Source organism: Mesorhizobium sp. B2-4-6 (assembly GCF_006442775.1).
In the GTDB taxonomy this organism is placed as follows: Bacteria; Pseudomonadota; Alphaproteobacteria; order Rhizobiales; family Rhizobiaceae; genus Mesorhizobium.
Genome location: NZ_VFVI01000003.1, coordinates 113,424 through 168,214, shown reverse-complemented (window position 1 = coordinate 168,214; position 54,791 = coordinate 113,424). Strand labels below are relative to the sequence as shown.

The following is a 54,791-nucleotide window of genomic DNA, read 5'->3' as shown; positions in this document are numbered from 1 at the left end:
ACGCGCGCGGGCGCCGTCGCAAGGGCTCTACGCCTATCCCGGCGGCAAGGTCGAGCCGGGCGAAACGCTGGCGCAAGCCGCGGCGCGCGAGTTGCAGGAAGAGACCGGGCTCGAGGCGGCAGGCTACCGGCCGTTGCGCGACATCCATATCGACGGTCGTGCTGAAAACCACGCGGTCGACTATCTGCTGAGCGTGTTCGGCGCCGCCTATGCCGGCGGCGAGCCCGTGGCCAGCGACGATGCCGAGACGGCGGCGTTCTACACGCTGGCGGAAATGGCGCAGATGCCGCTTGCGGGCGACGTGTTCTCGGTCGCCGAGGAATTGCTCGGGCCCGCCGCGGGCGCGTAGACGCCGAAAAAATCGCCTTGCGGGCGACAAAATGTTTCGTCACAAAGCTTTAGCCCCCTCACGCCAAGGCTTTGATGACCCGCGCTACTGCTCTTCTCGCCGCGTGCCTCGCCGTCAGCATGGCCGTTGCCGCGCGGCCGGCGATTGCCGCCGAGGCGCCGTTCGAGCCCGGCCTGATGCGGCTGGCGGAAGTGCTCGGATCGCTGCACTTCCTGCGCAACCTGTGCGGCGAGAAGGGCGACCAGTGGCGGGCCGAGATGGAAAAGCTGCTCGAGTCGGAAAATCCCGATCCCGACCGGCGCGCCCGCTTCATCGCATCGTTCAACCGCGGCTACCGCTCCTTCAGCGGCACCTACACCCAATGCACGCCGTCGGCGACCGAGGCCATCGCCCGCTACATGAAGGAAGGCGAGACGTTGTCGCGCGACATCGCTTCCCGCTACGGGAATTGAGCCGGCTCGGCCGCTGCTCATTTCGCACAGATTTTTTGCGGGCAATCGGCGCCAATGTGACGCGCCTTATTGTGTCCTGTCCCGCTCTGGTGCAATCATGTGTTGCACTTGCGCAACAGCGTTAATGAAACGTTAGCGCGCGGTTGTGGAATTAACTCAAACTGAAGGTTTCGATGCCCCAAGCCGGTCTAATCGGCTAAGCTCGGCATCGATTGAGCGCAGTCTCGATCGGAATGTAGATTCCGACCGTAAAAATGTCGTATTTACAAAGACTTAATTGAGACTGCGGACGAGCTGACAGACCAAGCGGGATCTCTCGTCGGATCGATGCTTGCAGAAGGTGGACATCGCAATGGAACATGGCGTCAGCGACATCGACGCGTTGGTCAGGGAAGAAAAGCGGCTGACCGCCGTGGAGAGTCACAGCGAAGCGTGGGCCGAAGGCCTGTCGGCCGGCATCGAGCCGGAAATCATCGCCGAGGCAGCGCTGGAGACCGCTTTCGGCGAGATGTTGCGCGCCAATGGCGAGACCTCTGCGCTCGCGCTCCTCGACCGCATGCGGGAAAAGGTGATCGCCGGCGCCTTCGAGCCGGAACGGCCGAAGCACTAGCCACCTGTTTTTTTGACCACGAGTTTTTGACGGCGACACGCCATTTGGGCATCATGCCCACGTGTCTGGACGCTCAGAGCGCCGGCCGGGGCCGAATCCCGGAACCATGGAGAGGCAAGCGGTGAGATTTTCGATGTCAGGCCGGCCGCGCGGGCTGGCCCTCATCATCCTGATCGCCGCCTCCTGCCTGGCGCTGCCCCTGTGTCTCACCAGCACGCCTTCCTACGCGCTGAGCGAAATCCAGCGCGAGGACCTGCCTTCGCCGGTCACCCCGCCCGCAACTGGCGAAAGCGCCGCGCCCGGCGCCACCGTGCCGATGCCGCAGGCGCCCGGCACCAAACCCTCGGACCAACCTGCCGTCGATACGGACAAGTCGGAGCCGGAGACGCCCGCCAATGGTGGCATCACCAGCCCGCGCGCCGATCCGGACGCACCACCGCCTGCGGTCGTCTATGACCTCGACACGCTTCCCGAACCGGTCAAGCGCATGCATGGGCTGATCATCGAAGCCTGCCGGACCGGTGACATCGAGAAGCTGAGATCGCTGATCGGCAAGGGTGATTCCATGACGCAATTGTCGCTGGGCGACAGCGACGGCGACCCGATCACCTTCCTCAAGAGCCTCTCGGGCGACGGCGACGGCCAGGAAATCCTCGCCATCCTGGAAGAGGTGCTTTCGGCCGGCTACGTCCATGTCGACACCGGCACGCCGCAGGAACTCTATGTCTGGCCGTATTTCTTCGCGCTGCCGCTCGACAAGCTCGATCCCAGGCAGCGTGTCGAGTTGTTCAAGCTGGTCACGGCCAGCGATTATGACGACATGAAGCAGTTCGGCGCCTACATCTTCTACCGCGTCGGCATCACGCCGACCGGACAGTGGCTGTTCTTCGTCGCCGGGGATTGAGACGCAACAGGTACGGCAATGTTGGCGGGACAGCGCAACGACAGCGGCTGGGATTGTCGCTACGGCTCAGGCCGTGGTCAGAAGGATACCGTGGCCAAACTCGTCGGCCAATTTCATGATAAGCAGCTTCTCACGCGCCGTAAGGCGCTTTTGGTCGACAAAGCGCCAGTTGCGTTCGTAAAGCGCAAAGGCTTCTTTAGCGGGGATAAGACACGCGACATCGCGGTTCCAGGCGAGCGCCAGGAGTTCAGGAAACTCCGCAGGAATGATCGGCGCAATATTCGCGGTCATGGTGCATCCACGATAATGCAGAGCGCTTAATAAATCCAATTCTTGGCAAGGGCTAGGCCGGCGGCGCCTCGGAGAACTCCACCGCCGCGCCCTGGCCGGGCGTCGCGATCTCGCCTTCCCACATGACGCGCCTGCCGCGCACGACCGTGCCGACCGGCCAGCCGGTGACCTCCCTGCCGTCATAGGGCGTCCAGCCGGCCTTGGAGCCAGCCTGAGCGTTGGTGATGGTCTCGCGGCGCTTCAGGTCGACGACCGTGAAATCGGCATCGTAGCCGGCGGCGATGCGGCCTTTCCTGGCCATGCCGAATATGCGCTGCGGACCATGGCTGGTCAGATCGACAAAGCGCTGCAGGGTGAGCCGACCGGCGTTGACGTGGTCGAGCATGACCGGCACCAGGGTCTGCACCCCGGTCATGCCCGACGGCGAGGCCGGATAGGGTTTTGCCTTTTCTGCCAGCGTGTGCGGCGCGTGGTCGGAGCCCAGCACATCGACGATGCCTTGCGAAATGCCATGCCAGACGCCGTCGCGGTGGCGAGCGGCGCGCACCGGCGGATTCATCTGGATCAGCGTACCCAGCCGCGCATAGTCGTCGGCGCTCAGCGTCAGATGGTGCGGCGTCGCCTCGCAGGTCGCGACATCCTTGTGCTGTTCGAGGAAGACGATCTCCTCGGCTGTCGAGATGTGCAGCACATGGATGCGCGCGCGCGTCTGCCTGGCGATGCGCACCAGCCGCTCGGTGCAGCGCAGCGCCGCGATCTCGTCGCGCCAGACGGGATGGGACGACGGATCGCCCTCGACGCGCTCGCCGAGCCGCTCGCGCAGGCGGAACTCGTCCTCCGAATGAAAAGCCGAGCGGCGGCGGGTGTTGCGCAGGATCGAGGCGACTCCTTCATCGTCCTCGACCAGAAGGTCGCCGGTGGACGAACCCATGAACACTTTAATGCCGGCCGCTCCGGGCAACCGTTCCAATTCGCCGACATCGCCGGCATTGTCGCGCGTGCCGCCGACCCAGAAGGCGAAGTCGCAATGCATGCGGCCGGTGGCGCGGCGCACCTTGTCGGCAAGTGCGGCCTCGCTGGTGGTGAGCGGATTGGTGTTGGGCATTTCGAAGACGGCGGTGACGCCGCCCAGCACCGCGGCGCGGGAGCCGGTCTCCAGATCCTCCTTGTGCTCCAGCCCCGGTTCGCGGAAATGCACCTGGCTGTCGACGACGCCCGGCAGGATGTGCAGGCCCATGCAGTCGATGGTTTCGCCGGCCGAAGCCTGGCCGAGATCGCCGATCCGCGCGATGCGTCCGGCCTTCACGCCGATGTCGCGCCGTCCCTCGCCGTCATGGTTGACCACCGTGCCGCCTGTCAGGATGAGGTCGAAGGTGGTTGCCATGGGCAGGTCCAATCTCTTGCGGGGGGAGTGTGGCCGGCTTACGTAATGACCGGACGTTTTGCAAGATCAGGCCGATTTTACGCTCATGCCCGTTGCCCAACTCAAAGACCGCGCGCTCATTTCCGTGTCAGGCCCCGATGCCGAGCATTTTTTGCAGAACATCCTCACCACCGACCTCGACGCGCTTCGGCCCGGTGAAGCCAAACCCGGCGCGTTGCTTTCGCCGCAGGGCAAGATCCTGTTCGATTTTCTGATCTCGCGCGCCGGCGACGACGGCTTCCAACTGGAATGCCGGGCCGACATCGCCGACGATTTCGTGCGCCGGCTGATGCTTTACCGGCTAAGGGCCAAGGCCGCGATTGCCAAACAGGATCAAATGCTTGTCACGGTCGCATGGGGCGATGATTCAACCGCCTCGCTTTCTGATTCAACAGCGCTTGCCGACACGCGCTTCCGGGATGTGGCGGTTAGGCGTAGCTATGGCGGTGAAGCAACGGACGGCACGGATCCCGATGCATGGCAGATGCTGCGCATCGCGAACGGCATTGCGGAGAGCGGTTCCGACTACCAGCTCGGCGATGCCTTCCCGCATGACGTTCTGCTCGACGAGACGGGCGGCGTCGGTTTCAAGAAGGGCTGCTATATCGGCCAGGAAGTGGTCTCGCGCATGCAGCATCGCGGCACCGCGCGGCGCCGCGTGCTGATCGCGTCGGCCGATGGTCCCCTGCCCGCTGCCGGCACCGAGCTCACGGTCGCCGGGCGGCCGGTGGGCACGCTCGGCTCTGTCGACGGCCGCACCGGTCTGGCCATTGCCCGCATCGACCGCGTCAAGGCGGCGGTCGATGCGGGCCAGGCAATCATGGCGGATGAGGTTCCGGCAGCGCTCGCCATTCCCGCCTGGGCGAAGTTCACCTTCCCTGAAGGTGCGGTCAGCGCGGAGGAGGCCTGATGGCGGCCGACCGGGCCGGCGCGCCGCCGCGCGCCTGGCAACGCATGCTGTCCGGCCGCCGGCTCGACCTGCTCGATCCCTCGCCGCTCGACATCGAGATCGCCGATATCGCTCATGGACTCGCGCGCGTCGCGCGCTGGAACGGCCAGACCAGCGGCGACCATGCCTTCTCGGTGGCACAGCATTCGCTGCTGGTCGAAGCTCTCTACGGTGAACTGGTGCCTGCCGCTCCGGCCGAGGCGCGTCTTGCAGCGCTGCTGCACGACGCGCCCGAATACGTCATCGGCGACATGATCTCACCGTTCAAATCGGTAATGGGCGGTTCCTACAAGGATTGCGAATTGCGCCTGCAGCGCGCCATCCATCTGCGTTTCTCGCTGCCGTCGGAGCTCGCCGCCTCCTTGCGCAACGACATCAAGCGCGCCGACCAGATCGCCGCCTATTACGAAGCGACGCTGCTGGCCGGTTTTTCGACCGCTGAGGCGACCGAGTATTTCGGGCGGCCGCGCGGCTTCTCCGCCGACCGTTTCGACTTCACTCCAAAATCCGTGACCTGGGCGCAAACGGCTTTTCTCAAGCGTTTCAAGATGCTGGAAGCCAAGCGCCAGTCTTCGCTTGCCGTGAATACAACCCCATAAAAGAACGCTAAATTAACCCGCGACCGCGACAGTATTGCGTTCGGTCACGATCCGAAGGCGTGCTCATGCCCGGCGCACATGTCAAGACTGCTTCCACCGCCGGCAAGCGAAGAACGGCCGCCATTGGTCCGGCGCGGCGGATCGCGGAAGAATTACGGGCTCAGAACGAGCGCTTCGCGGCGGCTGTCGAGAACATGTCGCATGGGTTGTGCATGTTCGACGCCGACGAGCGGATGATCATCTGCAACCACAACTACATCGACATCTTCAGCCTGGACGCCAAAGTGGTGAAGCCCGGCATTCCTTTCTTCGACATCCTGCAGCACAGCGTTGACATCGGCATCGCTTCGCAGAGCGCGAACGAGCTTTATGCCATCCGCAAGCCCTACATCGATGGCGCCAAGGCTTCGACCTATGAGGAAGTCCTCTCCGACGGGCGCATCATCGTTATTTCGCACCGGCCGATCGCCGTCGGCGGCTGGGTGTCGATCTACGAGGACGTGACCGAGGAGCGGCGCGCCGAGGCGGAGTTGAAGGAGCAACACCGCCGCTTCGACGCCGCGCTTGCCAACATGTCGCAAGGCCTGCTGATGTACAGCGCCAAGGGCCGGCTCATCGTGCGCAACCAGCGCTTTCTGGACCTGTGCAACGCCAAGGCGTCGGATTTCGCGCTCGGCATGACGCATCGCCAGATGCTGGACAAGCTCATTCGACTCGGCATCTTCGCGCCGCTGGAAATCGACGTCGAGGTCGACAAGACGAAGGCCAGCCTGGATGCCGGCCAGTCGCGCTCGAGCTATCGCGAACTGGTCGACGGCCGAACGCTCTTCGTCTTGCGGCGGCCGCTGGCCGGCGGCGGCTGGGTGGCGACTTTCGAGGACGTCACCGAGCGCCGGCGCACCGAAGAGCGCATGACGCATCTTGCGCATCACGACACGCTGACCAATCTGCCCAACCGCTCGATGTTTCGCGATCGGCTGGACCAGGCGCTTGGCGAGGCAAAGCCGCTGGCGATCCTATCGCTTGACCTCGACCGCTTCAAAGCCGTCAACGACACGTTCGGCCACCCGGCCGGCGACTGGCTGCTGCAATGCGTCGCCAAGCGGCTGCAGCATTCGGTGCGCAGCAGCAAGGACGTGGTGGCGCGCTTCGGCGGCGACGAATTCGCCATCATCCAGTTCGGCATCAGGAGCGTCGCCGACGCCGAGAAGCTCGCCAAGCGCATCGTCGAGATCGTCGGCAAGCCTTATCGCGACAAGGGGCGCGAGATGCATGTCGGCGTGAGCCTCGGCATCGCGCTTTATCCCGGCGACGGGCACGACGCCGACACGCTGCTCACCAACGCCGACATGGCGCTCTACCGGGGCAAGAGCGAAGGACGCAATGTCTATCGCTTCTTCGAGCCGGGCATGGATGCGCTGATGCGCGAGCGCCGGGCGCTCGAGGCCGATCTCGAGGCGGCGCTCTCCAGGCGCGAATTCGAGCTTGATTTCCAGCCGATCCTCGACATCGGCTCCGGCAGAATTGTCGGCGCGGAAGCCCTGATGCGCTGGCGCTCGCCGTCGCGCGGCCTGGTGTCGCCGGAGAACTTCATCGCCGTCGCCGAGGAAACCGGACTGATCGTGCAACTCGGCGACTGGGCGCTGCGCAAGGCCTGCAACGTGGCGGCGAACTGGCCGCCGGACATGCGCATGGCCGTCAATGTCTCGGCCGCGCAGATCAAGAGCGGCGGCTTCGCCCGCAGCGTGATCGCGGCGCTTGCCTTCTCCGGCCTGCCGGCTAACCGACTGGAGCTCGAAATCACCGAAACGGTGATGATGGACGAGAGCGACGCCGTGCTGAAGACGCTAAGCCAGTTGCGCGGTCTCGGCGTGCGCATCGCGCTCGACGATTTCGGCACCGGCTATTCCTCGCTTGGCTACCTGCGGCGTTTCCCCGTCGACAAGATCAAGATCGACCGCTCCTTCACCAGCGATCTCGACAAGCGCGACACGGCGGCTATCGTGCGCACGGTGATCGGGCTCGGCGCCGAGCTCGGCATCACCGTCACCGCCGAAGGTGTGGAGACCGAGGCGCAGCTGGACATGCTTCGCAAGGCCGGCTGCGGCGAGGCGCAAGGCTATCTGATCGGCGTGCCGGCCAAGGCCGCCGAGGTGAACCGGCTGCTGCGTGCGCAGGCGCTGCAGCGCCAATCGGGCTGATTTCTGCCGTTTCTTCGACGCGAGCTCAGATCCGGGTCGGGCCGGCATCACCTGAACATCAACGCTCGCTAGCGCAGCGTCTCGATGTATTTCTCATGGAAGCTGACATAGCCGGGCTCGACCACCTTGAGGTGCCGCTCTATCAGCCGGTGGAATTGCGGCAACTGGTGGAACGGCACGCCGGGATAGGCGTGGTGCTCGGCATGGTAAGGCATGTTCCAGGCGAGCTTGCGCACGAACCAGTTGGTCAGCGTCGTACGGGTGTTTTCCAGCATGTTGGCGACGAAGGGACAGCGGCCGTGCTCGGCCAGCAGATAGAGCCTGAGGAACGGCTGGCCGAGCAGCGCCGGCACGATCCAGACATAGAGCAGCACCGATGCCTTGAACCAGACCGCAAGCGCCAGCAGGACGACATAGAAGGCGATCATCGCCCGCGCCTCGGCCTTCACCTTCGGCAAGCCCTTTGGCGGCACGTAGCTGTCGCGGCAGCGCCCCATTGCATTGGTATAGAGCGTCTTGAAATGGCCCCACCACACCGGAAGGCCGGAGACGTGGACGATGTATTGCCGCATCGTCTCGGGCTTCGGGAAGGCGAGCTCCGGATCGTTCTCTGGGTCCTGGGTGAAGCGGTGATGAGCGAAGTGGAAATAGCGGAACCAGTCGGCCGGTAGCGCGATCGCCAGGCTGCAGAAGCGCGCGACCATATCGTTCAGCCACTGTGTTTCGAACGCCGTCCTGTGCACCGTTTCATGCAGCAGCGTGAACAGGAACACGATCAGGACGCCCTGCGGCAGCATCAGGACCGGCCAGAACGGCACCTGGGCCGCGATCAGCGCCCCAAGGACGACAATCGCGCCGAGATGGAGCGCGAACTGGGCAAGGCCCGGCCCATCCGATTTTCCGGTCAGCCGGCTGCGCTCCTCATTCGTCAGCGAGGCTATCACGGAGCGGTGGTCGATGGCTGCATCGTGGTCGATTGCGTTCATGAGGCCACGATACCTAGAAAGAAACCTTTCGAAAAACGAGGATTTCTGCGAAATAGATAAGGTAGACTTATCTTTCGGATTGCCATGGTCGCTCTTCCCTCCTTGCGCGGACTTCAGGCCTTCGAAGCGGCGGCGCGCACAGGCAGCTTCGCGGCCGCGGCGGAGGAACTGTCGATTTCGGCGGCGGCCGTCAGCCAGCTTATCCGCACCGTCGAGGAGCAGATGGGACGAAAGCTGTTCCATCGGGTCAACCGGCGCGCGGTGCTGACCGAGGCCGGGGTGGAGATGCTGCCGCGGCTCAGCATGGCCTTCCGGGAAATCGGCAGTGTCGCACGCGACGTCGGCGGCGATGCGTTCCGGCCGAGGCTCGTCGTTTCTGTGCCGCCCTCCATGGCGATGGGCTGGCTTTCCGAGCGCATCGCCCGTTTTGTCGCCTCCCATGGCGCCGCCGACATATCGCTGAGAGGCGACGACGATCCGGTGCCGTTCGATCATGAACTGATCGACATCCGCCTCTCCTACGGTCCGCATTACCGGGAGCATCCGACCGAGGAGATCGTCAAGGATGCCGTCTATCCCGTCTGCGCGCCGACGCTCGCCGGCGCGATCAAATCCCACGGCCTTGCCGGCCTGCCGCTCATTCACACCGATTGGGGACCGACGGGGGCATCCTTTCCATCCTGGCGCAACTGGTTCGAGGCGGCGGAAAGCGCGCCCGGCCGCGCGGCACAGCGCGGTCTCTCAGCGAACTCGTCTCGGGCAGCGCTCGATCTCGCCATGTCAGGACTGGGCGTGGCGCTGGCGCAAGGCATCTATTGCGCCAGCGCATTGGAAGCGGGCCTGCTGGTCCGGCCTGTTGCCCGATCGCTGGACCTGCGCCAACCCTATTGCCTGACGATCCCGGAACGCAGCGCAAGACGCGATATCGTGGCGGCGTTCCGCCAATGGTTGATCGAGGAATGCCGGCGCGCCGTCGGCTCCCCGGCGCTGGTCACGCCGTCAATCTGACGGCCTGCAAAAAATGCGGTCAGAGATGCCCGGCCAGCGCGACGACCATGTCCTTGCTGTTGGCCACCGGAACGATCTCGAACTCGACCAAATCCGCCCATTCGATGACCCAGCGCTGCAGCACCGTCGCATCGTCGGCTTCCACCAGCATGAAGCAGCGGCTCATGTCGCCTGCGATCCAGCTGTGATGCACGACGAGCTCGTCGGGCTTCAGGCGGCCCTTGTCGCGGAAGCGCCGATAGATCTCCTTGCGGTCCGAGCCGTGGAAATCCTCGATCACGAAAAACAGCATTTTTGTTCCCTCAAATCAGGCGGTTTTCTCCGGCCGCGACTTGTCCGGCCGCTATTTATCCGGTCTCTCCAGGCGCTCCAGGAACCACTGCGTCAGCCGCACCCAGAGCTCGTCCTTCTCGCCCGAATCCTCCCAGCCATGGTCGAGATTGGGATTGTCGTTGACCTCTATGACGAAGACGCCGTCTTTGGTTTCCTTGAGGTCGACGCCGTAGAGCCCGTCGCCGATGCATTTTGCGGCCTTGACCGCCGTCTCGACGACATGGGGCGGCGTCTGCTTCAGCGTGAACGTCTTGATCCCGCCCTGGTCGGGCTTGCCGCTGGCCTTGTGGTTGACGATCTGCCAGTGCTTCTTTGCCATCAGATAGTGCACGGCAAACAGCGGCTGGCCGCCGAGCACGCCGACGCGCCAGTCATATTCGGTCGGAATGAATTTCTGCGCGATCAGGAGATCGGAATCGTCGAGCCAGTCGGTCGCGAGCTTGGTCAACTCGGCCATGTTCTCGCATTTCTTGACGCCGCGCGAGAAAGACGAATCCGGGATCTTCAGCACCAGCGGAAAACCGAGCGCCTGCGCCGCCACCTCGAAGTCGGACGTGCCGGCGATCATCACCGTCGGCGGCACCGGCACCTTGTTGTAGGTCATCAGCTCGTTGAGATAGACCTTGTTGGTGCAGCGGATCATCGACAGCGGATCGTCGATCACCGGCATGCCTTCCTGCTGGGCGCGGCGCGCGAAGCGGTAGGTGTGGTTGGAGATCGACGTGGTCTCGCGGATGAACAGCGCGTCGTAGTTGGCGAGCTTGGCCAAGTCCTTCCTGGTGATCGGCTCGACTTCGACGCCCATCTTCTCGGCGATCCTCGCCCAATAGCGCAGCGAGGAAATCTCCGACGGCGGCAATTCCTCATGCGGGTCGACCAGCGTGGCGAATGTGTAGCGCGCCGGCGTGCGGCCCTTGGTGTCGCGCCACTCCCGGTTGGTGTAGGTGTCCAGGCATTGCAGGAAGAACTCTTCTTCGCTCTCGGTCATGCGGGCAAGCGGCAGGAAGCCGATCTTGCGGATCGAGGCCCATTCGGCGCTGTCCTTGATGTGGACCTCGAGCGCCGGCGCGCGGAACCAGTCGAACAAAAGCTTGGCGAAACGGTCCCACACTTTCGACGGGCCGATGCCGAAGAAGATCGCGACCTTGGCCGGGAAAGTCCCGCCGAGGTCCTTCCTGCATTTGTTCAAGGCAAGTTCGAGCTCCGGCAGCGCGTGCTCGTAGAGCTTGCGCTCCGAGAGGTCGATCATGGTCTCGACGGTCGGGATCACCCTGTGACCGCGCGAGCCGGCCAGCAGCGAGGCATAGTAGCCGCGGCTCTGGTAGCCGTAGTTGTTCGACAGGTTGATCACCTTCGGCCGTTGGCCGCGGAACAGCGCCGGATGCGCGAGATAGTCGCGGTTGGTGATGATCTTGTGGGGTGTGGCCACCTGATCGATGTCGTTCTGCCTGCCTGTGAGGATAACCCAGGTCATTGTCTCAGCGTTTTCCCAGAGTGATGGCTGCGCGCAAGCCGTCGCGGCCGAACTGCGCCATGTTCATGAAAATGTCGTAGGGCACCGGAATGTTGGCGGCATCGAGGATCGTTTCCTGCCTTTCATCCTCCACCCATGGGTCGTGGATCAAGATATGATCGCCGTCGTCGCCGATGGCCAGCACCCAATGCGGCACCTTCTTGCCGAACATCAGGAAACCGCTGACCAGCACGACAACCAGCTTGCCCTGGGCAAGGGCGTCGCGGATGTCGCCGATGCCGAACGGACGGTAATTGACGGGAATGCCGTAGAGTTCGGCGCGGCGGCGGAAATCGACCTGGGCGAGTTCCATCACCTGGCGCTTGTCCTCGCTCCTCACCGACTGCAGGAACAACGCACCGTAGAATGAGACGAATATCTCGGCCGCAAGCCCACTCTCGTAGCCGGCGACCGCCAGGCCGAAAGGCTCGCAGCCGCCAGGGCCGGACATCATGAAGACCGTGGTCGCCTCGCGCCACAGGCGGATTTCCATGACCGGGTCCGGCACGAAGCCACGGTCGAAATTGGCCATTGCCATCATCAGGCAGCATGGGCCGCAGGTGAACTCGCAGGTCTGTTGGTAGAACGGCACCCTGGTCGCGGTCGGGGTGTCGCCGCGCAGCGTCTTTTCATAGCGCAGCGCCGTCGCGCCATCCTCGTAATAGTCGGGCTCGCGGCCCAGTTTTCGATAGCCGGCCTGCTCGTAGATACGGATGGCGCGATCGTTGTCCTCGCGCACTTCGAGGCGCAGCAGCAGCCGGTCGTGCTCGAAGGCCGCTTCCTCGGCGGCCGCCAGCAGAAGGCGGCCGATGCCGAGCCGACCGAAGAAGGGACCGACGGCGATGGAATAGAGCCGCGCGACGCCGCTGCCCTTGCGAAACAGCACCACGGCATAGCCGGCGACACGGCCCTCGTTCTCGGCCACCAGCATCTCGGCGGTTTCACGTTCGATGAACTGGCGGAAAGAGCGGCGAGAGAGCCTGTCGCCCGGAAAAACGGCCTTCTCGATGGCGGCGAGGTCATCGACGTCTGACGCGCGGGCCTTGCGGATCTCGGCAGGCATGCGGGCTTGGGAGAACCTCGATTGGGTTAAGAAAACGGCCCCGGTGGATGCGTCGCAGACCCGGCCGAAGCGCCAGCATTCATCAAGCGCTATCGCTCCTTGATTTGGGCCGAATTGTGACGGTTTCCGCCACGGCAGGAAAGGGCGAAATGTTTGAACAGGATTGCCGTTCAAAGGACTGCCGACCGCCGAAAAACGCAGCCGGTTCAGCTCGATATGCCGGCCAGGAGCTGGCCATAGGCGCTCTTTGCGACACCCGACAATCGCTCAGGCGGCAACGAGCCGACGACGGCGCAGGCATAGCCCTTGTCCAGCCAATAGACCGCCTCCGGTCCGCCCGCCTCGGCCGTGTAGGTGCCCTTGGACGTCGTCGACGATACTGCGGTGACGAAGAGCGAAATGCGCTCGCCCTTGGCGTCCTCATAGAGCAGCATTGCCGCCTTGCCTTGCTCACCGGCCGGCAGCAACCGGCCGCCGATCAGTTCGAAGCCCTCGGCCGTCAGGTCGGGCGCAACCAGCTTCAGCCCGACGCGGTTCGACAGCCAGGTCTGGAGATGATCCTTGTCGCTCGCCGGAACCTCGACGGCATGACGCTTCTCGGCGGCGTAGAGGACATGGGCCGCGATCGCCTGCTCGGCGAGCTGGTCATCGCCGTCACCGCCACGGCCGATGCTGTCGATGCCGACGACATAGCCACCGAGGCCGCCGACGGCGAGCACCACGGCAGCCGCGGCCGAAAGCCACCAGCGCGAGCGCCAGGCCGATGCCTTTGCAGGGGCCTGGCCGAGCAATGCCTGCCGCAGCCTTGCCGGCACCGGCTCGTCGATCACGCCGGCGAAGGCGGCGCGCATGGCGGCACGGTCGGCGATGTAGCGCGCGGACCGCGCCTTCATCTCGGGATTGGCTTCGAGCCAGGCGTCATAGGCCATGCGCTCCTCGCCCGGCAGCTCGCCGTCGAGGGCCATATGGATATCGCGTTCGGAAAAATCGCGCCGGGTCATTTCTCGACGATCCTCAGCGAGCGGCGGCGCGATGAGTCCTCGAGCAGGCCTCGCAATTCCTCGCGGCCGCGGGCGATGCGCGACATCAGCGTACCGGCCGGCACGCCAAGGATGTTGGCGGCCTCGGCATAGGAAAAGCCCTCGATGGCGACCATCACCAGGGCCGCGCGGCGATCGGGGCTGATCGCCTGCAAGGCATCCATGATCTCGCGCGAGGCGATGGTCTCGACCTGATCGGCGGGCGCGGACTGGGCCTCACCGGCTTCGAGAGGCAATATCGCTGCCTCGCCGCGCCGGTTGACCTTGCGCATCTGGTCGATGAACAAGTGATGCATGATCGTAAACAGCCACCTCCGAGGGCTTTCTCCCGTTTGCCAGTTGTCGAGCCGCACAAGCGCCCGTTCCAGGCAATCCTGGACGAGGTCGTCGGCGGAATCGCGGTCGCGCAGCAGCGAGCGCGCATAGCGCCGCAACCGCGGTATTTCGCTCAGGATCGCTGCCTTTTTGTCGTCCATGACCGCTTGTTTCGAGGTCGCTTTCCATCCGGATAGAACGCGCCTTCCAGGCGCGGTGCAAGCAGTCTGCGCGAAGCGGCCCAACCGCTGCGGTTACCCAAGCAAGAGAATAACGATGGCGTGGGCCGGCTTATTCCCGTTCGAGTCCCAAACCGACTCATTGTTTAACTACGTAAGATACGTATATTGCGTATATCGCGCATGAGGCAATCGATGAAACAATTCACCTTTTCAGACATGAACCGCGTATCGGGCGAAATCCTCGAAACAGCAATGATCGAGCCTGTCGCGCTGACAAAACGCGGCAAGGAAAAGCTGATCATCCTGTCGGCCAGGCAATACCGGCAACTCGTTGGTTCGTCTCATGCCGCGGCTTACACGCTCGAGAATGCGCCTGACGAGATCCACAACGAACTGATGTCGGGGTTGGAAGCCACCATAAGTGGCGATGAGCCGGATGTTTAAGCCCGGCGATCTGCTTCGATATTACTATTTGTGGGCCCGGCAGGCTGACGCTGGTGAGGAGTCCGGCCGCAAAGCGCGCCTGTCTGCATCGTGGCCAGAACGCCGACTACGCCGGCAGCGCTGTTCCTGTTCCCACTCATCTCGCAGCAACCCCATGCGACCCGCATTTATATTGCCATCAGTGAGATCGAGTGCCGTAGGGGCGGCCTCGATTTTCCGTCATGGCTGATCCTCGACGAGTACAACCGTGCGCGTGTTGACGAAGCTTACGACCTCGTGACGACGAAGCCGATCGGTTCCTTCAGTCCGGCATTCGTCCGCAAGATTGCTGGCCTCATCAAAGAGGCAGCCGAAGAGCGCCGCCTGCGCGGCGTTGTCCGGAAATAGTGGCAGCAGTCAAGGAAACCCCAGACTTTCACCCTTTCCTCGCCGCCCGCGTCAGCAGCCGCTGGTAGAACAGGCCGATGCCGATCAGCACCGCGCCGAGGCCGATGAAGGAGAGCGCGCGCAGCACGCCTTCCAGCTCCGACATGTCGAACAGGAAGACTTTCAGCACCGCGACCGCGATCAGCACCGCGGAGGCGATGCGCAGCACTTGCGACTTCAGCCAGACGCCGGCGGTGAGCAACGCAACGCCGATGACCAGCCAGAGCGCCGAGTAAGTGTAGGTCTCGAGCTGGCCGAGCCCGCTCCACAAGGCGATGAATTCGCCCTTGAACAGGCGGCGCACCGAGAGCGTCGCATAGGCGAAGGCAAGCAGCGAGGCGACCAGCGCCAGCATCGCCGCATACCATCTCGGACGCTTGTCGCGGACATAGAGCGCCAGCGCGCCCGCCGCGATCGCCGGCAGCAGATAGGCGAGGAACAAAAGGTTGAAGACAGGAACCGCGCCGGTCGACTCGTCCGTCAGCAGCGGGTTCAGCACCACGAAATGCTGCACGGCGATCAGGCCCGCCGAGATCACGCCGGCGGCCATCGAGCCATAGCGCAGCACCGAGCTTGGCGAGCGCATGTCGATGGCGACCAGCATAGCGCCGGCGCCGAGCGCGATCAGCGTGTAGATCGCCTGTTCGGCAAGGGTCACGGTGCCGGTGTCGATGACGCCGCCATGCATGGCGTGGCGCACCAGCATGGCGATGGTGAGCAGCGCGAACAGCGCCGAGGCTGCCTCCATGGCAAGGCGCGGCCGGCCGCTGGTGGTGCGGGCGAGTTGCCAGGCGGCGAAGCCGAAGGCGAGCGCCGGCACGCCGTAGCCAGGCAGCAGCCGGTTGAAGACCGGCGTCCTGGACAGAAACGCCGCGCCGACGATGGTCGGATCGAAGGCGACACGGGCGAGCACGGCGACCGCCGCGCCCGCCGCGACCCAGCCCAGCACGGGGTAGGATCGCCAGCGCGTGGCCAGCGCCGGGACCAGCGCGGCTGCTCCAAGCAGCATGGTCGTCCAGCCGGAGCCGAAGGCCATGTGCAGCATGAGCAGGCCGGCGACGCCGGCGCCGCCGAGCGCGAAGGACACAGCCGGGCCGCCGGCCAGCGGTGGCTCCTCGGCGCGCGCGATCCACTCACCGCCGGCGGCAAATGCGAGCACCAGCAACAGCGCCGGCAGCGCATAGCCGAGGTCGCGGTCGATATCGCCGAAGGTCAGCCACAGCGCGGTGAGCGCCGTCAGCGGAGCAATGACGCCCCAGGCGGCCCAGCAGGCCGCGCGAAGCGAAGCGGTGGCGGCAAAGCGGCGCGCCGCCAAGAAACCGGCCGCGAGGAAGATCAGGCCGAGCGCGATGCCGATGCGGAAAGTAAGCGTGTCGGACGACGCCAGGGGCTGAGCGTCCAGCCCGACATCGAGCGCGTTGGCGCCGATCGTGGCGGGCGGGATGATGCCGAGATAGATCAGCACTGTCGCGACGCCGGCGGCGAAGACCAGCGGCAGCGCGCGCGGCCGGTAGAGCGCCACCGCGACCAGCGCGGCCAAAAGGACCGCGCCGTGCAAGGCATCGCCGGCGTTGGCGAAGGCCGGATCGACGGACAGGCCAAGCGCGCTCAAGGCGATGAAGAAGCCGGGCACGATCGACGGCCAGTCGAAGCCGCGCGCCGCATCGTCGCGGCCAGTAACCAAGAAAAGGCCGAGCCAGACGAAAGCCAGCACGGCGAGCGTAGCCAGGCTGATGAACAGGACGGCGGCAAGATTCACGTCCGGCGCGTCGACCATGTAAAGAATGGTCCAGATGCCGGTGCCGGCGAAAGCGGCGGCAACCAACGCCCTCCATTCGCGGATGCGGGCGATTGCCGCCGTGGCGGCGAGCACGATCGCCAGATAGACGAACAGCGCCCAGGGATTGGGCGCCTGCGAGGCGACCAGCGCCGGCGTGGCCATGGCGCCGACGAGGCCGATGCCGGCCAGCGCCAGGCCATGCAGGAGCGATGCGCCAATGGTCGCGACGCCGATGGCGCCAAGCAGCACGAAGGCCGTCGCCGGGCCGATGAAGCCATAGATGCCGTGCGCGGCGTAGACCGTGCCGAACAGGATGAAGGCGCCCGTCCCGGTCAGGATCGCGGGGATATAGGCGCCGGCGGCGCCTTGCACCGGCACCTTGAAGCCGGTGCGGCGGATGAATTCGGCGCCGCCAACCAGCACCAGGCCGAGGACGCCGGCCATCGTCAGGCGCACGCCGGGGCCGAAGATGCCGGCTTCGATGGTGTAGCGGATCAGGAACAGGCCGCCCAGCGCCAGTGCGATGCCGCCGACCCAGACCGCCCAGCGCGTGCCCAGCGCCGTTTCGACATCGCTCTGGCGCGCCGCCTTCGCGGGCGCGGGCGGTTCTGCTCCGGGCGTCTCGGTGGCTGAGACAGGTTCGGACGGCCCGGCGGATTGCGCCGCAGCCGCCTGGGCCTTCGTCCAAGGTCCTGCCGCTGCCGCCTGTTCGGCCGCCTCGGGCTTCGCGGCGATCTCTTCGGCCACGCCGTCCGCCGACCGCGCGGCAGGCGCCACGGCTGCGTTGGCCTCCTCGGGAAGACCCTCCTGCGTGGCGTCCGCCGCCTTGGGCGCGGACAGCGAAGCGCCCGACTGCACCAGGCCGCGCAGGACGCCGAGCTCGCGCTCGACCAGCGCGATGCGGTTCTGCTGGCGTGAAACGATGACGAAAAGAGCTATGACGGCGGCAATGGCGATCAGACTGAAAAACATGGCGGTTTCCCTCAAAACCAGACCAGACGTGGCCAACAAATGCGGCAATGGGACGGCTGGCTCAAATCAGCGTCTTGCCGACTAACAAGATCGGCCGACTGACAAGATCGAGCATGTTTCGTCGCCGATTGCCAGCAACTTGCCTGGTTATCCAAGGGCCGGGCTGCCGGCATTGCCGGCGAGATTGGGTGACCTCAGCCGCGAAATACCCATGCTATTCTCGCGCGGACGAAGAAGATGCTGCGAGGTGACCAATGCCGCAGAAAAGCGCGGGCCTGCTGATCCACAGGCGCATTGCCGGTGTGTTCGAATTCCTGCTCGTCCACCCGGGCGGGCCGTTCTGGGCAAGAAAGGATGAAGGCGCGTGGTCCATCCCGAAAGGACTGATCGGCGACAATGAGGATGAGCTGGAGGCCGCCAAACGCGAGGCCGAAGAGGAGCTCGGCGTCGCCGTCGACGGCGATTTCCGGCCGCTCGGCGGCTACAAGCAGCCGGGCGGCAAGATCGTCATCGCGTGGAGCGTCGAGGCCGACATCGATACTGATGCCATCAGGAGCAACATGTTCACCCTGGAATGGCCGCCAAAATCGGGACGCATGAAGGAATTCCCGGAAGTGGATCGAGCCGGCTGGTTTCCATTGCCCGAAGCCGGGCTCAAGATCCTGAAGGGCCAGCGCGCCATGCTCGACGATTTCCTGGAGCGGCGGGGCGCGGACTAAAATGCCTTGCTATCCTGCTTCGCCCGCAATCGCCTTCACCGCCGTATGATGCCGGCGCAGCGCGGCCAGGAAGCCGGCGCGGGAGTCGGGCGGCTCGAGGCCCCGCGGCTCGTAGACATGGCGGATGAAGAAGAAGCCGGTCAGCCGGAAGGCGTCTTCCAGTGCTGCCGCATCGGCGCGCAGGCCGGAACCGCGCTGCAGGAAGGCGGGCAGCGCCAGCATCTTGTCATGCCAGGCCGCACCGGCTTCGCGCGACACGGCGCGTCCGGATCTCGGCGAGACATAGGCGAGATCCTGCCTGGAGCCGGTCGCCGCGCACTGGCTGAGGTCGAGGCCGAAGCCCAATTCATCGAGGATGAGCAGCTCGAAGCGCGCCACCAGCTCGCCCGCCGCGTCGGCATCGCCCAGATGGGAGATCATCACGGCAAGCGCCTCGTAAAGGCCGCCATGGGCATCGCGCTCGGGCAGGAGCCTGAGATGCGCGGCCATGGTCAGCAGGCCGTAGACGGCGACCGCACTGTCCATCAAACGCGCGGCGTTCATCTCGATCGCCTCGGCCTGGAAGATACCCAGATGCTCGTCGAGCCGAGCCCGCCACAGAAGGTCGACGCGGTTGCCGGGCTGCAGTACCGGCTGCTGCTTGCGCGAGCGCCCTCCCCGCACCAGGCCAAGATGGCGGCCATGCGCGCGCGTCATCACCTCGAGGATGGCGCTGGTTTCGCCATGCTTGCGAGTGCCGAGAACGATTCCCTCGTCGCGCCATTCCATGGGCGGAGCTTTTCACCTGTTGCGCGGCGAAATCAAGAGAGGGAAAGATTGTACGCATGATGTGCGTACGTTATATTCGATACGAAGGAAAACTGAAATGCCCAAACCAGCCACTGAAAAATCCGAGCGCTTCAACATCCGTATACGGCCGGCGCAAAAGGCGATGATAGCGCGCGCGGCGGCGCTGTCGAACAAGGACATGACCGACTTCATCCTCGACAAGGTGCTGCCCGAGGCGGAGGCCGTAATCAAGGCGGTCGAGAAGATCGAGGTCTCGGAACGGGACTTCAGGCGCATTCTCGATCTGCTTGAGCATCCTCCGAAGCCCAATGCAAAACTGCGCGCCGCCATCGCGGCTCTCCCCGACACGATATGACGTTGCCTGCCTGGCAAGAGGAGCCGATCGCAAAATCGCATGATCGCGCGTCCTTCTATTGCGGTGACGTGCAGATGAATGATTTTCTGCGGCGCTTCGCCAGGCAGAGCCATGAGCAAAATGCGTCGAAAACATTTTGCGCCGTCGATTCCTCCGCCGCCCGAAACCGTATCCTTGGCTTCTATACGATCGCGCCCTCGGCCGTGGCCCACGAGTTGGTGCCCACAACCATGATAAAAGGCCTTGCCAGGCATGAAGTGTCTGGGTTCAAGCTCGCGCGCCTTGCCACCGACTTGACGGTGGCGGGGCACGGCCTCGGTGGTCAGCTTCTAGCCGCAGCCGCTTTACGCTGTCTCCGCGTCGCCACCGAGAGCGGCGGCTTGCTGCTTATTATCGACGCCAGGAGTGAGCGCGCGGCCAACTGGTATCGCGGGTATGGCGCTGAGTCGCTCACGGGTGCCCCGTTGACCCTCGTGATACCACTGGCGACCTTCGCCGAAGCTTTCACAGCCAAAGGCCTGTAGTGAGCGGCAGTCACGCAAGGTCCCTTGAACGGCAAGCGCTTTCAGCGACAAGCATCAATGGGGAAATTCCAGCCCCATCTCGCGGTAGCGCTCGGGGTCGTCGCCCCAGTTCTCGCGCACCTTCACGAACAGGAACAGATGCACCTTCTGCTCGAGGATGCCGGCGATTTCCATCCGCGCGGCCTGGCCGATGGCGCGGATCGTCTCGCCCTTGTGGCCGAGCACGATCTTCTTCTGGCTGTCGCGCTCGACATAGATGACCTGCTCGATGCGCACCGAGCCGTCCTTCTTCTCTTCCCATTTCTCGGTTTCGATATGCGAGGAATAGGGAAGCTCCTGGTGGAGCCTGAGATAAAGCTTTTCTCGGGTGATCTCGGCCGCGAGCTGGCGCATCGGCAGGTCCGAGATCTGGTCTTCCGGATAGTACCAGGGCCCCAAGGGAAGCGTCTCGGCGAGATAGTCGAGCAGGTCCTTGCAGCCGGAGCCGGTGAGCGCGGAGACCATGAAGGTGCGCTTGAACGGAACGCGTTCGTTCGCTGTCGCGGCCAGCGCAAGAAGTGTTTCCGGCTTGACGCGGTCGACCTTGTTGAGGACCAGAAGCATCGGCTGCCGCACGTCCTTCAGCCGGTCGAGGATGGCATCGGCGTCACCCTTGATGCCGCGCTCGGCGTCGATCAGCAGCACCACGACATCCGCGTCCTTGGCGCCGCCCCAGGCGGTGGTCACCATCGCGGTGTCCAGCCGCCGCTTAGGCTTGAAAATGCCGGGCGTGTCGACGAAGACGATCTGCGCGTTGTCATGCGTGGCGATGCCGCGCACGATGGCGCGGGTGGTCTGCACCTTGTGGGTGACGATCGACACCTTGGCGCCGACAAGCTGGTTGACCAGCGTCGACTTGCCGGCATTGGGGGCGCCGATCAGCGCGACGAATCCGGAGTGCGTCGCGGGGGCCTCGGGGGTTTCAATTTCCGTCATGCCGCGCTCCATACGCCTTCGCGCAGCAAAAGAGTAGCCGCCGCGGCCTGCTCGGCCTCGCGTTTGGAGCGGCCGATGCCGGTCGCGGGAGCGAAAGAGCCGACCTTGACGCTGACCGTGAACAGCGGGTCGTGGTCCGGTCCCTCGCGGCTGTCGACACGGTAGGCCGGCACGGCGCCGGTGGCCGCCTGGTGCGCCCACTCCTGCAATTCGGTCTTGGCGTCGCGCCGCGCGGCCCCTGTCGCTTGCGAGCGTGGCCGCCAGTAGCGGTGGATGAACGCGCGGGCAGCCTCGATGCCGCCGTCGAGGTAGAGCACGGCGATCAGCGATTCCAGCGCATCGGCGCGCAGATTGGTGCGCTTGCGGCCCTCGAGATTGCGCACATCGGAACCGGCGCGCACCAGTTCCGGCAGGCCGATCTGTTCGGAGATTTCCGACAGCGCCTCGGCATTGACCAGCGTGTTGAGGCGCAGCGAAAGCTCGCCTTCGGCGGCATCGGGAAAGGAGGCGAGCAGCATGTCGGCCACGACGAGGCCGAGAACGCGGTCACCCAGGAATTCGAAACGCTCGTAGTCGACGCCGGCATGGGTCGACCGGGCGCTGGCATGGGTCAGCGCCCGCTGCAGGCGCTGGCGGTCGGCGAAGACATGGCCGGTGCGCTCGACAAGCGCTTCGGCAAGGGCATCGGCGGTCAAACGCTTGCTGGCCGCCATCGCTCTAGTGGACGAAATGGAACAGGCGCCCGGCGCGCATCAGCGACGGCCACTTCCAGATCTCGAGCGGGCTCGCCTTGCCGGCGATCGAGAAGAAGATGACGTTGGCGCGGCCGACAAGGTTCTCGGCCGGCACATAGCCTACGGCGAAGCGACTGTCGGAGGAATTGTCGCGATTGTCGCCCATCATGAAATAGTGCCCGGCCGGCACGACGAATTCGCGCGTGTTGTCGCCGATCGAATCGGAATTGATGTCGAGCGTGTCGTAGCTGACGCCGTTCGGCAGCGTTTCACGGTAGACGTCGATGGGCCGGTTTTCCTCGGTGACATCGGGATTGTCGATCTGGCCGGTCTTTACGCGCGGCACGCCGACATCATTGATGAAAAGCTGGCCATCCTTCACCTGAATCTTGTCGCCGGGCAGGCCGACGACGCGCTTGATGTAGTCGACCGACGGATCCGGCGGGAACTTGAACACCACCACGTCGCCGCGCTTGGGCTCGGAGCCCCAGATGCGGCCCGAGAAGAGATCGGGACCGAAGGGCAACGAGTACCGCGAGTAGCCATAGGACCATTTGGTGACGAAGAGATAGTCGCCTTCGAGGAGCGTCGGCCGCATCGAGCCCGACGGAATGGAGAAAGGCTGGAAGAGCAGCGTGCGGATGACGAGCGCGAGCAGCAGAGCCTGGATGATGACGGAGAAGGTTTCACCAAGCCCGCCGGATTTCTTCTGCGATTTTTCAGCCACGCTCATGTCGTCCTCGATTGTGCGATGTTGGTATAGAGTCTCGGCGGGCGCTGAGCAACGTCATGCCGCTCGTGGTCAAATGGAATCAATGTGGCGCTTGTTCGGCGGGCACTGCCTCGATGATCACAAAGGCTTGAGCAAGCGGGAAATCATCGGTGATGGTGAGATGGATCAGCGCACAGTGGCCTTTCGGCAGGATTTTCTCCAGCCTGGCCGCGGCGCCGCCGGTCAGCGCCATGGTCGGCGCGCCGCTCGGCAGATTGACCACGCCCATGTCGCGCCAGAACACGCCCTCGGCCATGCCGGTGCCCAACGCCTTGGCGCAGGCCTCCTTGGCGGCGAAGCGCTTGGCATAGGAGGCAGCGCGGGCGGCGCGCTTTTCCGACTTGGCTTGTTCGACCTCGGTATAGATGCGCTGGACGAAGCGCCGGCCGTGCCGCTCCAGCGATTTTTCGATGCGTCTGATATCGATCAGGTCGCTGCCGATGCCGATGATCATTCCGCCGGCACTTCCCGCCCGCCCTGCCGCGCTTTCTTCTGGGCGCGCTCGACCATGCGCTTCCTGCGCTGCTCGCGAAACACGGTCATGCCCCAGCGCGTGATGGCGTAGAACACGAGTCCGAAGACGAGGCCAAGCGGCACCGCGCCAACGAGCATCGGCTCCAGAACGGGGTGCCAGAGCTTCGCGAAGGAGAGCTTGTGCATCATTTCGCCCAAATGCTCGGGCGGGCCGTGCTTCGGCAGGTGCTCATGCAGGAGCAGTTTGCCGGTTTCCCAGGACGCGCCCCACAAAAGCGGGAAGGTCAACGGATTGCCGAAGAACACGGCGCCGAGCGCCGCCGCGACCAGATTGCCGGCGATGATCCAGCACAAAACGGCAGCGACGATGAAGTGGAAGCCAAGCGGGAAGAAGGAAGCGAAAACGCCCGCGGCGACGCCGGCGGCGACGGAATGCGGCGTCGCCTTCAGCCGCAGGATGCGTTTGGAGAAATATTGCACGGAACGCGAGAACGAGCGGCGCGGCCAAAGATAAGTACGCACCCGCTCCAGGAGGCCATCAGGCTCTCGGCGTCGAAAAAGCACTCTGTTCCAGTTCCCGGTCCAACACGCGCTGCCCCTGCCCACCGGGACGCGCCACACATATCTTGCGCTTCGATGACGCAGAAAGGCAACAAGTCTTTGATATAGCGACGGCCAGGCCGCGTAACAACGAAACGCCGCCGCGATGGTCTGCCGCAGGCTGTAACAACGGCTTCATTCTGGCGAAACTGAGGAGAAGAACCAGGATGCGGAGCCGATGATCACCATTCGACCGGCGCGGGCCGAGGACGCCGAAGCATTGCCGCCTATCGAACAATCGGCCGGGGAAGCGTTCCGCGCCATTCCGGAACTGGCGTGGCTCGCCGACGGAGACAATGTCAGCCCGGAGCGGCACCGCGCGCTGATCGCCGGTAGCGCATGCTGGGTTGCCGCCGACGATCAGGACCGGCCGGTCGGGTTCCTGAGCGCCGGGATGGAGGGCGATACGCTGCATATCTGGGAGTTGGACGTTCGCCTCGACCGGCAGGGTTCGGGCATCGGCCGGGCTTTGCTTGAAAGGGCGGTCGGGGACGCCAGGCAGCGCGGCCTGGCAGGGGTGACGCTGACCACGTTCCGCGACGTCGCCTGGAACGCGCCCTTCTATCAGCGGTGCGGATTTCGCATCCTGGAGGGCGCCGAGGTCGACAGACGGCTGGCCGATCTGCTCAGCGACGAGGCCGATCACGGCATGGCTTTGGGCCAGCGCTGCGCCATGCGGCTCGATCTCAGTCGAGCCGGTACTCGCTGACCTCGACCAGATTATCGTCGGGATCGCGGAAATAAACCGACATCATCGGGCCGCGCGCGCCGGTGCGTAAGACCGGACCGACTTCGATCGCCACGCCATTGGCTTCGAGGCTAGCCTGGACTTCGGCAAGCGGCACTGCCGCCACGAGGCAGAAATCGCCGGAACCGGGCGTCGGCGTCTTGGCCTTAGGCTCGAAAGTACGGCCGACCTCATGCAGGTTGATCTTCTGCACGCCGAACAGAAGCGCGGTCGGCCGGTTCGGTTCATCCAGGCGCCGCATGCCGAGCACACGCTCGTAGAAGTCACAGGTCGCCTCCACCGAGCGAACCGTCAGCACGAAATGGTCGATGCCGGCGATCATCGCCGCCTCGGCGCGCATCTCCGGGAAGGAGATTCAAGCGATGCGCCCAAGTGCTTGTTTTCATACATTGCGATGTCAGATGTTGCGGCTTCCCGGCTTAACGGCGGGAATGGCGGCGAGTTCCGGCGGCAGGCGGTCGGCGGGATAGGCCGGCACCTCATATTCGGCAAGCGCGATCAGCGGCACGCCGACATCGGTCTTACCGGCCGAGCGGTCGATGATGCAGGCGGCCGCCACCACTTCCGCGCCGATCTCGCGCATGCAATCGATGGTCTCGCGGATCGACAGGCCCGTGGTGACGATGTCCTCGACGATGACGACGCGCGAGCCTTCGGCAATCTCGAAGCGGCGGAGCCTGAATTCGCCCCCTTCCCGCTCGACCCAAATCGCCGGCGCGCCGAGATGACGGGAGGTCTCATAGGCCGGGATCAGGCCGCCGATCGCCGGGCCGACGACATAGTCGATCCTGCCCGGCACCGCTTTCCGGATTTTCTCGGCCAGCGCCTTGCACAGGCGCTCGGTCTTGTCGGCATGCATGAAGACCCGCGCCTTCTGCAGGAAGACCGGACTGCGCAGGCCGGACGTCAGGATGAAATGACCTTCGAGAACGGCGCCGGCCTCACGGAAAATGCCCAGCACTTCGTCGGTGTTCATTTTTATCCCCCATTCAATCCCTGACCCGTTCCACTTTTCGCGGTCAGGGTCCAGTCATTTAGCCGTTAACGCGCCGCGCATCGCTGACGCTCGAATTGTCCTTCAACTGCGACAGCAGCCGGTTGAGATGCTTGAGGTCCCAGACCTCGAGATCGATCAGCATCTCGGTGAAATCGGGCGCCGTGCGTATCATCGACAGCGTGTGGATGTTGGCGTCGTTGGACGCCACCACCTGGGCGATGTCGGCCAGCGAACCCGGCGCATTGATGGCAGTGACCGAGATGCGCGCCGGGAAACGTTCCTTGGTGCGTTCGTCGATGTCCCAGCGCACGTCGATCCAGCGCTCGGGCTGGTCGTCGAAGGCCTGCAGCGCCGGCGACTGGATCGGATAGATGGTAATGCCGGTTCCGGGCTGGATGATGCCGACGATGCGGTCGCCGGGCACCGCCCCTTCCGGGGCGAAGCGCACCGGCAGGTCACCGCGCACGCCACGGATCGGCACCGCGCCGTCGCGTTGCTGGTCCTTGTCCTTTCGCGCGGCGCGAGTGCCGGGCATCTGGAACAGCATGCCGGCAGCGTTGCGGATCTTCGACCAGCCTTCCTCGCGCTGCTTGGGCGGCGCGACGGTGACGCGCTCGTCCTTATAGTCGGGGAAGACCGCTTTCATGACATCGGTGGAGCTCAGCTCGCCGCGGCCGACCGAGGCCAGCACGTCCTCGATGTCCTTGCGCGCCAGCCGGTGCAGAACCGGCTTCAGGCTCTCCTTGGTGAAGGTCTTGCCGGCGCGCTCGAAGGCGCGCTCGAGGATGCGGACGCCGAGGCCGGAATATTGCTTGCGTATCGCATTCTTGGTGGCGCGGCGGATCGCGGCCCGCGCCTTGCCGGTGACCACGACCGATTCCCAGGCTGCGGGCGGCACTTGCGCCTTGGAGCGGATGATCTCGACCTCGTCGCCATTCTTCAGTTCAGTCATCAACGGCATGATGCGGCCATTGACCTTGGCGCCGACGCAGGTGTCGCCGACGTCGGTGTGGACGGCATAAGCGAAGTCTATCGGGGTCGCGCCGCGCGGCAGCGCGATCAGCATGCCCTTGGGGGTGAAGCAGAACACCTGGTCCTGGAACAGCTCCAGCTTGGTGTTCTCGAGGAAATCCTCTGGATTGTCGCCCTCGGCCAGTTGCTCGATGGTGCGCCGCAGCCAGGCATAGGCGTTGGTCTCCCTGGAGATCGCATGCGCCGCGCCGTTCACCTTGCCGCCTGTGTCCTTGTAGATCGAATGGGCGGCGACGCCGTATTCGGCGATCTTGTTCATCTCCTTGGTGCGGATCTGCAGTTCGACGCGCTGGCGCGACGGGCCGACGATGGTGGTGTGGATGGAACGGTAGTCGTTCTGCTTCGGCGTCGAGATGTAGTCCTTGAAGCGGCCGGGCACCATCGACCAGGTGGTATGGATGGCGCCAAGCGCGCGGTAGCAGTCATCGACGGAATCGACCACGACGCGAAAACCGAAAATGTCGGAGAGTTGCTCGAAGGAAAGCGCCTTGGCCTCCATCTTGCGGAACACCGACCATGGCTTCTTCTGCCGGCTCTTCACGCTCGCCTTGATCGCGCGCTTCTCGAACAGGCCGGAAAGCGCCGTCTCGATCTCCTGCAGGACGCCCTTGTTGCGCTCGAAAATCTCGGCGAGCCTTGCGGTGACGGCGCGATAAGCCTCCGGATTGATGTAGCGGAAGGCGATTTCTTCCAGTTCCTCGCGCATGCCCTGCATGCCCATGCGCCCGGCCAAGGGCGCATAGATGTCCATCGTCTCCTCGGCGATGCGCAGGCGTTTGGACTCGGGCATATGGTCGAGCGTGCGCATGTTGTGCAGGCGGTCGGCGAGCTTGACCAGAAGAACGCGAATATCCTCGGAGATCGCGAGCAGGAGCTTGCGCAAATTCTCCGCCTGCTCGGCCTTCTTCGAGACCAGGTCGAGCTTCTTCAGCTTGGTGAGGCCTTCGACCAGCTTGCCCATTTCCGGACCGAACAACTCGTCGATCTCGGCTCTTGTCGCCGTCGTGTCCTCGATCGTGTCGTGCAGCAAGGCAACGGCGATCGTCGCCTCGTCCATATGCATGTCGGTGAGGATGGCGGCGACTTCGAGCGGATGCGAGAAATAGGGATCGCCCGAGGCGCGCTTCTGGTGGCCATGCTTCTGCATGGCATAGACATAAGCCTTGTTGAGCAGCGCCTCGTTGACGTCAGGCTTGTAGCGCTGGACGCGCTCGACAAGCTCATACTGACGCATCATGGGCGGGATCTCGCGGTGCTGAAATGATTGATGCGCCGCACTGGCGTGCGACGCACCTCATAGATAGCCACGAAACTTAAGATACGGAAGTCCTGGATGGTTGATCCAACCCGGACAAAAGCTCTTAGTAGTCGTCGCTCTTTTCGGGCGGCACCAGACCTTCGATGCCGGCGAGCAAGTCTTCCTCGCTCATGCGGTCGAACGTAACGTTCTCCTCAGCGTCGTCGGTGCCGGCAGCAGCGACGGTCGCGCCGGTCTCGTCGGTGATCGCCTCGCCCTCGGCTTCCGGCTCGTCGACCTCGACATGCTTCTGCAGCGAGTGGATCAGGTCTTCCTTGAGGTCGTCGGGCGACAGCGTCTCGTCGGCGATCTCGCGCAGCGCGATGACCGGGTTCTTGTCATTGTCGCGCGGAACGGTGATCTGCGCGCCCTGGCTGATCTGGCGGGCGCGGTGGCCGGCAAGCAGCACGAGTTCAAAACGGTTGTCGACCTTGTCGATGCAATCTTCAACGGTTACGCGGGCCATGGACTGCCCCTTTCATGCGATGGATTTGATGGAAAGCTGACGCGCTCCATAACGCGGGCGCGGCCGAAATACAAGCTTCATGGCGTCGACGTCAGCTTTGCCGGCCGTTGCCTGGCTCATCACCGCGCTACGCCATGAAGCTGCCCACATAGTGGCGATCACAATTGCTTGCAATGCAGGGGCCTGCCCTTGGATATCCACAAATTGCGCGTTATCTCGGATGTGACGGTACCGAGGCCCATTTGTCGGACCTATTCGTCAAACGCTTTTAGACGACAGAAATTTTCGAAAGGAATGTTTTTCAATGTTCGATCCCCGTGAAAAGATCGCTCTTTTCATCGACGGCGCCAATCTCTATGCCACGTCCCGGGCGCTGGGCTTCGACATCGACTACCGCAAGCTCCTGTCGAGCTTCCAGAAGCGCGGCTACCTGCTGCGCGCTTACTATTACACCGCGCTGGTCGAGGATCAGGAATATTCATCGATCCGGCCGCTGATCGACTGGCTAGACTATAACGGCTTCAAGGTGGTGACGAAGCCCGCCAAGGAATTCACCGACTCGACCGGCCGCCGCAAGATCAAGGGCAACATGGACATCGAGCTGACCGTCGATGCGCTGGAGCTCGCCGATGTCGTCGATCACTATGTGATCTTCTCCGGCGACGGCGACTTCCGCACGCTGGTCGAAGCGCTGCAGCGGCGCGGCCGCAAGGTGTCGATCATCTCGACCATGGCTTCCCAGCCGCCGATGATCTCCGACGACCTGCGCCGCCAGGCCGATCATTTCATCGACCTGATGTCGTTGAAGAGCGAAGTCGGCCGCGACCCGTCCGAGCGGCCCGCGCGCCGGCCGGAACCCGCCGAGGTCGACGAGGACGATTATTGACGAGCGGCGGCCTTGATCGCCGCGCCCTCCCCCGAACCCGGCCATGACTGCCCGCTCTGTCCGCGGCTGTACGATTTCATCGCGGCCTGGCGCGAGCGCGAGCCCGGCTGGTTCAACGCGCCGGTGCCAACCTTCCTTCCCCCGGAAGGCGAAGGTTCCGTCAGGCTGCTGATCGTCGGGCTGGCGCCCGGCCTGCGCGGCGCCAACCGCACGGGACGCCCCTTCACCGGCGACTACGCCGGCGACCTGCTCTACGGCACGATGATCGCGCATGGCCTGGCGCGCGGCGAGTTCAAGGCGCGGCCGGATGACGGGCTCGAGCTTGTCGGCACGGCCATCACCAATGCGGTGCGCTGCGTGCCGCCGGAGAACAAGCCGGTGGGTGCCGAGATCGCCACCTGCCGGACCTTTCTCAAGCCGACCATCGCGCGCTTTCCCAATCTCAGCGCCATACTGACGCTGGGCTCGATCGCGCATCAGTCGACGGTGCGGGCATTGGGCGAGCGCGTGGCGGCCATTCCGTTCCGCCACGGCGGCCGGCAGCAGGCCGGCGGTATCGCGCTGTTTTCCAGCTATCACTGCTCGCGCTACAACACCAATACGGGCGTGTTGACGCAGGAGATGTTCGTCAATGTGTTCAAGGAGATCGCGACGTTCCTGAAGACCTAGATTCAGGGCGCGGATAAAGCGGCCAGCGTCTCGCGGCTGCCCTTCAAAACGTTGAGATCGACATCGCCTTCGATGCCGTCGACGCGGCCCATGTTGTGATACTGCCAGTAGATCCAGTCGTTCTCGCGCGGCCTGATCGCCAGTGACCGCAGCCAGCGCTGGCGGCTGAGGATGCTGCCGGAATAGGCGTCCGCCGCCTCGTCGGTCAGATAGAAAACCGCCTGCTTGCCGAATGCTGTCTCGACCGGACCGAGGAAGGCGGCGAGCTCGGCGTTCAACTGTTCGGGAGACAGACGCTGCGGGCAATTGCCGCCGAACTCGATGTCGACCACCGGCGGCAGAAGCGGCTCGCCCCGCGGCACCACCGCAATGAAGTTCCTCGCCTGATCGGCGCCGGGGCGGCAGAAGGTGAAGAAATGATAGGCGCCGACCGCCAGGCCGGCCGCGCGGGCTTCGCGCAGGTTGGTTGCGAATTGGGTATCGACATGGGTGCCGCCTTCGGTTGCCTTGATGATCGCGAAGGCGACATCGTCTGCCGCGACGCGTTGCCAGTCGATCTTTCCCTGATGGTGGGAGACGTCGATGCCCCGGATCGGGAACTCCGCGCGGTCGGGCGAAAAGCCACGGAACCAGAAATAGGCGCCTGCCGCGACAGCACAGGCGACAACCACGCCGGCAAGGCCCCAGAAAACAATCCGCTTCCCCAAGACCATCCCCCTGTCGCAAAGGCGCGTGCGCGCCGGACCAGAGAGCCGGCCGGTGGCTTTTTTCAGGCGGCCTGTTTCCGCCGGCGACGAAAGCTCCTTTGTTTTGACGCAATTCCGAACGGAAAACCGCTACGCACTTTTCCTGGAATTGCTTTAGCCGCGTTCTTTCAGCAGCCGGCCCTTTTCGCGCGACCAGTCGCGCTGCTTTTCGGTCTCGCGCTTGTCGTGCAGCTTCTTGCCTCGCGCAATGGCAAGCAGCAGCTTGGCGCGGCCGCGGTCGTTGAAATAGATTTTCAGCGGCACCAGCGTCATGCCTTCGCGCTCGACGCTTTGCGAGAGCTTGGCCATCTCGCGCTTCGAGACCAGCAGTTTGCGGCGGCGGCGCGGCTCGTGGTTGAAGCGGTTGGCCTGCAGATATTCCGGCAGATAGGAGTTGATCAGCCAGATCTCGCCGCCTTCGGCCGAGGCATAGCTCTCCTGGATGTTGGCCTGGCCCTGGCGCAGCGACTTGACCTCGGTGCCGGTCAGCACCAAGCCGGTCTCGATGGTGTCGAGAACCTCATAGGAAAAGCGCGCCTTGCGGTTTTCGGCGACCGTCCTGTTGTTGGGGTCGGCTTTCTTGACTTGATTCATAATGCGGAGAGGTGGCGCCTCATTCCTAATTAATCAAGCCGGCGTGCTTGAGCGCCGCGTCGATCTTTTCCGCGGTCGAAGCCTCGACCGTCACTAGCGGCGAACGCACCACATTCTCGAGCTTGCCCAGCTTCGACAACGCGTATTTCGACCCCGAGACACCAGGCTCAATGAAGATCGCCTTGTGAAGCGGCAGCAGGCGATCCTGCAGGTCGAGCGCCTTGGCGCTGTCGCCGGAAAGCGTCGCTTCCTGAAACTCGGAGCAAAGGCGCGGCGCGACATTCGAGGTGACCGAAATACAGCCGACACCGCCATGCGCGTTGAAGCCGAGCGCGGAGGCATCCTCGCCGGAAAGCTGGATGAAATCCTTGCCGCAGGTCATGCGCTGCTCGGAGACACGCTCGACCTTGCCGGTCGCGTCCTTGACGCCGGCAATGTTCTTGAAGTCGTGGCGCAGCCTGCCCATCGTCTCCGGCGTCATGTCGATCACCGAACGCGGCGGGATATTGTAGATGATGATCGGCAGCCTGGTCGCCTTGGCGACGGCGGCGAAATGCTCATAGAGTCCGCGCTGCGTGGGCTTGTTGTAATAGGGCGTGACGACAAGGGCGGCATCGGCGCCGGCCTTTTCGGCATATTGCACCAGTCCGACCGCTTCCTCAGTGTTGTTGGAGCCCGCGCCGGCCACGACGGGCACCCTGCCCTTGGCCACCTCGATGCAGACCTTGACGACCTGACGGTGCTCCTCGTGCGACAGCGTCGGCGACTCGCCGGTGGTGCCGACAGGAACCAGACCCTTGGTGCCTTCGGCGATCTGCCATTCCACAAATGAGCGAAAGGCTTTCTCGTCGAAGCGCCCGCTCTTTTCGAACGGTGTCACGAGCGCAGTCAGCGAGCCTCTCAGCATGTCGTCCAAACTCCTTGGAACTTTGTCGGTTTATGCATGTCGTCGTCCCAAAACCGGTTCCCACTTTTGGGCGACATGCATCGGTGTTCATTAGATCGGTTGGTTGCGCGCCTTCTAGCCGAAAGCGGAGCCGCGCACCATAGTCTCGACATGGTTCAGCGGCAAGCATGGGAATAGTGCCAGCGGGTGCAATTCGAACGGCCTCGATAACCTTTTGTTTACGAGCCTTTCACGACCTAAGTTTAGGCTTCGCATCGGGTTCTCAAATGCCCGCGCCTGCTGACGATGTGCTAGGATCGTAAAATGCCGACGAAGCGGCCCCATCTTTTCGCGCTTTTGGGCGCGATCGTCGCGCTGATGCCCACCGTGGCGATCGGCGGCAGCGTCGATGTGCGCGCGACAGCCTCGATTCCGGCGCCCGACCCGCCGCAGGCGCCGGGCCAGATGTCGACCGCCCCCGACATAGCGCAACTGAAGAGCGGGCTCGATGCACTCGCCGCCAACAACATCGCCGGCGCGCGCAATGCGCGCGACACGCTGCCCGCCACCTCGCTCGACCGGCACATCCTTGCCTGGGCGATCGCGCTTTACGGCGGCGATCAGGTGCCGAGCGGCGAGATCGCCGACGCGGCCAAGATGCTGCCGGGATGGCCCGGCACGATCGCGTTGCGCAAGAACAGCGAGCGCGCGCTCTATCGCGAGAACCCGCCGCCGCAAGTGGTGGTGCAGGCCTTCGGCCGCAGCCAGCCGCTGACGCCCGAGGGTGTGATCATCCTTGCCCGCTCGCAGATGGCGCTGGGCAACCAGGCGGCGGCGCGCGCGGTGCTGGTGCCGTTCTGGCGCACCGAGAAGCTGGAAGCAAAGGACGAGGCGACCGTCATCAAGGAGTTCGGCGCGCTGATCCCGGCGGCCGACCATCGCTACCGCATGGAGCGCATGTTCTATGCCGACCGGCCGTCCTCGGCGCTGAGGGTCGCCGGCCTCGCTGGCGCACAGCCCCTGGCGGATGCCTGGGCGGCTGCCGACAAGGGCGACAAGAACGCCGCCAAGCTGTTGAAGGCGGTGCCCGCCGCGCAGCGCTCCGCCGGCTATTTCTTCGCCGAGGCGGAATATCTGCGCAAGCAGCAGAAATTCGCCGATGCCGCCGCAATCGTCGTGAAGGCGCCGACCGATCGCGATTCGCTGGTCGACCCCGATGCCTGGTGGGTCGAACGCCGCGTGCTGTCGCGTGAGCTGGTCGACCAGGGCGACATGAAGACCGCCTACAAGATCGTCTCCATGCACGCCGCCGAGAGCCCGCTGAACGCCGCCGAAGCCGAATTCCATGCCGGCTGGTATGCATTGCGCGGCCTCAACGATCCGGCGACCGCCGCCGGGCATTTCACGCGCATCACCGAATTCGCCCAGGGACCGGTGTCGCTGTCGCGCGCCTATTACTGGCTCGGCCGCGCGGCGGAAGTCGGCGGCCCAGGCAACGCCAAGGATTACTTCACGCGTGCGGCCGGCTACGGCACGACCTTCTACGGACAGCTCGCGGGCGAGCGCGTGGGCTTGAGAACGCTCAACATCGGCTATCCGAAACCGAGTGCCGCCGATCGTCAGAGCTTTGACAACCGAGAAGCAGTCGGCGCGATCAAGCGGCTGCAGGAAGCAGGCTACGACCGCTATGCCGAAACGCTCTACCGCGACCTTGCCGGGCAACTGACCAGCCCGGGCGAACTGGCGCTGCTTGCGGTGCTGGCCGAAAAGCAGGGCAACCATTTCATGGCGCTGAAGGTCGGCAAGATCGCCGGGCAGCGCGGCATTGATGTCGGCGCGCTTTCACATCCGCTGGGTGTCATTCCCGATTCGGCCAACATTTCGGGGTCCGGCAAGGCGCTCGCCTACGCCATCGCCCGCCAGGAAAGCGAGTTCAATATCGGCGCCGTTTCCAGCGCCGGCGCACGCGGCCTGCTGCAGCTGATGCCGGGCACCGCCAAGCAGTTGGCGAAGAAGGCCGGCATGACCTTTTCGCAGGCGCGGCTGACGACGGATGCCGGCTACAACGCGACGCTGGGCTCGGCCTTCCTTGGCGAGCAGTTGGACCGCTTCGGCGGCTCCTACGTGCTGACCTTTGCCGGCTACAATGCCGGCCCCAATCGCGCCGCCCAATGGGTGGCGAAATACGGCGATCCGCGCGGCAAGGACGTCGATGCGGTCGCCGATTGGATCGAGCGGATTCCCTACACGGAAACAAGAAGTTACGTGCAGCGCGTGATGGAGAATTATGAGGTCTATAAGATGCGTATTTCAGGGAAATACGACATCGTGGGCGACCTCGTGAACGGGCGCAGCTGAAGACTTTCCCTTCTCCCTTGTGGGAGAAGGAAAGAACTCGCCATTTGACGATCCCCGCCCTCGCCTGTAGCTGTCGATTACCCAGCGAGGAGCGGTATTGCGATGGCGAGCGACGAAGATTTCTCCGACTTCTTCTATCCCTCGCCCGACGGCCTGAAACTTCATGCCCGGATCTATGGCGAACCGAATGCCAAGGGCTGCCCGGCAGTCTGCCTGCCCGGCCTCACCCGCAATGCGCGCGACTTTCATGAACTCGCGATCCATCTTTCCAAGAGAACGGAGAGCCCCCGGAAAGTCATTGCCTTCGACTACCGCGGCCGCGGGCAATCCGACCACGATCCCGATATCGGCCATTATAATGTCGGGGTCGAAGCCGGCGACGTGCTTGCCGGGCTGTCTGCGCTCGGCATCGAACAAGCCGCCTTCGTCGGCACTTCGCGCGGCGGCCTGATCATCCATGTGCTCGGCGCATTGAAGCCGGCCGTACTAAGGGCCGTCGTCCTGAACGACATCGGCCCGGTGATCGAGGTAGAGGGCCTCGCCCATATCCGCTCCTATCTCGACCGCGCGCCGAAACCGAAGACCTTCGCCGAGGCGGTGGATGCCCAGCGGCGCGTGCACGGCGCCGACTTCCCCAACCTGACCGACGCCGACTGGGCACGCATGGTGGGCGCGATCTGCCGCGAAACGGATGCCGGCTGGGTGCCGGATTTCGATCCGGCCCTTGTCGACACGCTGGCCGGCGTCGACTTCGGCAAGCCGCTGCCGGATTTGTGGCCGCAGTTCGACGCGCTCGCCGCCATTCCACTGCTCGCGATTCGCGGCGCAAACTCGAAACTGCTTTCCACGGCGACGCTTCAAGCGATGCAGGAGCGGCACCCCGGCATGGAACAGACCACCGTCGAAGGCCAGGGCCACGCGCCCTTTCTCGAAACCGGCGACTTGCCTGGAAAGATTGCCGCATTCCTCGATCGGGCCGAATATCGAGTAGAAATGAAATAAAGCCCGAGACTATGTCAGCCCGGGCTTACCATCCAAATATAGATTTGCGCATGCCGGCGGGAGCGATCCGCCCGTCTATTCGCCTTTCGAGCGCTTGCGGGGCGCCTTGGCCGATTCCGGCCCCTTCGCTTTCCGAGACGGCGGGGCAGAGGTCGGCGTCGTAAGGGGCGACGCGAACACGGAGGCTTCGGCCGAGCGAGACGACGCCTCGTCGCCGCGTGGCTTCTCGAGAACGACCACACAGCCATCGAGATCGTTGGTGGCCAGATGCGCGTAACGCATTGTCATCGACAAGGTCTGATGGCCCAGCCACATCTGGACGCGCCTTATGTCGATTCCGCCCTGGACGAGCCGTGAAGCGCAAGTGTGACGCAGGATGTGCGGCACCACCTGTTCGTCGGCGCCGAGACCGACTTCGGTCTTCGCCTCGTTCCAGATTGCGCGGTACTGCGCCTGTGTCAGCTTGGTGAACGGGCCTTTCGGCCGGCGTCCTTCCGTGTTCGGCGGCAGCTTGATGACTTCCTTGACGCGCTCGGTCATCGGAATGGTGCGGCTGCGGCCGGATTTGGTGATCCAGAAGGAGACGCGATATTCCTGGATGTCGTTCCATATCAGGCCGAGCGCCTCGCCGAGGCGGCAGCCGGTATCGACCAGGAAGACGGAAAGCCTGTAGGCATCTTCGCTGCGGCTCCTGATCGCCGCAAACAGCCTTGCTTCTTCGTCCCTTTCGAGGAAACGAATCCGTCCCGCCCGCTCCTTCTGGCGGCGGAACTCGGGCAGGCTGTGGATATCTCCCATCTTATGCGCCTTACGCAGCAATTTGCTGAGGGCAGCCATCTTGCGGTTGATGGTTGCGTTGCTGTTGCCGCGCTGGCGCAATGTACCGATAAGATTGTCCAGGGTGTTCTGGTCAAAGGTGCTGAAACGCTCTCCCAGAAGGATCTCGTCTATTTCACCGATGAAAGAGCTGACATTGTATTTATGCCGCCCGTCATCCCAGAGTATATCTCGATAAGCTACGAAAAGCTCTCCGATCCTATACGACTTTACTTCTCGGATCTTGTTGTAGGTGTATCGAAAGTTCGAATTCTGAGAAGAAAATACCGCAAAATGACCAGAGGGCTCACCCTCTTGAATCGCTTCGTTCGACATTTTAGCCACACCCCCTGTGGTTAAGGGACCAGCCCTAACCGCTTGGGAGTGTCCTTTCAAGAGTTTTCGAATCTTGTCGACGATCTCATCCGCCAGCGCGGAACCCACAAGATCGCCCAACAGACCCGATCAGCTTACCGTTTCACCCCCATCCTTTCGTTCGGATTGCCGCCACCGCGGAAACAAAAACGGCCCGGGCGTGGAAGCGCCCGGGCCGGATTTCACCTGTAGGGTTCCAGCCCTTAGAAGTCGCGCTGGAAGCGGACGAAACCACCGAGGGCGTTCTTCTTGCCGTCAGGAATTTCGGTCCAGTTGAAACCGTTCTTCTCGTGGTCGTTGTGAGCCCAGTCAAGTTCGGTGATGACCGAAAAGCCGGGAACGATCGTGTAGGCGACGTTCGCCGCGAGACCGAACTCCTTGGCTTCGTCATACGAAACCTGGAGATTGAACGAGGTCTTCTCGTTGAACTTGTAGGTGCCACCGCCCCACACTGCCCAGTTGCCGCCCCACTGCTTGTAGAAGTTGCGGTCAGAGTTCTTGTCCGTGCCGTAGCCGCCCATGACGAACAGTGTGAATGCGTCATTGACGTTCACGTCCAAGCGAACCTTGCCGGTCCACTCTTCCCAGTTGCTGTTGTAAGCGACGACGCCGCTGATGCCGCCCCAACCCTGGGTCCACTTCACGCCGCCGACGATATGCGGCACGTAGCTGTCGATAAGCTCGCTGCCAGCATCATACCGGCCACCGTCAACGGTATGGTTGGCGAGGCGGTCGGCGTAGTGATAGCCACCGTAGGAATTGCCCTCTTCGAACGAGACAATGGCCGAGAAGCCGTTGCCCGCGTCGAAGGTGTAGCTGATCAGGTTGGTGTCGAAGCCGCCGTAAGGAACGATCGTATCGTTGATGACGGAGCCGGCGTAACCGGTGAAGGTGTCGAAGGCCGATTCGTCGGCGCCGATGCGCAGACCACCGAGCTGGACCCACGCAAAGTGGGTATTAACCGACGAAGCACCGTCGGCGAAGTCGAAACGGGTCTCGGTGTAGGTCTTCAAGGTGCCGAGCTCGGTTTCCTGGCCGGTCCAGGTCTTCAGCGCGAAGCGAGCCTGCTTGTGCCAGGAACGCTGCGAGTCGCCGTTCAGGACGTCGGTCGTGCCGCGGCCCGTAAACGAGCCCTCTTCACCAGCCGAAGCGTCATAGCGGATATAGCCGCCGATGCGCAGGCAGGTTTCGGTGCCCGGGATGTAGAAGTAGCCGGCGCCGTACACGTCGCAGATCTTGACGTATTCAGCCGGTTCCGGCTCGGCGACGGTCACTGCGTCCGCGGCGCGAGCACCGGAAACTGCGACCAGAGCCGCAGCTGAGCCGAGAAGAAGGCTCTTGATGTTCATTTTCTGACCTCCAGTCAAAAGTTAAAAAACGGGTCTGGGTATTTTTTGCTGAAGGACAGCGTTCCCTGCCCCATCCCCACTACCGAAAAAGATGCGCACCGCGCCGCTCCTTCGAAGCTGACATTACCCATGAGCCGGCGCCGTTCAACCAGGATCGTACCGCCGCAACGGCTGTCTGGATGCTATCCCCGGGCGTTGTTGCACAAATGACACGATTTGGCCTCACTCCGAAAGCTCTCGTTAACCATTGAGGTCCGCGTACCGGCTGAATCCGCCCGAATCCGGCACAGGACCGACCGAATGCGGCGGACGGCTGAGTCGACCGCCAAGCGATCGCCGCAGAATCGCCACCTGAAGCGGCGCGAATGCGCAGGCTTGCCCGATTTTTCACTGATTATGGCGCAGGCTTGTTGATTGTGCCGGCGCTTTTCTTTATCCAGCGGCGCAACGGAGAGGTGGCCGAGTGGTCGAAGGCGCTCCCCTGCTAAGGGAGTAGAGGTCAAAAGCTTCTCGTGGGTTCGAATCCCATCCTCTCCGCCACGTCTATTTCCCGCAGCTCCACAACAGCGATGTCTATGTCGGATCGACAAATGATCCGCGGCGTCGTTTCGAATCGCATCAATCAGGACAGGTGACTTCGACCAGGGCTTATTTGCCTGTCACCCTGAAGTCCTGCATCGGGGGCGAAACCGAGGCCAACGCGCGGCAACTTGAGCAACATTTCAAGACCGGATCCGGCAAGGTCTTCGCCAACAAACGGTTTTGGTGGGCAGCGCCTCATTGACCGATCCAAGGTTTATCTCCATGGAATAAAAGGGAAAACGGTTCAATTGCCTGTCTTTTTTCGACCTCCTCCGTCCGATTCTGACTGGAGGTCAGAAAATGAACATCAAGAGCCTTCTTCTCGGCTCAGCTGCGGCTCTGGTCGCAGTTTCCGGTGCTCGCGCCGCGGACGCAGTGACCGTCGCCGAGCCGGAACCGGCCGAATACGTCAAGATCTGCGACGTGTACGGTTCCGGCTACTTCTACATCCCGGGCACCGAAACCTGCCTGCGCATCGGCGGCTATGTCCGCTATGACGCCGGCTTTGGTGATGTTGGCACGTTCACCGGCGCACGCGCCGACGACGTCGTCAACGGCAAAAACCAGGGCACCTGGTACAAAGACGCTCGCTTCACGCTGAAGACCTGGACCGGCCAGGAAACGGAACTCGGCACGTTGAAGACCTATACCGAAACGCGCATGAACTTCCAAAACCACCCGTTCGACAACGGCAACGGCAACAACGCTGAAAACAGCTTCGACATGCACTTCGCCTGGATTCAGCTTGGCGGCCTGCGGGTCGGCTTGGACGAATCGGCCTTTGATACGTTCGTCGGCTACGCCGGCAACGTCGTCAACGACACCATCGTTCCCTACGGCGGGTTCAAGACCGGTGTCGTTCAGTACTACTTCGACGCCGGCAACGGTTTCTCGGCGATGGCCTCTCTCGAAGAAGGTTCCGGCGGCGCCGACCAGGCCGCGCCAGGTGCTACTTATGGTTATGGTGTCGGCACGATCGACAGCTACGTTCCGCACATCGTCGGTGGCCTGAAGTATACGCAGGGCTGGGGTGATGTCGTCGGCGTCGTCGCTTATGACAGCAACTACGAATATGTGTCCGGCAAGGTTCGCGTGGACGTGAACGTGACCAACGAGCTGTCGATTTTCGGCATGTTCGGCTACGCCAGCGAGGGCAAGCTTAACGACTTCAACCCCAACCCGAACACTGCCTTTGCGAACGGTCGCGGCTTCTACAAGCCGTGGGGCGGCGACTGGGGCTTCTGGGCCGGCGGCACCTACAAGTTCAGCGACAAGGCCTCGTTCAACCTCCAGGTGTCGGGCGATCAGTGGAAGGATTACGGCATCGCGGCCAACATTGCCTACACCGTCGTTCCCGGCCTGACGATCACGCCCGAAGTTGACTACCAGCACGTTGGTTCGGATGCTTTCGACCACGGCAACGTTTGGGCCGGCTCCGAGAAGAAGAACTCCGTCGGCGCTATCGTCCGCTTCCAGCGCGATTTCTAAGACCAGGTATTTCTGGGGAGACAGGAGAACCCGGCGGGCAACCGCCGGGTTTTTCTTTTCCGTTTGATGGATGTCGAGATCCCAAAACCGCTGCGCAGTTAGGATGTTGCGTCAGCAGTATATCCGGGGCGACGTTAGAGCGTTTCACCATTTCACGGAAACGGCGCGCCGCTCTATTTCCTTGTTTTTACGCAATTCCGGACGGAAGGCTACGGCGAGACCGCTGAGCCCAACCGCTCACGCTTTTCCTGGAATTACTCTAGGCGTTCGACCTGATTGCGGCGCAGCGCGGTGGAAAGCTTTCAAATCCAGGTGAGACGGCGCCCGGAGCAGCCGCACCCCGTGACCGAAGTCAAACGTCGGCGAGGTCGCCCAAAGCTTCAATCAAAGGCTGGACCTCGCTTTCGTAATTCTTCCAGCGCTTCACGGACGATTTGTATATCGGCTGACGAACCTGCCAGCGGCTGGGCGTGGTGACCGCCCCTTCCCTATCGAAGAAGCGCAGGCATGCGTCATCCCAAGGCAGGCCGAGATGATCGATGAGCCGGCGCGACTGCGCCTCTTGATCCTCTACAAGCGTCTCATAGCGATTTTCAAAGATACGGCTTGGGAAAACCTCGTTCCAGTGACGCATCAAACGGTCATATTCTCGATAGTACAGGCCGAGTGTCCGCAAGTCTGCGTTGTAGCTGTGCGCCGAACTGAAGGGCAGGACATAGCATGACACGCAATTGTCGATGGCATCGCGGCGGCAGTGAATGATGCGCGCATTGGGGAACAGAACGGCGATAAGACCGATCAGCTCAAAATTGTGTGGCTCCTTGTCGACGACGCGGAGCGCAGCAGGCGCCCGCTCCCTGAGGTAGGATAGATGCTCTTCGGCCAGCGTCCTGGTCAGATCCGGTGTAAGGGAATTGACGGGCTTGCCCAAATCTTCAGCCGACGATTTGAGGCCGATTGCGTTTGCTACCCGCCTTAGTTTTGCAAGTTCTCCCGCGCCATGAACCCCGGGATGACTGGCCAGAATCTGTTCCGTCAGCGTCGTTCCGGAACGAGGCATGCCAACCACGAACACAGGGAGATCGGAAGGATCGCCAAGGCCGGACGCGGCAGCAAACAAGCCGGGCGTGAAGATTTCAATTATCGAATCTACGAAACGACGATACTGATCGATGTCGAACCTGTAGCCGGCGGCCTGCTTGGCCTTGTTGAAATGGTCGAATGCTTCCGCGTAGCGCTTGAGATCGTTCTGCACTTTCCCGGCGGCGTAGTGAAGGCTCTGCGCCGCCTCCGCGTTAAGCCCCGGACTGTCGAGTTCGCGAAGAATCGATTGGAGTTCCGGAGGCTCTTCGGTAAATTTCCTGGTCTGCACGAGCTCGTAACAAGCAGCCGCTGCGTCGACGCGGCGTTCGATCGCCTCTTTGAGATAGGCGCCGGCCTCGTCCATACGCCCAAGACCGGTGAGCGCAGCAGCCATTCCGGTCCGTGCCTTGGGGTGATCACGGTTGATCTTCAGCGCCTTCTCATAAAGCGCCAATGCCAGGTCGGGTTTGTCGAACTGGGTATAAACACGCCCCAAGGCGCACAGGGCCTCCACAAGATCGGGCTGTATTTCCAAGGCATGCTGGATGTATTTCATGGCGGCTGAGAATTCACTCAGCTTCGCATAGGCCTCGCCGAAGCTAAGATGGTAGTATGGGTTTCCAGGCTCCTCGGCGGTCGCACGCGCGAAATAGCGCAGAGCCGCTTCGTCGTCATAGCCTAGACAAACCGTGCCCATGATGTACAGCGCCAGTGGATGGTTTGGCGTCCGTGCCAGCACTTCAAGGCATAAATCCTTTGCTTCACCACGTCGTTTGGCCTGTTGGTGCTCATAGGCTCTCTTCAGCAACGCGTCATCAACCTGTGCGTGTGCGAACGAATTTGCCTTCGGCAGGCCTGACTGTGGCGGACTTGCCTGGGGCCATCCGGGTTTCGGCGTGGCGGCGGACTTGAGGTGTTTTGCCCAAGCAGGCGGCAAACGATTGTTCATCATGCCTGCTAGCAATAAAGTACCGACGGAATCCAGTCAAAGCTGGGTGAGCGGCGAGCCTGTCGTTCAAGTATCCGCGAGATCGCCAAGCGCCTCGATCAGCGATTGAATTTCGTTTTCATAGTTTTTCCAGCGCTTGACCGACGTCTTGTAGATCGGCTGCCGGACCTGCCAGCGGCTCGCCGTGGTCACGGAGCCCTCCTTGTCGAAAAAGCGAAGGCAGGCATCGTCCCACGGCAAGCCGATGTAGTCGATCAGCCGGCGCGATTGTGCCTCCTGGTCGTCAACGAGTGTCTCATAGCGATTCTCGAAGATGCGGCCTGGAAGCACCTCGTTCCAATGCCGCATCAAGCGGTCATATTCGCGATAGTATAAGCCGAGGGTTCTCAGGTCATTGCTGTAGCTGTGATAACCATTGAACGGCAGAACGAAGCAGGAAATGCAATTGTCGATAGCGTCGCGACGACAGTGAATGATGCGCGCCTTGGGAAAGAGCAAGCCGATAAGGCCGATCAACTCAAAATTGTGCGGCATCTTGTCGACGATACGCAGTGCCGTGGCCGACCGTTTCGCGAGATAGGACAAATGCTCCGTGGCCAGCGTTTTCGATAGTTCCGGCGTGATCGAATCGACAACGCCGTTCAACTTTGCGGCCAATGAGGGCTTGAGGCCGATGGCATTGGCAACTCGCCCCAACTTGGCAAGCTCCCCCGCGCCATAGACATCGGGATGACTGGCCAGGATCTGTTCCGTCAGCGTCGTCCCGGAGCGCGGCATGCCAACCACGAAAACCGGCTGCTCGGAGGAATCGCCAAAGCTGTGCTCGGCAGCGGCAAACAATCCCGGCGTGAAGACCTCGATCAGCGCGTCGACCCACCGACGGTACTGATCGATATCGAATAGCTTCGAGACCTGTTTCGCCTTCCGGAAATGATCGAACGCCTCATCATAGCGTTTGAGATCATTGAGCACCTTGCCAGCGGCATGGTGGAGCAGCCGGGCACTCCCCGGATCGAGTTTCGAATCGCCAAGCTCCCGGAGAATGGAGCGGAGTTCCGGAGGCTCCTGAGTGAACTTCTGCGTCTGCACAAGATGGTAATAGGCGCCCGGCAGGTCGATGCGCCGCTCTATTGCCTGTTTCAGACAGGCGGCGGCCTCGTCCATGCGGCCCACGCTGCTCAGGGCATTGGCCAGCCCCACCCTGATCTCGGGATGATCGGGATCGATTTTCAGCGCTTTCTCGTAAAGCGGCAAAGCCAGACTGGGCTTATCGGATTCCACATAAGTACTTCCCAAGGCACAGAGCGCCACGACAAGATCGGGCTGCAATTCCAGGGCGTATCGCATGTGCTCGATCGCCGGCGAATGTTCACCGACCTTTACATAGGCCTCGCCCAGGCTGAGGTGATAGTATATGTTGCGCGGCTCCTCCGCGATGGCACGGGCGAAATATTGCAATGCCGTCTCGTCGTCATAGCCCAGGCATACGGTTCCCATAATGTAGAGGGCGCGCGGGTGGTTCGGCGTGTGCGCCAGAACCTGCAGGCACAGATCCTGAGCCTGCTTCGGGCGCTTGGCCTGCTGATGGTCATAGGCCTGCTTCAGCAGCAGGTCGTCGGACTGCGCGCGCGCGTCCGGTCTCGAGGGATTCGCCTGGGGCGATCCCGGCCTGAGCGCCGGAGCGGATGGCTTGGGTACCGGACCGGACTTGATATGCTTGGCCCAGCCGGGCGGCAGACGGTTGTTCATGGCGCTTCGCTAGCAAAAGAAGCCGCCGGAATCCAGCCCGCGCGAGACTGCGCCTCCCACCCCAGCTTGCACCGGTCGGGGGATCACGCTAGCAAGAACGCCTCTTCCACGCGAGCTTTTGCCATGCGCCAGCGCCCATCCCTCACGCCGATCATCGGCGCGCTTCCCACCACGGTTCCGTTCGTCGGCCCGGAGGCGCAGGAGCGCGAGCGCGGCCGGCCATTCCGCGCCCGCATCGGCGCCAATGAAAGCAGTTTCGGGCCGTCGCCGCGCGTCATCGCCCGGATGGAGAGCGTCGCCCGCGATCAGTGGATGTATTGCGACCCCGACAATTACGAGCTGAAGGTGGCGGCCGCCGCGCATCACAAGGTGGCTGTCGAAAACGTGGTTGTGGGCGAAGGCATCGACGGCCTGCTTGGCCTGGTGGCGCGCATGTATGTCGGGCCCGGCGAAGCCGTGGTCACTTCGCTCGGCGCCTACCCCACCTTCAATTTCCATATCGCCGGCGTCGGCGGCCGCCTGGTGACGGTGCCCTATGCCAACGACAAGGAAGACCTGGACGGGCTTCTCGCCAAGGCCGCGAGCGAAAAGGCACCGCTGGTCTATCTCTCCAACCCCGACAATCCGATGGGAAGCTGGTGGGAGGCGCCGGATGTCGTCCGCTTCATTGAAGCGCTGCCGGAAACCACCATGCTGGTGCTCGACGAGGCCTATGGCGAGCTGGGACCCGCCTCGGCGCTGCCTGCGATCGACGTTGCGCGGCCGAACGTCATCCGCATGCGCACCTTCTCCAAGGCTTACGGCCTGGCCGGCATACGCTGCGGCTACGCCGTCGCGGAGGCGGAGGTGATCCGCGACTTCGAGAAGATCCGCAACCACTACGGCGTCAGCCGCATGGCGCAGATCGCCGGCCTCGAGGCGCTTGCCGACCAGGACTACCTGCGCTCGGTGGTGGCGCGCGTGGCCGCGGGCCGCGAGCGCATTTCAACCATCGCCAGGCAGAACGATCTCAAGCCACTGCCGTCGGCGACCAATTTCGTCACCATCGACTGCGTCCGCGATGGCGCCTTCGCGCTGAAAGTGATGCAGGGCCTCCTGTCGCGCGACGTGTTCATCCGCAAGCCTATGGTGCCGGTGCTCGACCGCTGCATAAGGGTCAGCGTCGGGCTCGACCACGAGCTCGACATTTTCGCCGAGGAACTGCCTGGCGTCCTGGCGGCGGCGCGGGGGAACTAGCCCGAGCCCCTGTTGCCTTTGCCCTTTGCTGTGCCAGATTCCGCCAAGTGCAACGCGGAGCACAGGCAATGCAAGGCAAACACAGAACCGTTCGGGCGCATGTTTCCGGTAAGGTTCAAGGTGTGAGCTACCGTGTCTGGACGCGCGGCGAAGCCATGCGCCTCGGACTGACGGGTTGGGTGCGCAACGAGCGCGACGGCTCGGTCGCCGCGCTGATTGCCGGCGCCGATGCCGCTGTCATGGCGATGATCGAACGCCTGTGGCAAGGGCCGCGGGGCGCGCTCGTCTCGAAGGTCGAGATCGAGGAAGCGTCCGACGACGCGCCCGTGGATTTCAGGATCATCGTCTAGTTTCACTTCGCCTCCGCAAACCAGGGCGGGCAACGGGCCCATAAGGTATCTTGAATTAATTGAACGTTCGTTTTATTAACGTTGGTGGAGGCGAACATGGCGCGCACCACAGGTTCCGACGGGGAAAAAACCGAAGCGGCCGTCCGTGAGGCGGCGGTCAGCCTAATCGCGCGCCTCGGCTACGAGGCGATGTCGATGCGGCAGCTGGCGGCGGAGGTCGGCGTGCAGGCAGCCGCGCTCTATCGTTACTTCCCGACCAAGGAGGACCTTCTGTTCACATTGATGCGTGAGCATATGGAAGGCCTGCTCAAGGCTTGGGAAGCGGCGCGGCCGGCGAGCGCTGATCCGGTCACCCGCCTTGCCGCCTATGTCGAGAACCACATCGCCTTCCACATAGAGCGACGTCACGCCACCCATGTCTCCAACATGGAGTTGCGCAGCCTGTCGCACGAAAGGCTGACGCAGATCCTCAAGATGCGCACGGCCTATGAGAAGGAGCTGCGCACGATCCTGCGCGACGGCGCCGAGGCCGGTGTCTTTCAGGTCGACGATACCGGGCTCACCGCCATGGCGCTGATCCAGATGATGACCGGTGTCATCGTCTGGTTCCGGCCGGACGAGCGGCTGTCGATCGCTGAAGTCACGGCATCATATCTTTCGATGACAATGCGCCTGGTCGGCGCGACAATCAGCCATGGCACCGCGCGTCCTTCCGGGCGCGCCAGGGACGCCGTGGCACTCTGATACAGGCATGATCTCCGCGAATACCGGGCATGCGCAGGGAGGAACGGCATGTACACGAATACGCTGAACTTCGGACTTGATCCCGACATCGAGGCGCTGCGCGATACCGTGCGGCGCTTCGCCCAGGACAGGATCGCGCCGATCGCGGCCGAGATCGACCGCTCCAACGAGTTCCCCGCGCATCTGTGGGTCGAGCTCGGCGCGCTCGGTCTGCTCGGCATCACCGCCGATCCCGATTTCGGCGGAACCGGCATGAACTATCTCGCGCATGTCGTGGCGATGGAGGAGATTTCGCGCGCATCGGCCTCGGTCGGACTCTCCTACGGCGCGCATTCGAACCTCTGCGTCAACCAGATCAACCGCTGGGCCACCCCGGCGCAGAAGGAGAAGTACCTGCCTGCCCTTTGCTCGGGCGAGACGGTCGGCGCGCTGGCGATGTCGGAACCAGGCGCCGGCTCGGACGTGGTGTCGCTCAGGCTGCGCGCCGAAAAGCGCAACGACCGCTATGTGCTCAACGGCTCGAAAATGTGGATCACCAACGGCCCCGACGCCGGAACGATGGTGGTCTATGCCAAGACCGATCCGGACCGCCATTCGCGCGGCATCACGGCCTTCATCGTCGAAAAGACGATGGCCGGCTTTTCAGTCGCGCAGAAGCTGGACAAGCTCGGCATGCGCGGCTCCAACACCGGCGAGCTGGTGTTCGAGAATGTAGAGGTGCCGTTCGAGAATGTGCTGCATGAGGAAGGGCGCGGTGTCGAGGTGCTGATGTCAGGGCTCGACTATGAGCGCGCGGTGCTCTCCGGCGGGCCGATCGGGCTGATGGCGGCCTGCCTCGACGTCGCCGTGCCTTACGTGCATGAGCGCAAGCAGTTCGGCCAGCCGATCGGTACGTTCCAGCTGGTGCAGGGCAAGCTCGCCGACATGTACTCGACGATGAACGCCGCGCGGGCTTATGTCTACGCGGTGGCCGCCGCCTGCGACCGCGGCGAGACTACGCGCAAGGACGCCGCAGGCTGCGTGCTCTTCGCCGCCGAAAAGGCCACGCAGATGGCGCTCGACGCCATCCAGTTGCTCGGCGGCAATGGCTACATCAACGATTATCCGGCCGGGCGGCTGCTGCGCGACGCCAAGCTCTACGAGATCGGCGCCGGCACCAGCGAGATCCGCCGCTGGCTGATCGGGCGCGAGATCATGGCGGAGGGGGTGTGACAGTGACGACGCTTCAAACCCAAATCTCCCCGTCCTCCGACACCTTCCGCGCCAATGCCGAGCGCATGCGCGCGCTGGTGGCCGACATCGCCGAGAAGGCGGCAAGCGTCGAGCGCGGCGGCTCCGACGAGGCGCGTGAGCGCCACCAGGGCCGCGGCAAGCTCTTGCCGCGCGAGCGGCTGGCGCAGTTGCTCGACACCGGCTCGCCCTTCCTCGAGGTCGGCCAGTTCGCGGCATGGTCGATGTATGGCGAGGACATTCCGTCCGCCGGCATCATCACCGGCGTCGGCCGCGTCGAAGGCCAGGAAGTGATGGTCGTCGTCAACGACGCCACGGTGAAGGGGGGCACCTATTATCCGCTGACGGTGAAGAAGCATCTCAGGGCGCAGGAGATCGCGCTGCAGAACAATTTGCCTTGTGTCTATCTGGTCGACAGCGGCGGCGCCAATCTGCCCAACCAGGACGAGGTCTTCCCCGACCGCGAGCATTTCGGCCGCATCTTCTACAACCAGGCCAACATGTCGGCGGCCGGCATCCCGCAGATCGCCTGCGTGATGGGTTCCTGCACGGCCGGCGGGGCCTATGTGCCGGCGATGTCGGACGAGACGATCATGGTGCGCAACCAGGCGACCATTTTTCTCGGCGGCCCGCCACTGGTGAAGGCCGCCACCGGAGAGGATGTCAGCGCCGAGGAGCTCGGCGGCGCCGATGTCCACACCAGGCTTTCCGGAGTCGCCGATCACTACGCCATGGACGACGAACACGCCTTGGCCATTTGCCGGCGCATCATCCGGAACCTGAATCGCAACAAGGCCGTAAGCCTGAATTTGCAGAAGCCGATTCAACCGCTTTACGATCCGCGGGAACTCTACGGCGTCGTGCCGACGGATCTGCGCCAGCCCTATGACGTGCGCGAGGTGATCGCGCGTCTCGTCGACGGTTCGGAGTTCGACGAGTTCAAGCAAAACTACGGCACGACTTTGGTCACCGGCTTCGCGCATCTGCACGGCATGCCGGTCGGCATTATCGGCAATAACGGCGTGCTGTTTTCCGAAAGCGCGCTCAAGGGCGCGCATTTCATCGAGCTCTGCTGCCAGCGCGGCATTCCGCTGGTCTTCCTGCAGAACATCACCGGCTTCATGGTTGGGCGAAAATACGAGGCCGGCGGCATCGCCAAGGACGGAGCCAAGCTGGTCATGGCGGTCGCCACCGCGAAGGTGCCGAAGCTCACCGTGATCATCGGCGGTTCCTTCGGCGCCGGCAATTACGGCATGTGCGGCCGCGCCTATTCGCCCCGCTTCCTGTGGATGTGGCCGAACGCGCGCATCTCGGTGATGGGCGGTGAGCAGGCGGCGACGGTGCTCGCCATGGTCAAGCGCGAGGGCATCGAGCGCAAGGGCGGTGAATGGAGCGCCGACGAGGAAGCGAAGTTCAGGAAGCCGATCCTGATGAAATACGAGCATGAGGGCCACCCGCTCTACTCCTCGGCGCGGCTCTGGGATGACGGCATCATCGATCCGGCCAGGACCCGTGAAGTGCTGGCGCTCAGCCTCTCCGCGGCGCTCAATGCCGGCATCGAGGAGACGAAATTCGGCGTGTTCAGGATGTGACGATGGGCGCTCTCGGCGACAGGATCCGCGTGCACACCGGCGACATCACCAGGCTCGCGGTCGATGCCATCGTCAACGCCGCCAATTCATCGCTGCTCGGTGGCGGCGGCGTCGACGGCGCCATCCATCGCGCGGCGGGGCCGGAGCTGGTCGCCGAATGCCGCACGCTTCACGGCTGCAAGACCGGCGACGCGAAGCTGACCAAGGGTTACCGGCTGCCGGCGTGCTATGTCATCCACACGGTGGGGCCGGTCTGGCAAGGCGGCGGCAAGGGCGAGGCGGAGCTGCTCGCCTCCTGCTATAGGCGTTCGCTCGAAATCGCCCGCGACCATGACTGTCGCACCATCGCCTTCCCGGCGATCTCGACCGGCATTTACCGCTTTCCCAAGGACGAAGCGACCAGTATCGCCGTAGGCACGACAGCCGACTTCTTGCGACAAAACACGGTGCCGGAGGTCGTTACTTTCTGCTGCTTCGACGACCAGATGGCGGAACTTTACCGGCGGGCCGCTGCTGACGCTGAGAAAGACTGAACTTATGGACCACGCGATTCCACAGTACAGGCAAGTGCGAATTTCCAAACGCCCGCTGGCGCGGGCGAAAAATATTCGTTATTCCTCATCTTGCACTGGGCAAATGGGGTTGGGTGGAAATGATCTCGAAATATTGCCGCAAGCCGATCGTCTCGATGCTTGCCGTAGTTCTAATATTCGCAGCACCCGCCGCCGCGGTGGCAGAATCGCTGGCTGGCAAGATGGGGGACAAGCGGTTTGCTCCAAATTTGTCGCTGGATCCAAAGGAAGCCTGCTACAAAACTTATCTCGCCTACAAAGCGGCGAGCGGGCATTCCGCCTACGCGACGACCTTCTATTCGCGGGTGGTCGATCTTTACATAATTTGTGGAGCAAAACTCAACGCGCCGACTCAGAAGGCGGCGGAAGAGATCGCTTTGCGCAACTGCCAGTACGGCCTGAAAAAGTGGAAGGTCAGAACCGCGAGCGGCGGCTGCGCGATCGCAGTTTCGAAGTAAATCGGCGCCTTCTGGACTGGCGCCACCCGCAGAAAAACGGGAGGGCTCCATGTTCGGTAAGATCCTGATCGCCAACCGCGGCGAGATCGCCTGCCGCGTCATCCGCACCGCCCGCAAGCTCGGCGTGCGCACCGTTGCCGTCTATTCCGATGCGGACGCCAAGGCCCTGCATGTCGAGATGGCCGACGAGGCGGTGCATATCGGCCCCTCGCCCGTCGGCGAGAGCTATCTGCGCAGCGACAGGATCGTGGCGGCGGCACTCGCCACCGGTGCCGAGGCCATCCATCCCGGCTACGGCTTCCTGTCGGAAAACCCCAATTTCGTCGATCAGGTGACGGCGGCAGGCCTCGTCTTCATCGGCCCCTCCGCCGCCTCGATCCGCGCCATGGGATTGAAGGACGCCGCCAAGCGGCTGATGGAAACAGCCGGCGTGCCGGTGGTGCCCGGCTATCACGGCGAGGCGCAGGAAATCGTGTTGCTCGCGTCCAAGGCGCGCGAGATCGGCTATCCGGTGCTGATCAAGGCGCGGGCCGGCGGCGGCGGCAAGGGCATGCGGCGCGTCGACCACCCCGACGATTTCTCGGAAGCGCTGTCCGGCGCGCGGCGCGAAGCGAAAGCAGCGTTCGGCGACGATCGCGTGCTGGTGGAAAAATATGTCGACAAGCCGCGCCATATCGAAGTGCAGGTGTTTGGCGACAATTTCGGCAATGTCGTGCATCTCTATGAACGCGACTGCTCGGCGCAGCGCCGCCACCAGAAGGTGATCGAGGAGGCGCCCGCCCCCGGCATGACGCCGGTGCTGCGCAAGGCGATGACGGAGGCGGCCGTGAAGGCCGCCAAGGCGATCAATTATTCGGGCGCCGGCACGATCGAGTTCATCGTCGACGCCTCTCAGGGGCTCAAAGCCGACCGCTTCTGGTTCATGGAGATGAACACGCGGTTGCAGGTCGAGCACCCCGTCACCGAGATGGTCACCGGCGTCGATCTGGTCGAATGGCAGCTTCGCGTCGCATCCGGCGAAAAACTGCCGAAAATGCAGGGCGAGATCGCGCTTGCCGGCCACGCTTTCGAGGCACGCCTCTATGCCGAGGATGCCGCGAAGGGTTTCCTGCCGGCGACCGGCACGCTGCATCATCTCAAATTCCCCGACGCCGCGGCGGAAGGCGCCGCGATGCGCATCGAGACCGGCGTGCGTGCCGGCGATGCGATCTCGCCCTTCTATGACCCGATGATCGCCAAGCTGGTTGTTTACGGCAAGGACCGGGCCACGGCGCTCGGCGCGCTGCGTGATGCCCTCGCCCGGACCGAAGTCGCCGGCTCGACCGTCAACACCGCCTTCCTGGCGGCGCTCGCGGCCGACGCCGATTTCGCGGCCGGCGACGTCGATACCGGGCTGATCGGCCGGCATCAGGAGGCGCTCACCACCATTCCCGGGCCGGGCGACGAGACGATCGCCGCGGCGGCGCTTGCCGCGATGGATGCCGGCACGCCGGGTCCCGCCGCCGATCCCTGGTCCACGCTTTCCGGCTATGCGCATTTCCACACGCTGTCGCGCCGCATTCGCCTGCGCCATGGCGAGGAGAACATCCTGGCCAAGGTTTCGGCACGGCCGGACAGCCGCTTCCAGGTGGCGCTGGAGGCACCGCATGATGCGGTGAACACGCACGATTTGCGGACCATGCCGCATGCCGCCCGCTGGCCCGGCCACGTTACCGTCTTCGAGGGCGCGGTCGGCTATACGTTCACGGTTCCCGATCCGCTTGCCAAGGCCGACGAGGCGGGAGCCGCCGCAGGCAGCCTGCGCGCGCCGATGCCAGGCCTGGTCAAGCTGGTGCGCGCCGCGGCGGGCGATGCCGTGATCAAGGGCCAGCCGCTGTTGATCCTCGAAGCCATGAAGATGGAGCATATGATCGCCGCCCCGCATGACGGCGTGATCGCCGAGATCGCGGCCGAGGGCGCACAGGTCAGCGACGGCACGGTGCTGGTCCGGTTCGCGGAGGACGGCCAGGGCTGAATAGCTATGTCGGCGGGACAGCGCCGGCCTCGCCTGTACGTCAATGCCACGGCACAAACGAAAATGGCCGGGACGAGCCCGGCCATTTCCTCGATTGCAGAACCGAATTACGGCTGGATCGGCGCGTATTTGCCGTCGTGCCACTGGTTGATGTCGTAGCTGGCGTTCTTCAGGTCGCCCTTCTCGTCGAAGACGACGTCGCCGACGACGGTGCTGATCGGCTTGCCGTCCTTGAGCGCCTCCGCGACCTTGGCCGGATCGTCGGTGCCGGCGCGCTTGACGCCTTCAGCCACGGCCTGGATCACCGCATAGGAGAACAGCGTGAAGCCTTCCGGCGTGAAGCCGCCGGCCTTGATCTTGGCGACGGCGTCCTTGGCTTCGGGCTTCGACTGCGGGTCCGACGGGAAGACAAACATGGTGCCTTCACCGGCCGGGCCGGCGACCTGCCAGAATTCCGGCGAGGCGATCGAGTCCGGCATGATCAGCTGGAACTTGACGTTCTGCTCGGCCGCCTGACGCAGGATCAGGCCCGCCTCCGGGTGATAGCCGCCGAAATAGACGACATCGGCCTTCAGTTCCTTCAGCTTGGTGACGAGGGCCGAATAGTCCTTCTCGCCGGCATTGATGCCTTCATAGTCGACTTCCTTGAGGCCGCCGGCATTCATCGTCGCCTTCACCGCATCGGCGACACCCTGGCCGTAGGCGCTCTTGTCGTGCAGGACGACAACATTCTTGCCGGCGTATTTCTTGGCGATCCAAGGGCCGATGAAGGCGCCCTGCGCGTCGTCACGCGTGTAGAGGCGCATGATGGTCGGCCAGCCGGCCTTGGCCGCGGCATCGGTCAGCACCGGGTTGGACGAGGCGGGGCTCATCATCAGCGCGCCGGCTTCGGCATAGACGGCCGAGGCCGGAATGCTCGAGCCCGAGCAGGCATGGCCGTCGACGAACTTGACGCCGTTGGCGACGATGCGGTTGGCGACCGAGACCGCCTGCTTCGGATCGCACTGGTCGTCCTCGATGTCGAGCTTGATCTGGGAGCCGTTGACGCCGCCAGCGGCATTGATCGCGTCGGCGGCAGCCTGCGCGCCCTGCTTGAACTGGTCACCGATGGTGGCGAGCTGGCCGGTCATCGGGCCGACCACCGAAATGGTGATGTCGTCGGCGAAGGCAACCGAGGCGCTCATCATCAGGCCAAATGCGGCCGCGCTCAAAATACCCAATTTTTTCATGACTATAAGAACTCCTCCACTTGCGCGCGCCGCTCCGGCCGCGCTTCTTCCACAGAGCCGGGACAATTTCACCCTTCGCCGAAACTGTCGAGAGCACAATGCGGAAGGTTTTGGTTCATTTAGGCGAGGATTTCTTGGGCCACGCGGCCGATTACCACACGTAATGCAAAAAGCCGCGCCGGCCTTGTCCCGGCCGGTCGCGGCTTTTTTGCAATCGAGCTTCCCCGGCGCCCCGCGCCTGAACCCCGCTCGCTTCCCTGTTCTTGCGTGGCTTCGGTTGTTTCAACCTGCCGCGTTCTCGTTCTTCTTGACCGGCCGTCTTTTCGCGGCCTTGTCCCAATGAATTTCCGAGCGTTGCGCGCTCAGGATCAGTGCATCGTCATCCATTCGCGCGCTTCGCGCAGCGCCGTGGCGATCTCGACTTTCGACATGGTGGCCGACAGCTCCGAGCGCAGCTCGGCGGCGCGGACCGAGCCCTTGATCGCGGCGATGTTGAACCATTTGTGGGCGGCAACGACATCGGTCTCGCAATCGCGGCCGGTCGCATACATCATGCCCAGTTCGAAAAGAATGTCGGCCTGGGCAGTTGCCCCCATGGCGCCGAAGCCGTCTTCAAGCATTTCAAAACGTGCCATTTCAATCCCCTGTCTGGCTCCCGAGAGCTGCCTCCTTTTCCCTTGGGGCGGGGCGCTCTTTCGATGCTTTCGAGGATGACGGCTGGCCTTGAATCTGTCGTTAAATGGCTTGCTTAATTTGAGGAAAACAAAGCTAAAACAAGAGGTAAACGCGAAAAACTGTTAAGCATGGGAATCCAGCGTTTCAGCCATTTTGCATCAAATTCGATGAAAATTGCCGCGAGCGGAATCAAGACTTCGCTAACCACGGAAACCGAAGCGTTTTTCGAGTTTCGTTTATTCCGGGCAATGCAGGGCGCGAAAATCCTTGCAACCTTCCGTGGCGGCACCGCTTTTGTTTTGGCGGGAGCTGGATTAGCTTTACCTTTGCGTAAGGGGCAGGAAGGCGGACCGGAGCCCGCCGCAACCCCATAGGGAGGAGGACAAGATGTTTCGAAAGATGAGCCTGGCCCTGGCGGCCACAGTGATCATGGCGAGCGCCGCGTGGGCCGACCCGATCGAAGGCAGTTGGAAGACGCAGTCCGGCGAGACGGCGACGATCGGCGGCGGCGGCTCGTTCTCCATCACGCTCAAGACCGGCAAATATGCGGGCAAGACGATCGGCTCGATGAAGGCGACAGGCGACAACAAATATGCCGGCAACATCACCGACCCGGCGAACGACAAGACCTATTCCGGCAAGGCGACGCTCACGGGCACGACGCTCAAGATGAGCGGCTGCGTACTTGGCGGCCTGATCTGCAAGAGCCAGACCTGGCATAAGCTCTGATCGCCAGATTCCAGATCATCCGAAACGGGGCCGAACGGCCCCGTTTTCCTTTGGAGCGGCGGCGCTCCGCCGGACCGGCGCTGCGCCACCGGCACCTGTTCAAGACCT

The 54,791-nt window shown here is 63.4% G+C and carries 57 protein-coding genes, 1 tRNA gene and 1 pseudogene (1 of these 59 only partly in view); 31 read left to right on the top strand and 28 right to left on the bottom strand.

The genetic code is table 11. The features are described from left to right. The 4 genes from FJ957_RS10750 to FJ957_RS10735 form a co-directional block, all read left to right on the top strand. Positions 1–349 carry the 3' portion of an NUDIX hydrolase gene (locus tag FJ957_RS10750; RefSeq protein WP_140831152.1) on the top strand. Its footprint begins 71 nt before the window's first position, so only the last 349 of its 420 coding nucleotides appear in the window; the start codon falls outside the window, past its left edge; the stop codon is at positions 347–349. 74 nt (positions 350–423) lie between these two features. Next, a complete protein-coding gene (locus FJ957_RS10745; RefSeq protein WP_140831150.1) occupies positions 424–801 on the top strand; it encodes a TIGR02301 family protein in 378 nt (125 codons plus the stop codon). A gap of 352 nt (positions 802–1,153) precedes the next feature. Continuing rightward, on the top strand, positions 1,154–1,411 hold the full coding sequence (locus FJ957_RS10740; RefSeq protein WP_140831875.1) for a hypothetical protein: 258 nt from the start codon (positions 1,154–1,156) through the stop codon (positions 1,409–1,411). Between the two features lie 121 nt (positions 1,412–1,532). Beyond that, a complete protein-coding gene (locus tag FJ957_RS10735) occupies positions 1,533–2,315 on the top strand; it encodes a hypothetical protein (RefSeq protein ID WP_140831148.1) in 783 nt (260 codons plus the stop codon). 66 nt (positions 2,316–2,381) lie between these two features. On the opposite strand, the gene FJ957_RS10730 is transcribed toward FJ957_RS10735, so the two are convergent. Both FJ957_RS10730 and FJ957_RS10725 read right to left on the bottom strand, forming a co-directional pair. After that, positions 2,382–2,606: a hypothetical protein gene (locus FJ957_RS10730; protein WP_140831147.1), complete on the bottom strand. Its 225-nt coding sequence runs from the start codon at positions 2,604–2,606 to the stop codon at positions 2,382–2,384. Positions 2,607–2,658: 52 nt separating this feature from the next. Next, on the bottom strand, positions 2,659–3,990 hold the full coding sequence (locus FJ957_RS10725) for a dihydroorotase (RefSeq protein WP_140831145.1): 1,332 nt from the start codon (positions 3,988–3,990) through the stop codon (positions 2,659–2,661). 85 nt (positions 3,991–4,075) lie between these two features. Here FJ957_RS10725 and FJ957_RS10720 point away from each other — a divergent pair, with 85 nt between their 5' ends. From FJ957_RS10720 to FJ957_RS10710, 3 genes are all read left to right on the top strand, one after another. Beyond that, positions 4,076–4,939: a folate-binding protein YgfZ gene (locus FJ957_RS10720; protein WP_140831143.1), complete on the top strand. Its 864-nt coding sequence runs from the start codon at positions 4,076–4,078 to the stop codon at positions 4,937–4,939. After that, a complete protein-coding gene (locus tag FJ957_RS10715) occupies positions 4,939–5,577 on the top strand; it encodes an HD family hydrolase (RefSeq protein ID WP_140831141.1) in 639 nt (212 codons plus the stop codon). The genes FJ957_RS10720 and FJ957_RS10715 overlap by 1 nt, the downstream gene beginning before the upstream one ends. A gap of 65 nt (positions 5,578–5,642) precedes the next feature. Continuing rightward, entirely contained in the window at positions 5,643–7,778 is a 2,136-nt protein-coding gene (locus tag FJ957_RS10710) for an EAL domain-containing protein (RefSeq protein WP_140831139.1), read from the top strand. 68 nt (positions 7,779–7,846) lie between these two features. Here FJ957_RS10710 and FJ957_RS10705 read toward each other — a convergent pair whose 3' ends face one another. Beyond that, positions 7,847–8,737 carry a fatty acid desaturase family protein gene (locus FJ957_RS10705; RefSeq protein ID WP_140831873.1) on the bottom strand — a complete coding sequence of 297 codons (891 nt, stop codon included), beginning with the start codon at positions 8,735–8,737 and terminating at the stop codon, positions 7,847–7,849. 111 nt (positions 8,738–8,848) lie between these two features. On the opposite strand from FJ957_RS10705, the gene FJ957_RS10700 reads away from it, so the two are divergent. Continuing rightward, a complete protein-coding gene (locus tag FJ957_RS10700; RefSeq protein ID WP_140831137.1) occupies positions 8,849–9,772 on the top strand; it encodes a LysR substrate-binding domain-containing protein in 924 nt (307 codons plus the stop codon). 19 nt (positions 9,773–9,791) lie between these two features. Here FJ957_RS10700 and FJ957_RS10695 read toward each other — a convergent pair whose 3' ends face one another. The 5 genes from FJ957_RS10695 to FJ957_RS10675 all read right to left on the bottom strand — a co-directional run bounded on the left by FJ957_RS10695 (position 9,792) and on the right by FJ957_RS10675 (position 14,197). Continuing rightward, on the bottom strand, positions 9,792–10,064 hold the full coding sequence (locus FJ957_RS10695) for a DUF3303 family protein (RefSeq protein ID WP_140831136.1): 273 nt from the start codon (positions 10,062–10,064) through the stop codon (positions 9,792–9,794). A 51-nt stretch (positions 10,065–10,115) separates the two neighbouring features. Next, positions 10,116–11,579 carry a RimK family protein gene (locus FJ957_RS10690; RefSeq protein WP_140831134.1) on the bottom strand — a complete coding sequence of 488 codons (1,464 nt, stop codon included), beginning with the start codon at positions 11,577–11,579 and terminating at the stop codon, positions 10,116–10,118. A gap of 4 nt (positions 11,580–11,583) precedes the next feature. Then, complete coding sequence (locus FJ957_RS10685) at positions 11,584–12,681, bottom strand: GNAT family N-acetyltransferase/peptidase C39 family protein (RefSeq protein ID WP_140831132.1); 1,098 nt, start codon at positions 12,679–12,681, stop codon at positions 11,584–11,586. Positions 12,682–12,887: 206 nt separating this feature from the next. Then, a complete protein-coding gene (locus tag FJ957_RS10680) occupies positions 12,888–13,682 on the bottom strand; it encodes an anti-sigma factor (protein WP_140831131.1) in 795 nt (264 codons plus the stop codon). After that, positions 13,679–14,197 (bottom strand): RNA polymerase sigma factor, encoded by a 519-nt coding sequence (locus tag FJ957_RS10675; protein WP_140644396.1) that lies wholly within the window; start codon positions 14,195–14,197, stop codon positions 13,679–13,681. The genes FJ957_RS10680 and FJ957_RS10675 overlap by 4 nt, the downstream gene beginning before the upstream one ends. A gap of 213 nt (positions 14,198–14,410) precedes the next feature. On the opposite strand from FJ957_RS10675, the gene FJ957_RS10670 reads away from it, so the two are divergent. After that, complete coding sequence (locus tag FJ957_RS10670) at positions 14,411–14,662, top strand: type II toxin-antitoxin system Phd/YefM family antitoxin (protein ID WP_140831129.1); 252 nt, start codon at positions 14,411–14,413, stop codon at positions 14,660–14,662. Positions 14,663–14,752: 90 nt separating this feature from the next. After that, the gene (locus FJ957_RS31775; RefSeq protein WP_246685804.1) at positions 14,753–15,049 is read left to right on the top strand and encodes a hypothetical protein; all 297 of its coding nucleotides are present in this window, start codon (positions 14,753–14,755) and stop codon (positions 15,047–15,049) included. 28 nt (positions 15,050–15,077) lie between these two features. Here the strand turns inward: FJ957_RS31775 and FJ957_RS10660 are convergent, their stop codons facing one another. Next, entirely contained in the window at positions 15,078–17,840 is a 2,763-nt protein-coding gene (locus tag FJ957_RS10660; protein WP_140831127.1) for a DUF2339 domain-containing protein, read from the bottom strand. Between the two features lie 254 nt (positions 17,841–18,094). On the opposite strand from FJ957_RS10660, the gene FJ957_RS10655 reads away from it, so the two are divergent. After that, on the top strand, positions 18,095–18,559 hold the full coding sequence (locus tag FJ957_RS10655; RefSeq protein WP_140831126.1) for an NUDIX domain-containing protein: 465 nt from the start codon (positions 18,095–18,097) through the stop codon (positions 18,557–18,559). A 9-nt stretch (positions 18,560–18,568) separates the two neighbouring features. Here FJ957_RS10655 and recO read toward each other — a convergent pair whose 3' ends face one another. Then, positions 18,569–19,327: a DNA repair protein RecO gene (gene recO / locus FJ957_RS10650; RefSeq protein ID WP_140831124.1), complete on the bottom strand. Its 759-nt coding sequence runs from the start codon at positions 19,325–19,327 to the stop codon at positions 18,569–18,571. 97 nt (positions 19,328–19,424) lie between these two features. On the opposite strand from recO, the gene FJ957_RS10645 reads away from it, so the two are divergent. Continuing rightward, complete coding sequence (locus FJ957_RS10645) at positions 19,425–19,703, top strand: DUF1778 domain-containing protein (protein ID WP_140831123.1); 279 nt, start codon at positions 19,425–19,427, stop codon at positions 19,701–19,703. Next, positions 19,700–20,227: a GNAT family N-acetyltransferase gene (locus FJ957_RS10640; RefSeq protein ID WP_140831121.1), complete on the top strand. Its 528-nt coding sequence runs from the start codon at positions 19,700–19,702 to the stop codon at positions 20,225–20,227. Before FJ957_RS10645 ends, FJ957_RS10640 begins: the two co-directional genes overlap by 4 nt. Before the next feature lie 54 nt (positions 20,228–20,281). Here the strand turns inward: FJ957_RS10640 and era are convergent, their stop codons facing one another. From era to FJ957_RS10615, 5 genes are all read right to left on the bottom strand, one after another. Then, positions 20,282–21,214, bottom strand: coding sequence for a GTPase Era (era, locus tag FJ957_RS10635; protein ID WP_181180540.1), 933 nt, complete (start codon positions 21,212–21,214; stop codon positions 20,282–20,284). Continuing rightward, a complete protein-coding gene (gene rnc / locus FJ957_RS10630; RefSeq protein WP_140831118.1) occupies positions 21,199–21,915 on the bottom strand; it encodes a ribonuclease III in 717 nt (238 codons plus the stop codon). The genes era and rnc overlap by 16 nt, the downstream gene beginning before the upstream one ends. 4 nt (positions 21,916–21,919) lie before the next feature. After that, positions 21,920–22,669 carry a signal peptidase I gene (gene lepB, locus FJ957_RS10625; RefSeq protein WP_140831116.1) on the bottom strand — a complete coding sequence of 250 codons (750 nt, stop codon included), beginning with the start codon at positions 22,667–22,669 and terminating at the stop codon, positions 21,920–21,922. Between the two features lie 79 nt (positions 22,670–22,748). Further along, entirely contained in the window at positions 22,749–23,162 is a 414-nt protein-coding gene (gene acpS / locus FJ957_RS10620) for a holo-ACP synthase (protein ID WP_140644380.1), read from the bottom strand. Next, on the bottom strand, positions 23,159–23,746 hold the full coding sequence (locus FJ957_RS10615; RefSeq protein WP_140831114.1) for a DUF2062 domain-containing protein: 588 nt from the start codon (positions 23,744–23,746) through the stop codon (positions 23,159–23,161). The genes acpS and FJ957_RS10615 overlap by 4 nt, the downstream gene beginning before the upstream one ends. A 214-nt stretch (positions 23,747–23,960) precedes the next feature. Between FJ957_RS10615 and FJ957_RS10610 the strand changes: the two genes are divergently transcribed. Beyond that, the gene (locus tag FJ957_RS10610) at positions 23,961–24,491 is read left to right on the top strand and encodes a GNAT family N-acetyltransferase (protein WP_140831112.1); all 531 of its coding nucleotides are present in this window, start codon (positions 23,961–23,963) and stop codon (positions 24,489–24,491) included. On the opposite strand, the gene FJ957_RS10605 is transcribed toward FJ957_RS10610, so the two are convergent. The 4 genes from FJ957_RS10605 to rpoZ form a co-directional block, all read right to left on the bottom strand. After that, complete coding sequence (locus FJ957_RS10605) at positions 24,469–24,852, bottom strand: VOC family protein (protein ID WP_140831110.1); 384 nt, start codon at positions 24,850–24,852, stop codon at positions 24,469–24,471. The genes FJ957_RS10610 and FJ957_RS10605 overlap by 23 nt on opposite strands. 75 nt (positions 24,853–24,927) lie before the next feature. Next, the gene (gene pyrE / locus FJ957_RS10600) at positions 24,928–25,506 is read right to left on the bottom strand and encodes an orotate phosphoribosyltransferase (protein ID WP_140831108.1); all 579 of its coding nucleotides are present in this window, start codon (positions 25,504–25,506) and stop codon (positions 24,928–24,930) included. A 58-nt stretch (positions 25,507–25,564) separates the two neighbouring features. Next, positions 25,565–27,796 (bottom strand): bifunctional (p)ppGpp synthetase/guanosine-3',5'-bis(diphosphate) 3'-pyrophosphohydrolase, encoded by a 2,232-nt coding sequence (locus FJ957_RS10595; RefSeq protein WP_140831106.1) that lies wholly within the window; start codon positions 27,794–27,796, stop codon positions 25,565–25,567. A 124-nt stretch (positions 27,797–27,920) separates the two neighbouring features. Further along, a complete protein-coding gene (gene rpoZ, locus FJ957_RS10590; protein ID WP_140831104.1) occupies positions 27,921–28,322 on the bottom strand; it encodes a DNA-directed RNA polymerase subunit omega in 402 nt (133 codons plus the stop codon). 304 nt (positions 28,323–28,626) lie between these two features. Between rpoZ and FJ957_RS10585 the strand changes: the two genes are divergently transcribed. Beyond that, complete coding sequence (locus FJ957_RS10585) at positions 28,627–29,208, top strand: NYN domain-containing protein (protein WP_140644365.1); 582 nt, start codon at positions 28,627–28,629, stop codon at positions 29,206–29,208. 15 nt (positions 29,209–29,223) lie between these two features. Continuing rightward, positions 29,224–29,877: a uracil-DNA glycosylase gene (locus tag FJ957_RS10580; RefSeq protein ID WP_140831870.1), complete on the top strand. Its 654-nt coding sequence runs from the start codon at positions 29,224–29,226 to the stop codon at positions 29,875–29,877. A gap of 2 nt (positions 29,878–29,879) precedes the next feature. On the opposite strand, the gene FJ957_RS10575 is transcribed toward FJ957_RS10580, so the two are convergent. The 3 genes from FJ957_RS10575 to dapA all read right to left on the bottom strand — a co-directional run bounded on the left by FJ957_RS10575 (position 29,880) and on the right by dapA (position 32,124). After that, on the bottom strand, positions 29,880–30,584 hold the full coding sequence (locus FJ957_RS10575) for a GH25 family lysozyme (protein ID WP_140831102.1): 705 nt from the start codon (positions 30,582–30,584) through the stop codon (positions 29,880–29,882). A gap of 153 nt (positions 30,585–30,737) precedes the next feature. Then, positions 30,738–31,217: an SsrA-binding protein SmpB gene (gene smpB, locus FJ957_RS10570; protein WP_041002108.1), complete on the bottom strand. Its 480-nt coding sequence runs from the start codon at positions 31,215–31,217 to the stop codon at positions 30,738–30,740. Between the two features lie 25 nt (positions 31,218–31,242). Then, the gene (gene dapA / locus FJ957_RS10565) at positions 31,243–32,124 is read right to left on the bottom strand and encodes a 4-hydroxy-tetrahydrodipicolinate synthase (protein WP_140831100.1); all 882 of its coding nucleotides are present in this window, start codon (positions 32,122–32,124) and stop codon (positions 31,243–31,245) included. A 303-nt stretch (positions 32,125–32,427) separates the two neighbouring features. On the opposite strand from dapA, the gene FJ957_RS10560 reads away from it, so the two are divergent. Together FJ957_RS10560 and FJ957_RS10555 are read left to right on the top strand one after the other, a co-directional pair. Beyond that, positions 32,428–34,461 (top strand): lytic transglycosylase domain-containing protein, encoded by a 2,034-nt coding sequence (locus tag FJ957_RS10560; RefSeq protein ID WP_140831098.1) that lies wholly within the window; start codon positions 32,428–32,430, stop codon positions 34,459–34,461. 102 nt (positions 34,462–34,563) lie between these two features. After that, positions 34,564–35,463: an alpha/beta hydrolase gene (locus FJ957_RS10555; RefSeq protein WP_140831096.1), complete on the top strand. Its 900-nt coding sequence runs from the start codon at positions 34,564–34,566 to the stop codon at positions 35,461–35,463. A gap of 75 nt (positions 35,464–35,538) precedes the next feature. On the opposite strand, the gene FJ957_RS10550 is transcribed toward FJ957_RS10555, so the two are convergent. Both FJ957_RS10550 and FJ957_RS10545 read right to left on the bottom strand, forming a co-directional pair. Further along, positions 35,539–36,615: a site-specific integrase gene (locus tag FJ957_RS10550; RefSeq protein WP_140831094.1), complete on the bottom strand. Its 1,077-nt coding sequence runs from the start codon at positions 36,613–36,615 to the stop codon at positions 35,539–35,541. A gap of 242 nt (positions 36,616–36,857) precedes the next feature. Further along, a complete protein-coding gene (locus FJ957_RS10545) occupies positions 36,858–38,003 on the bottom strand; it encodes a porin (RefSeq protein ID WP_140831093.1) in 1,146 nt (381 codons plus the stop codon). A gap of 449 nt (positions 38,004–38,452) precedes the next feature. Here FJ957_RS10545 and FJ957_RS10540 point away from each other — a divergent pair. The 3 genes and pseudogenes from FJ957_RS10540 to FJ957_RS10530 all read left to right on the top strand — a co-directional run bounded on the left by FJ957_RS10540 (position 38,453) and on the right by FJ957_RS10530 (position 40,073). Continuing rightward, positions 38,453–38,543 (top strand) — tRNA-Ser (locus tag FJ957_RS10540). Between the two features lie 31 nt (positions 38,544–38,574). Next, positions 38,575–38,787 (top strand): annotated as a pseudogene (locus FJ957_RS10535) (GIY-YIG nuclease family protein); the annotation flags it as partial. Between the two features lie 98 nt (positions 38,788–38,885). Further along, positions 38,886–40,073 carry a porin gene (locus tag FJ957_RS10530; protein WP_140831091.1) on the top strand — a complete coding sequence of 396 codons (1,188 nt, stop codon included), beginning with the start codon at positions 38,886–38,888 and terminating at the stop codon, positions 40,071–40,073. Between the two features lie 352 nt (positions 40,074–40,425). Here FJ957_RS10530 and FJ957_RS10525 read toward each other — a convergent pair whose 3' ends face one another. Further along, positions 40,426–42,105 carry a sulfotransferase gene (locus FJ957_RS10525; RefSeq protein ID WP_140831868.1) on the bottom strand — a complete coding sequence of 560 codons (1,680 nt, stop codon included), beginning with the start codon at positions 42,103–42,105 and terminating at the stop codon, positions 40,426–40,428. 66 nt (positions 42,106–42,171) lie between these two features. Continuing rightward, positions 42,172–43,854: a sulfotransferase gene (locus FJ957_RS10520; protein WP_140831089.1), complete on the bottom strand. Its 1,683-nt coding sequence runs from the start codon at positions 43,852–43,854 to the stop codon at positions 42,172–42,174. A 123-nt stretch (positions 43,855–43,977) separates the two neighbouring features. Between FJ957_RS10520 and FJ957_RS10515 the strand changes: the two genes are divergently transcribed. The 8 genes from FJ957_RS10515 (at position 43,978) to FJ957_RS10480 (ending at position 52,050) form a co-directional block, all read left to right on the top strand. Then, entirely contained in the window at positions 43,978–45,090 is a 1,113-nt protein-coding gene (locus FJ957_RS10515) for a pyridoxal phosphate-dependent aminotransferase (protein WP_140831087.1), read from the top strand. A 68-nt stretch (positions 45,091–45,158) separates the two neighbouring features. Next, on the top strand, positions 45,159–45,440 hold the full coding sequence (locus tag FJ957_RS10510) for an acylphosphatase (RefSeq protein ID WP_140831085.1): 282 nt from the start codon (positions 45,159–45,161) through the stop codon (positions 45,438–45,440). Between the two features lie 96 nt (positions 45,441–45,536). After that, positions 45,537–46,184 carry a TetR/AcrR family transcriptional regulator gene (locus FJ957_RS10505; protein WP_140831083.1) on the top strand — a complete coding sequence of 216 codons (648 nt, stop codon included), beginning with the start codon at positions 45,537–45,539 and terminating at the stop codon, positions 46,182–46,184. Between the two features lie 48 nt (positions 46,185–46,232). Further along, positions 46,233–47,396, top strand: coding sequence for an isovaleryl-CoA dehydrogenase (locus tag FJ957_RS10500; RefSeq protein ID WP_140831081.1), 1,164 nt, complete (start codon positions 46,233–46,235; stop codon positions 47,394–47,396). Positions 47,397–47,398: 2 nt separating this feature from the next. Then, complete coding sequence (locus tag FJ957_RS10495; RefSeq protein ID WP_140831079.1) at positions 47,399–49,006, top strand: carboxyl transferase domain-containing protein; 1,608 nt, start codon at positions 47,399–47,401, stop codon at positions 49,004–49,006. Between the two features lie 2 nt (positions 49,007–49,008). After that, positions 49,009–49,539, top strand: coding sequence for an O-acetyl-ADP-ribose deacetylase (locus FJ957_RS10490; RefSeq protein ID WP_140831077.1), 531 nt, complete (start codon positions 49,009–49,011; stop codon positions 49,537–49,539). A gap of 119 nt (positions 49,540–49,658) precedes the next feature. Then, positions 49,659–50,036, top strand: a complete 378-nt coding sequence (locus FJ957_RS10485; protein ID WP_140831075.1) for a hypothetical protein — start codon at positions 49,659–49,661, stop codon at positions 50,034–50,036. 49 nt (positions 50,037–50,085) lie between these two features. Further along, positions 50,086–52,050 (top strand): acetyl/propionyl/methylcrotonyl-CoA carboxylase subunit alpha, encoded by a 1,965-nt coding sequence (locus tag FJ957_RS10480; RefSeq protein WP_140831073.1) that lies wholly within the window; start codon positions 50,086–50,088, stop codon positions 52,048–52,050. A 107-nt stretch (positions 52,051–52,157) separates the two neighbouring features. Here FJ957_RS10480 and FJ957_RS10475 read toward each other — a convergent pair whose 3' ends face one another. Next, positions 52,158–53,279, bottom strand: a complete 1,122-nt coding sequence (locus tag FJ957_RS10475) for an ABC transporter substrate-binding protein (RefSeq protein ID WP_140831071.1) — start codon at positions 53,277–53,279, stop codon at positions 52,158–52,160. Between the two features lie 368 nt (positions 53,280–53,647). Next, a complete protein-coding gene (locus FJ957_RS10470) occupies positions 53,648–53,914 on the bottom strand; it encodes a sel1 repeat family protein (RefSeq protein WP_140831069.1) in 267 nt (88 codons plus the stop codon). Between the two features lie 168 nt (positions 53,915–54,082). On the opposite strand from FJ957_RS10470, the gene FJ957_RS10465 reads away from it, so the two are divergent. Then, on the top strand, positions 54,083–54,328 hold the full coding sequence (locus FJ957_RS10465; RefSeq protein WP_140831067.1) for a hypothetical protein: 246 nt from the start codon (positions 54,083–54,085) through the stop codon (positions 54,326–54,328). Positions 54,329–54,341: 13 nt separating this feature from the next. Beyond that, positions 54,342–54,683, top strand: a complete 342-nt coding sequence (locus tag FJ957_RS10460; RefSeq protein WP_140831065.1) for a DUF2147 domain-containing protein — start codon at positions 54,342–54,344, stop codon at positions 54,681–54,683. Positions 54,684–54,791: the final 108 nt, after the last annotated feature.

Bases quoted from the DNA above. Each gene is read 5' to 3' on its own strand.
- FJ957_RS10745 (WP_140831150.1), top strand. From the start codon at position 424: ATGACCCGCGCTACTGCTCTTCTCGCCGCGTGCCTCGCCGTCAGCATG.
- FJ957_RS10740 (WP_140831875.1), top strand. From the start codon at position 1,154: ATGGAACATGGCGTCAGCGACATCGACGCGTTGGTCAGGGAAGAAAAG.
- FJ957_RS10730 (WP_140831147.1), bottom strand. From the start codon at position 2,606: ATGACCGCGAATATTGCGCCGATCATTCCTGCGGAGTTTCCTGAACTC.
- FJ957_RS10725 (WP_140831145.1), bottom strand. From the start codon at position 3,990: ATGGCAACCACCTTCGACCTCATCCTGACAGGCGGCACGGTGGTCAAC.
- FJ957_RS10720 (WP_140831143.1), top strand. From the start codon at position 4,076: ATGCCCGTTGCCCAACTCAAAGACCGCGCGCTCATTTCCGTGTCAGGC.
- FJ957_RS10715 (WP_140831141.1), top strand. From the start codon at position 4,939: ATGGCGGCCGACCGGGCCGGCGCGCCGCCGCGCGCCTGGCAACGCATG.
- FJ957_RS10710 (WP_140831139.1), top strand. From the start codon at position 5,643: ATGCCCGGCGCACATGTCAAGACTGCTTCCACCGCCGGCAAGCGAAGA.
- FJ957_RS10700 (WP_140831137.1), top strand. From the start codon at position 8,849: ATGGTCGCTCTTCCCTCCTTGCGCGGACTTCAGGCCTTCGAAGCGGCG.
- FJ957_RS10695 (WP_140831136.1), bottom strand. From the start codon at position 10,064: ATGCTGTTTTTCGTGATCGAGGATTTCCACGGCTCGGACCGCAAGGAG.
- FJ957_RS10690 (WP_140831134.1), bottom strand. From the start codon at position 11,579: ATGACCTGGGTTATCCTCACAGGCAGGCAGAACGACATCGATCAGGTG.
- FJ957_RS10685 (WP_140831132.1), bottom strand. From the start codon at position 12,681: ATGCCTGCCGAGATCCGCAAGGCCCGCGCGTCAGACGTCGATGACCTC.
- FJ957_RS10680 (WP_140831131.1), bottom strand. From the start codon at position 13,682: ATGACCCGGCGCGATTTTTCCGAACGCGATATCCATATGGCCCTCGAC.
- FJ957_RS10675 (WP_140644396.1), bottom strand. From the start codon at position 14,197: ATGGACGACAAAAAGGCAGCGATCCTGAGCGAAATACCGCGGTTGCGG.
- FJ957_RS10670 (WP_140831129.1), top strand. From the start codon at position 14,411: ATGAAACAATTCACCTTTTCAGACATGAACCGCGTATCGGGCGAAATC.
- FJ957_RS10660 (WP_140831127.1), bottom strand. From the start codon at position 17,840: ATGTTTTTCAGTCTGATCGCCATTGCCGCCGTCATAGCTCTTTTCGTC.
- FJ957_RS10655 (WP_140831126.1), top strand. From the start codon at position 18,095: ATGCCGCAGAAAAGCGCGGGCCTGCTGATCCACAGGCGCATTGCCGGT.
- recO (WP_140831124.1), bottom strand. From the start codon at position 19,327: ATGGAATGGCGCGACGAGGGAATCGTTCTCGGCACTCGCAAGCATGGC.
- FJ957_RS10645 (WP_140831123.1), top strand. From the start codon at position 19,425: ATGCCCAAACCAGCCACTGAAAAATCCGAGCGCTTCAACATCCGTATA.
- FJ957_RS10640 (WP_140831121.1), top strand. From the start codon at position 19,700: ATGACGTTGCCTGCCTGGCAAGAGGAGCCGATCGCAAAATCGCATGAT.
- era (WP_181180540.1), bottom strand. From the start codon at position 21,214: ATGGAGCGCGGCATGACGGAAATTGAAACCCCCGAGGCCCCCGCGACG.
- rnc (WP_140831118.1), bottom strand. From the start codon at position 21,915: ATGGCGGCCAGCAAGCGTTTGACCGCCGATGCCCTTGCCGAAGCGCTT.
- lepB (WP_140831116.1), bottom strand. From the start codon at position 22,669: ATGAGCGTGGCTGAAAAATCGCAGAAGAAATCCGGCGGGCTTGGTGAA.
- acpS (WP_140644380.1), bottom strand. From the start codon at position 23,162: ATGATCATCGGCATCGGCAGCGACCTGATCGATATCAGACGCATCGAA.
- FJ957_RS10610 (WP_140831112.1), top strand. From the start codon at position 23,961: ATGATCACCATTCGACCGGCGCGGGCCGAGGACGCCGAAGCATTGCCG.
- FJ957_RS10605 (WP_140831110.1), bottom strand. From the start codon at position 24,852: ATGATCGCCGGCATCGACCATTTCGTGCTGACGGTTCGCTCGGTGGAG.
- pyrE (WP_140831108.1), bottom strand. From the start codon at position 25,506: ATGAACACCGACGAAGTGCTGGGCATTTTCCGTGAGGCCGGCGCCGTT.
- FJ957_RS10595 (WP_140831106.1), bottom strand. From the start codon at position 27,796: ATGATGCGTCAGTATGAGCTTGTCGAGCGCGTCCAGCGCTACAAGCCT.
- rpoZ (WP_140831104.1), bottom strand. From the start codon at position 28,322: ATGGCCCGCGTAACCGTTGAAGATTGCATCGACAAGGTCGACAACCGT.
- FJ957_RS10585 (WP_140644365.1), top strand. From the start codon at position 28,627: ATGTTCGATCCCCGTGAAAAGATCGCTCTTTTCATCGACGGCGCCAAT.
- smpB (WP_041002108.1), bottom strand. From the start codon at position 31,217: ATGAATCAAGTCAAGAAAGCCGACCCCAACAACAGGACGGTCGCCGAA.
- dapA (WP_140831100.1), bottom strand. From the start codon at position 32,124: ATGCTGAGAGGCTCGCTGACTGCGCTCGTGACACCGTTCGAAAAGAGC.
- FJ957_RS10560 (WP_140831098.1), top strand. From the start codon at position 32,428: ATGCCGACGAAGCGGCCCCATCTTTTCGCGCTTTTGGGCGCGATCGTC.
- FJ957_RS10555 (WP_140831096.1), top strand. From the start codon at position 34,564: ATGGCGAGCGACGAAGATTTCTCCGACTTCTTCTATCCCTCGCCCGAC.
- FJ957_RS10550 (WP_140831094.1), bottom strand. From the start codon at position 36,615: ATGTCGAACGAAGCGATTCAAGAGGGTGAGCCCTCTGGTCATTTTGCG.
- FJ957_RS10545 (WP_140831093.1), bottom strand. From the start codon at position 38,003: ATGAACATCAAGAGCCTTCTTCTCGGCTCAGCTGCGGCTCTGGTCGCA.
- FJ957_RS10530 (WP_140831091.1), top strand. From the start codon at position 38,886: ATGAACATCAAGAGCCTTCTTCTCGGCTCAGCTGCGGCTCTGGTCGCA.
- FJ957_RS10525 (WP_140831868.1), bottom strand. From the start codon at position 42,105: ATGAACAATCGTTTGCCGCCTGCTTGGGCAAAACACCTCAAGTCCGCC.
- FJ957_RS10520 (WP_140831089.1), bottom strand. From the start codon at position 43,854: ATGAACAACCGTCTGCCGCCCGGCTGGGCCAAGCATATCAAGTCCGGT.
- FJ957_RS10515 (WP_140831087.1), top strand. From the start codon at position 43,978: ATGCGCCAGCGCCCATCCCTCACGCCGATCATCGGCGCGCTTCCCACC.
- FJ957_RS10510 (WP_140831085.1), top strand. From the start codon at position 45,159: ATGCAAGGCAAACACAGAACCGTTCGGGCGCATGTTTCCGGTAAGGTT.
- FJ957_RS10505 (WP_140831083.1), top strand. From the start codon at position 45,537: ATGGCGCGCACCACAGGTTCCGACGGGGAAAAAACCGAAGCGGCCGTC.
- FJ957_RS10500 (WP_140831081.1), top strand. From the start codon at position 46,233: ATGTACACGAATACGCTGAACTTCGGACTTGATCCCGACATCGAGGCG.
- FJ957_RS10490 (WP_140831077.1), top strand. From the start codon at position 49,009: ATGGGCGCTCTCGGCGACAGGATCCGCGTGCACACCGGCGACATCACC.
- FJ957_RS10485 (WP_140831075.1), top strand. From the start codon at position 49,659: ATGATCTCGAAATATTGCCGCAAGCCGATCGTCTCGATGCTTGCCGTA.
- FJ957_RS10480 (WP_140831073.1), top strand. From the start codon at position 50,086: ATGTTCGGTAAGATCCTGATCGCCAACCGCGGCGAGATCGCCTGCCGC.
- FJ957_RS10475 (WP_140831071.1), bottom strand. From the start codon at position 53,279: ATGAAAAAATTGGGTATTTTGAGCGCGGCCGCATTTGGCCTGATGATG.
- FJ957_RS10470 (WP_140831069.1), bottom strand. From the start codon at position 53,914: ATGGCACGTTTTGAAATGCTTGAAGACGGCTTCGGCGCCATGGGGGCA.
- FJ957_RS10465 (WP_140831067.1), top strand. From the start codon at position 54,083: ATGGGAATCCAGCGTTTCAGCCATTTTGCATCAAATTCGATGAAAATT.
- FJ957_RS10460 (WP_140831065.1), top strand. From the start codon at position 54,342: ATGTTTCGAAAGATGAGCCTGGCCCTGGCGGCCACAGTGATCATGGCG.